The sequence below is a fragment of the Pseudotenacibaculum sp. MALMAid0570 genome, from assembly GCF_040151415.1.
Taxonomy (GTDB): Bacteria; Bacteroidota; Bacteroidia; order Flavobacteriales; family Flavobacteriaceae; genus Polaribacter.
In genome coordinates, this window is the sequence record NZ_JBDKWF010000046.1 from 173,014 (window position 1) to 230,684 (window position 57,671).

Consider the following 57,671-nt stretch of genomic DNA (forward strand, 5'->3'; position numbering starts at 1 on the left):
CCCATAAACCTTTTCCTCTAATAGGAGCTATGTAGAATGTTTTTCCGTCTTTCTCTCCAATAAATAATGGCAACTGTCTTACTTTACCATCTTTTGCATTGGCTTGTTGTTTTTTTACATCGATTAAGTAGGCTTTTTCGTTTTCTTCTACATCAGTTCCATTGGTAATAACCAATTGTTTGGTGATGTACTTAGAAAACTCTTCTCCTACTTTATCTTTAGAAACAAAATTGGCATTAGAATCGTCATTTTCATTTACGCCCATTGCGTATAAAATGTTCTGTTGCTTTTCAATACGTTTATTTTCATCTATGGTTGGTTTAAAGAAGGATGCTAAGAACGCTAACAACGCGCCAACAACCAATACCATACCAGCAGCAAAAAACACCGTATATACATTACTGTCAGTTCTCTTGCTCATAATTATGCTTTTTTAGCTTTTAAACGTTTTAATCTTCTCTTCACATTTCCTTGTACCACATAATGGTCAATTGTTGGAGCAAATACATTCATTAATAGAATTGCTAACATTACTCCTTCTGGATATGCTGGATTAAATACACGTATCATAATAGAGATAAACCCTATTAAAAATCCGTAAATCCATTTCCCTTTGTTGGTTTGTGATGCTGTTACTGGGTCTGTTGCCATATATACGGCTCCAAATGCAAATCCTCCAATTAGTAAGTGGTGCCAGAACTCAGTCTTCATTAATGCGTAGAATTTACTACTCTCCGTAATCCATCCTTGGTCTACAACTGCATTAAAAATTAATCCCATCACCAATGCTCCGATAACAGAACTTAACATGATTCTCCAGCTTCCAATTTTTGTAAAGATTAAGAATAATGCTCCTAAGAGGATTAATAAAGTGGATGTTTCTCCAACAGATCCTGGTATAAAACCGAAGAACATATCAGAAACATTGTACGCAAAATCTTGATTTTGTGCCAAACTTCCTAAGACTGTTTCTCCAGAAATTGCGTCAACTCCAGTAGCTCCATTAGCAATTTGGTCTGCTCTGTCTCTAGCTTCAGCAACCCAAACTTTATCTCCACTCATCCAAGTTGGATAGGCAAAGAATAAGAATGCTCTGATAGTTAGGGCTGGATTTAAAATATTCATCCCAGTTCCTCCAAATACTTCTTTTCCTATAACTACTCCAAAGATCACAGCAACAGCTAGCATCCATAATGGAATATCTACAGGAACAATTAAAGGAACTAACATTCCTGTAACTAAGTATCCTTCTTCAACTTCGTGTCCTTTAATTACAGCAAAAACAAATTCAACAGCTAAACCAACACCGTAAGAAACTACTACCAATGGTAGTATTTTCCATGCTCCAATAGACAAGTTTGCTAAATTCCAGAACTCTCCACTAAAGAAAGACATTCCTGAAGTAAAGTTGCCATTTACTGCAACATTGTGTTGAAATCCAGCATTGAACATTCCAAAAAATAAACATGGAATTAAAGCCATGATAACAATATTCATGGTACGCTTTAAATCGTCTGCTGCTTTGATATGAGTACCTCCGTGAGTTACTTCATTTGGCAAGTACAAAAAAGTATGGATTGCGTTGAACGCAGGAGCCATCTTAGTTCCTTTGTACTTCTCTTTTAAATTATGTAGTTTCGTTTTTAAGCTCATTCTTTCAAAATTTTAGCCTAATTCTTCTTTCATTAAATCCAAACCTTCTCTCACAATTTTTTGGTGAGGTTGTTTAGATACACAAATAAACTCTGTTAGTGCAAAATCTTCTGGTGCTACTTCGTAACCTCCTAAGTTTTCCATTTCATCGAGATCTTTATACATACAAGCTTTTAAAAACTGTAATGGGTATACATCTAATGGAAAAACATCTTCATAAGAACCTGTAACAACGAAAGCTCTGTGTTCTCCATTAGTATTTGTGTTCAAATCATATTTTTTCTTTGGATTCAACCAAGAGAATGTTAGTGCTCTTGAAGTTGAAATCTTGTTGAAAATAGGCTTATTCCAACCAAAAAACTCATAATCATCACCTTCTGGGATGGCAGTAATTTGGTTGTCGTAATATCCTAAGAAGCCGTCTTCTTCAACTTGAGTTCCTGTTAAAACATTTCCACTAACAATTCTTGTATTATCAGTTTGTATGTTCTTTGCTACTAAGTTTCCAATTGAAGCTCCAGCTAAGGCTGTTATATAGGAAGGCTTTTCAAATTTAGAACCTGTTAACGCTATTGTTCTTGCGATATGCAACTTTCCTGTTAACAACAATTCTCCAATAACAACAAGGTCTTGTGGATTCACAACCCAAACTGCTTCTCCTTTGTTTAAAGGATCAATTTTTGCAATTTGTGTACTCACATTTCCTGAAGGGTGTGGTCCGGAAACTTTATGAAGCTCTATATTCTTAAGGTTGTTGAAAACTGAATCTGAGTTCTTTCCAACAGAAACATGAACTTTTCCTTGAGTTAATTTTGAAATTGCTGTTAAAGCAGCTTGCAATTCTTTTTCCTTACCAGCCAATGTATAGTTGTAATCTGCTGCGAGCGGAGCGCTAGCATAAGCAGAAACAAAAATAGCTTTTGGTTCTTGATTAGGATTTGCGATCACATCATAAGGACGTTGTTTGATAAATGGCCAACAACCTGAAGCAAAAAGGTAATTTTTCACTTCTTCTGCAGACATTTTATCGGCATCCTTAGTTTCAAAATCTTGATATTCTTGCTTTCCATCAGCAAGAATTTTGATCGTTAATATTTTACGTTTTGCTCCACGAATAATCTCAGTAACTTTTCCACTAACAGGACTAGGAAATAAAATACGTTCGTCGCTTTTTGAATAAAAAAGCGCCTCTCCGGCTTTTACTTCTGTTCCTTCTTTAGCGATAAGTTTTGGGATAATTCCGTGGAAGTCTTCTGGCTTTATTGCATATACTCCACCTGTAGAAATGTCAGTAGTTATGTGCTCTGCTTCGCCAACCAGCTTAATATCTAAGCCTTTCTTGATACGAATGTCTTTTGACATGGTCAATACGAAATTTAATTATCTAAAAAAATCATGCAAATTTAGGTATTTTGGTAGTTAAGACAGAACAAATAGGGCTTTATCTTGATGAGTGGAACTTATTTATAATAAATCTAAATAGCATTGTTTTTAATCTAATTTCAGATTGCTTAGGTTTGTAAGATAATTGTGGTTTCATTTTTGCGTTTCTTTGAATACACTGTAATTTATTTTATGAAAAGATTATTCTGCTTCACCTTCTTTTTTACTTATTGCTTCATTGTATTTGGGCAAACTACAGCACCTGATTACATCAAATCTATACAGCTTAAACCCATTGAAGAGAATAACTTTTCAACTATCGTTCCTTTGGGGACAATTTTAGAATTAAATTTTGACGATCTACAAGGTGATCAAAAAGATTACTATTATAAGATTCAATTGATGAATCATGATTGGACACCAAGCAACTTAATATCTAACCAGTATCTCAGCGGATTTCAGTCTAATATTATTTTTGATGTTGAGAATTCTTTTAATACTTTTCAAAATTACACTCATTACTCGGTTAGATTTCCAAATAGAAATACACGAATAACCAAAAGTGGCAATTATCTTGTATCTATCTTAAACAGTGATGATGAACTAATTTTTACTCGAAGATTCACCTTATACGAATCAAAAGCTATTGTTGGAGTTTCTGTTAGCAGAAGTAGAAATACTGCAAATTTAAACACTCAACAAACAGTTAATTTTATTGTAAATCATTCAGGAATTAAGATCAACAATCCAAATCAAGAAATACATGTTGCAATTTTGCAAAATCAGAATTGGAAAACTGCAATTACCAATATCCAACCTCAATTTTACAAGCCTAATCAATTAATTTATAGATATACTAGAAAGACCAATTTTTGGGGAGGAAATCAATATCTTTTTTTTGACAATAAGATTATTAGAAATTCAAGCATTAATGTAGCAAAAGTTGAACGCAAAGACCTTTATCACAATTATTTATATCCCTATAAGGTGAAAGAAGTGAAATCTTACACTTACAATCCAGATATTAATGGTCAATTTATTATAAGAACTTTAGAAGGCTCTAATCCAAAAACAGAAGCTGATTATGCTATGATGCATTTTTCATTAGAAGTTGAGGAAGAATTTACCGGTAAGGAAGTTTATGTATATGGAGCTTTCAACAATTTTAATCTTTCTGAGACGAATCAAATGGCTTATGATTCAACTAGAAACACTTACACTGCCAACATTTTATTAAAGCAAGGGTTTTACAACTATACTTTTGTGACAAAGTCTGATGACGGATCTATATCACAGGCAGAAACTTTAGGAAACTTTTCAAAAACCGAAAATGACTACACAGTAATTGTCTATTACAAACCTTTTGGAGGTCTCTTTGATAGAGTTATTGGAGTGGGTAATATTTTATTTGAAGGAGAAAGGTAAAAAATGTTGATTAAAGTTCGAAAATATTTAATACATGTTGTTTGGCATTTTGTTAAATACTAGAACATCTTCACTTCGCTTATGTTGGTTTTGCATTTATACTTTGAACTTTCATTCAAAAGTCCTACATTAGCTATAGATGGTACAACAAATAACAAAAGGGATAAAAATATCTGTAAAAGCAAAGTATGATGGGACTTTGTACAGAAACTATCGCTTGTACCACAATTTTAGTTATTACATTACTATTGAAAACAAATCATTAGAAACAGTCCAACTTACAGATCGTTTTTGGAAAATTTTCGATTCACTAAATACGATAGAAACTGTTGAAGGTGAAGGTGTAGTTGGACAAACACCAATTTTAGAACCTCAAGATACTTACAAGTATAAATCTGGATGTTTTTTATTATCTAATATTGGAGCAATGAGTGGTTTTTATACAATGGTAAATACCGAAACTCAAAAGAGTTTTGATGTAACCATACCTACGTTCCAACTTTCAACACCCATATCATTAAACTAACAAAACGAAATAAACAACGAAAACTTAGTGTAGTCAAAGATTCGGAATGCCTCAATTGTGGACATCCTTTTTTTGGTCATGAGAAGTATTGTCCTGAATGCGGGCAGAAAAATAAAGGTCGTCAGATTACATTTATTAGTTTTGTTAAAGAAGTCTTTAACGGATTTATTTCTTGGGACGCTAAATTTTGGAATACACTAATTCCATTACTTATAAAACCAGGAAAAGTATCTAAAGATTTTATACAAGGAAGAAGAATTCGATACTCAAACCCTTTTCAATTCTATTTAACAGCTTCCATTCTTTTCTTTTTAATTTTTGGCGCTATTGATAGTTATAACAGATTCAATGAACTAACCAAAGGAAGTAAAAAACAGACAGATACACTTACAAGCATGAGTCAAGCCATCAACACTAAAGAAATAGATGCAGATTCAATTGTAAATACGATGAGTGAAAAATTAGATAATTCATTTATTCCGTTAGATTCGGTTCAAAAGAAAAAGATATTAGATGAAATAAAAAAACAAGCTAAAGACACCACTGCAAATAGGAACAGAGGTGCAATCTCCTTTGGAGGAGGAACACGTTTCGACAAGTTTGCGGTTTTTAATCAAAAGTATCCAGACATAAGTATAGATGATGCTTTGGACAGTTTAGGTTACGAAAAAAAGTTCTTTAATCGGTTTATGTATGACAGAGCTAGGATGTCTACTTCTTTCTTTAAAAATAAGGAAAGTGGTAAAAAGTTTTTAAATCAAATGCTTTCTTACGCATCTGTTTCTTTGTTTATTTTACTACCAATTTTTACACTTTTTTTAAAACTCTTTTACATTAGAAGAAAATTCACCTATGTAGAACATTTGATTTTTGTTTTTCATACACAAACTGTATTCTTCTTACTTTTAATACTATTTGTAGTTTTAAATTTCTTTACAGACAATGCTCCAATTTGGGTATTTAATATTCTTTTCCTTATCTACCTTTTCTTGGCAATGAAAAAGTTTTACAGTCAAGGATATTTTAAAACCTTTTTTAAATTTATTTTAATTAATTGTGTGTATTTATTTCTAGCTTCGATAGGAGCATTCTTTGTAGCGCTTATCTCCTTTATTTTTGTTTAAGGAAGCTCCAATAATTGAGTTATCGAATCATTTAACAAGTCTTGATATTGTAAAGTCACATTTGCTTCAACCTTTTTTACCGATGTAACACTTACAGTTTCTACATAAGATCTTTTCATTTTCAATGTTGTTCCTTCAGCCCCTTTATCTGTACTTAAATGAAAATCTAATATTTCTGCTTGATTATAATCTTTATGATTCTGCAGCCATTCATCAAACCACTCATTTCGATCTTCCTTAGTTTGAAAATCATACAATGTTGAAGAAGACCAAATTTTGGGTTTTTGAGCTAGTTCTTGAAAATGTTTCTGAGTACCATCCCATACCAATTCATAGGTGTTTAGATTGCTATTCCAATCTACTAGAATTATGGTAAAAGGCTCAATATTATCAAAATCAAATTCTTCTATATAACGAACTGGATCATCAATGCTCAGAATATTTTTAACAACAACTCCTCTACTCATTCTATAGGATGAATTTCTTTGGTGTTTTTCAAACCCTCCATTCAATAAGCAAACCAATCTGTTTTTATCACTCAATCCTATCCATGTACCGCCAGCTAGTTTGTCTTTTGGATAAGTTAACTCCACATCATTTTCTGTATACTTTTGTGGTGCTATTGTTTTTCGCATAGGGCTTTCATCTCTGTTAGATGTTAGAATAAACCCATCGTTTTTAAGTGGTAAATACGTAACTGTACACATGCAATTAATTGCGTTTTTGATTTTTGATTTTCTTTAAAAAAAGGAAAACTTGTTCAATCTTTTAATTCGTTATGTCTTTGTTGGTTACATCACTCATTATTGTATGAAATATTGTAACTTCGCGACACCAAAATTAGTCGATTACAAATTAAAAACATACAAAATGGGAAAAGGTTTTTTTCATGTACCTACAGCAATCAATGAGACGGTAAAATCCTACGCTCCTGGAAGTCCAGAAAGAGAAGCTGTTTTAAAACAATACAAAGAATATTTCAACGGAAGTGAAGATGTTCCGATGTATATTGGTTCTGAAGAAGTTAGAACTGGTAACACTAGAAATATGACTCCTCCTCATGATCATCAACACGTTGTTGGGCAGTATCACCTTGGAGAAAAAAAGCATGTAGAAACTTCAATTGCTGAAGCTTTAGAAGCAAGAAAAGCTTGGTCTCAAATGCCATGGGAACAAAGAGCCGCTATTTTCTTAAGAGCTGCTGAATTGGTTGCTGGTCCTTATAGAGCAAAAATTAATGCTGCTACTATGATCGCGCAATCAAAAACCATTCACCAAGCTGAGATTGATGCTGCTTGTGAGTATATAGATTTCTTACGTTTCAACGTAGAATTTATGTCACAAATCTATGATGAGCAACCTGATTCTGCTGAAGGAATTTGGAACCGAGTAGAATACAGACCTTTAGAAGGTTTTGTATACGCAATTACTCCCTTTAACTTTACTGCAATTGCTGGAAATTTACCTGCAAGTGCTGCAATGATGGGTAATACTGTAGTTTGGAAACCTTCTGATCATCAAATCTTCTCTGCAAAAGTATTGATGGATATCTTTAAAGAGGCTGGGTTACCTGACGGAGTTATTAATATGGTCTACGGAGATCCAGTAATGATTACAGATACTGTTTTAGCTAGTCCAGACTTTGCTGGAATCCATTTTACAGGTTCTACATTTGTTTTCAAAGAAATTTGGAAAAAGATTGGTGAAAATATTCACAACTACAAAACATATCCAAAAATTGTAGGAGAAACAGGTGGTAAAGACTTTATTATTGCTCATCCATCAGCAAATCCTAAGCAAGTTGCTACAGGAATTAGCCGTGGAGCTTTTGAATTCCAAGGACAAAAATGTTCTGCTGCTTCAAGAGTATACTTACCAAAATCATTGGCTGAAGAAACTTTAAATTATGTAAAAGAAGACATCACTTCTTTTAAAATGGGATCTCCAGAAGACATGGGCAACTTTATTACCGCTGTAATTCACGAAGGTTCTTTTGATAAATTGGCTTCTTTTATAGATGGAGCTAAAAATGATGCTGATGCTGAAATTTTTGCTGGAGGAAATTATGATAAATCCAAAGGTTATTTTGTTGAACCAACAGTCATCTTAACCAAAGACCCAAAATACACTACAATGTGTACAGAATTATTTGGCCCTGTTGTTACAGTTTATGTTTATGATGATGCCGATTGGTCTGAAACATTAAAATTAGTTGACGGAACATCTGAATATGCTTTAACTGGAGCTGTTTTCTCAACAGACAGATATGCTGTTACTGAAGCAACCAAAGCATTAGAAAACTGTGCTGGAAACTTCTATATTAACGACAAGCCGACTGGAGCTGTTGTAGGACAACAACCTTTTGGAGGCGCTAGAGCTTCTGGAACAAATGACAAAGCTGGTTCTGCACAAAATCTATTAAGATGGGTGTCACCAAGATTAATCAAAGAAACATTTGTTTCGCCAACTGATTACAGATATCCTTTCTTAGGAGAATAAATTTAAAGCCTCACTCATGTGAGGCTTTTTTATTGCTAAAGATTTTGATTAAGTTTACAGTACAATCATACTATTATGAACACGATAGACGTTTATCAATTCTTTAAAAATCACCCTGCATTCAACAAGCTTGTTGGCGATGATTATCTGTTTGTAGAATATAAATGCCCTATCAACTCTGAGCAATTCAAACTTTGGTCTGAATCTGATTTTATCTCATATGTAATTAGTGGTAAAAAAGACTGGACTTCTTTACATCAAAAAATCAGCACTAATGAAGGTGAAGCTGTATACATTAGAAAAGGAGTTTATAACACAAAGCAATACTTTGAAGTTGATTACTGCGTGATGCTCTTTTTTGTAACCGATGATTTTATTCGCCGTTTTATGAATGAGTTTTCTACTCCAAAAATTGAACTTCAGAATTCTTATCCTCAAATTTTTGAAATAGATGTAGATGATACATTAACGTCGTTATTTATGACTGTCTTTAATTATTTCAAACAAGGAGGAAATATCCCTAAAGATCTGGTAGAATTAAAATTCAAGGAACTTTTTTACAATATTGCTTTGAATCCTGCCAACAAATCAATTGCCTCATTCTTTCAATCTCTTCAAAATAAAGAGAAAGCAAATTTGGATTACATCATGATGAAAAATTTTCATAGTGATCTAACAATAGAAGAATACGCTAAGCTTTCTGGAAGAAGTCTATCATCTTTTAAAAGAGATTTCAAAGAATATTTTAAAGAAACACCTAGAAAATGGATTAATAATATGAGGTTAGAGTATGCCAAAACACTTTTAGAAAATTCTCAGTTGAACATCAATGAGATTTGTTATGAGAGTGGTTTCAAAAATTCTTCTCACTTCAATACAGCATTTAAAGAAAAATATAAGCTTCCACCTCGTCAATTCAAGACACAAGTTTCTTAAAATTCACTTTTGAACTTTTTAGGAAGCTTTTTGAGCTTTTAAGAAAACTCTAGCTTGGGAGTCATTAATACTTTTGACACAAATTTATAAGTCATGAAAAAAATATTAATGTTTACTTACTCAGTTGTTGCTTATGCCATAGCATTTGCTTCACTATTATTATGGATTCTTTCAGCTTCAAATCTAATTCCTGAAATATCCATTGATGGAACTCCTACAATGTCTTTTGAATGGGCATTGCTAAAAAACCTTGGTTTAATTTGTTTGTTTGGCGTACCACATAGTATAATGGCCAGAAAACCTTTTAAAAAATTTATTACTCAATACATGCCTAAACCTATAGAGAGAAGCACTTATGTTTTAACCGCAGGTGTTTTGTTGGCTATTTTAGTTTGGTTTTGGGAACCTATGGGTGGAATTGTTTGGAGCATAGCCCCTAAAACTATCGGATACTATACATTATATGCATTGTTCTTTACTGGATGGATTATTCTGTTTATTAGTACTTTCTTAATCAACCATTTTGATTTATTTGGGTTACGACAAACCTACCTTGAGCTTGTTAATAAACCTTACACCGATTTAAATTTCAAAGTATACTCCTTTTATAAATATGTTAGGCACCCCTTGTATCTTGGAGGAATCATTGGAGTTTGGGCTACTCCTCATATGACGGTAACTCATTTGGTTTTTGCTATTCTTATCACAAGTTATTTTGTCGTAGGAACGCTCTTCGAAGAGAGAGATCTTATCAAAGAGTTTGGAGACACTTATAGAAAGTATCAAAAGAAAACCCCTATGTTAATTCCATTAACCAAGTTCCTTAAAAAATAGTCTATGAGAAATTCAATAGTATACAGTAAACAACAGCCTTTGATAGATACTTATAAAGAGCATCCAGACAAGGCAATGATTACAGACTATGCAAAAGTAGAAGGCAAGCACTTTAAAGACCCTTTGCACACATCATTGATTTTAAATGATGAAACTCAAGACCGAATTGATGTTGGAATTCATAGAGCTATTGGCGGATTGCATGATATTGCAAATCCTGGAGACATCCTCTGCGGTGCATTAGCTTCTTGCTTTGAAAGTACATTGAGAATGATTGCTAATAGATTAGGCATTCAACTTTTAAACACCTCAATAGTTGCAAAAGCAATGGTAGATGTTAGAGGCACATTACAAATGAGCAAGACAGTACCTGTAGGGTTTCAAAAAATGACTCTTGAGATTTCCATCAATGCTCATGAAGACACAAAACCTTATCTAATTTCTACTTTAATCAAGGCATCAGAATATTCTTGTGTAGTATATCAGACTCTAAAAAGAGCACTTCCTATAGAACTTAAAGTTCTTACAGAAGTATCTCAAAAGATAATTGTTAAAGAAATCTAAATTTTAACTCCTACATCAAAATTGTTAAGGGAACTATGCTATATGTAGTTCCTTTTTTTATTTATTGTATTTTTGAGCAAATTCCCAACCAACCAATTTTAATGAGAAAGGTTATTTTTCTATTGCTATTCATATCGTATTATGGATATTCTCAAGTCAATAAAAAAACAGTTCATGTAAAATACATTGAACAAGAAATTAAAATAGATGGTGTTTTAGATGAAGATGCTTGGTCGCTTGTTAGGCCAGCCACTGATTTTTTTCAGTATTTCCCAACTGACACTGCCCAAGCCAAACGCCAAGCCGAAATTCAGTTTCTCTTTGATGATGAAAACCTTTATGTTGGAATCAAAGTATATGCAAAAGGGAAGGATTTTGTAGTCCCTTCTTTACGTAGAGACTTTAGAGCTGGAGGAAGTGATAATATTACTTTGATGTTTGACACCTTTAACGATGGCACCAATGCATTTATCTTTGGTTCTAATCCTTATGGAGTGCGTCGTGAGATATTGTTATCAGGAGGAGGAAACGATTTAAGAGGTTTCAATGGAGCATGGGATACCAAATGGTTTGGAGAATCTAAAATTCACGATGATCATTATATCCTTGAATGGAAAATTCCATTATATGCTTTTAAATATAGAGAAGGAGAAACCAAATGGCGTTTTAACAGTTATCATTTCGACACTCAAGACAACGAAAGAAATACATGGATTAACATTCCTCAAAATCAGTTCATCTTTAGCTTAGCTTATATGGGAGATATGGTTTTTGAAAAACCTTTGGGAAAATCAAAATCTCCTATTTCTGTTATTCCTTATATCAACGGCATAGCTGGAAAGAATTACGAAACTGGCGAAACTATCAGCGATTTCAAATTTGGAGGGGATGCTAAAATGACCATTGCTAATAGTTTAAATTTAGACCTCACCATCAATCCAGATTTCTCTCAGGTTGAAGTTGATCAACAGGTTACAAACCTAACACGATTTGAAGTTGGCTTACCAGAACGCAGACAATTTTTTATAGAAAATAGTGATCTTTTTGGTGATTTTGGAGACAATAGAGACGCTAATCCTTTCTTTTCAAGAAGAATTGGAATTGCCAAAGACATTAACGGAAATAATATTGAAAACAAAATTATTGCTGGAGTACGATTAAGTGGAAAGTTAAACAATGATCTTCGCCTAGGTTTTTTAAACATGCAAACCAGTGAAGACGTAGCCAATGAAATTCCTACAGTAAATAATGCTGTAATATCCTTACAACAAAAAGTATTTAGCAGATCAAATATTAGTCTTTTGTTTATCAACAAACAAGCAACAAAAGATTATGATTTTCTAGCTGAAGAAGATAAATACAATAGAGTATTAGGAATTGATTATGCCTTAGCATCAAAAGACAATACTTGGAGAGGTAAATATTTTTTCCACAAATCTTTTTCACCAGGAGTAAAATCCAACGATTTCTCTGCAGGTTTTAGAACAGAATTCAATAATCGAAGGCTAGGCATCAGATTAAGTGGTGTTTATGTTGCTGATGATTTTCGTTCTGATTTAGGATTTGTGAGACGTACAGATATCTTTAAAATAAACCCACAATTTGAACTCAAGTTTTGGCCAAAAAAAGGAGCTATCCAACGACATAGTTTTTCGGTTACTCCTATTTATATATGGAGACCCGAGTTGAGTTATGAAAATTCTGATTATTTAATTATAAGCAGATGGAGAGCAAGCTTTAAAGACAACTCAGAATTAAGCTTAGAAATGTTTAATCGTTTTACGCGTTTGTATAGTTCTTTTGACCCAACTGGCACAGATGGAGGTATTGAACTACCTGCAAATCAAAACTATTATTATACCAGTTTTGAAGCCTCTTTTAGATCCGATCAAAGAAAAACTGTTTCCTATAGAATTAACCCTTCTTTTGGAGCTTTCTTCAACGGAAGCAAATATTCACTTGAAGCAAACATGACATTAAGGCTTCAACCTTATTTTTCTGGATCTATTCAGTTAAATTATGATAAAATTAATCTACCTGATCCATATCCTGATGCATCAATCTGGTTAATCGGACCAAGGCTGGATGTTACTTTTACAAAAAATATTTTTTGGGCTACCTTTTTACAATACAGTACCCAAAGAGAGAACTTTAGCGTTAATACTAGGCTACAATGGAGAGTGGCGCCATTATCGGATTTATTTTTAGTATATAACGACAATTACGCCACAGATATTTTTAGTCCTAGATTTCGTTCTATCAACCTCAAGTTTACTTATTGGTTGAATATGTAATGTATTGCAAATCCCTTTAACATTTATTTAAGAAAGACTGGCACTAGAATACTTAATTTCGAAAACGCAAAATTTAATCACAAACAAATAGTTTATTATGATACGTAAAACAATTTCAAGAATACTTGTTGTTTTATTTGTTTTTGGGCTTGCATTGGATGTGGAAGCACAACGCAAGAACAGAAAGAAAAACAAAAAAGGTAAAACGGAACAAGTTGCGAAGCCAAAACCTAAAAAACCTGCTCCTAAAAAAGGAGGTATTCAACCTTATGGAAAGGTAGTAACCAAGGACATGAAAACCGATGATGGTTTGTTCAAAGTTCACTCAAAAGATCAAAAGTATCTTTTTGAAATTCCAAACTCTTTATTAGGAAGAGAAATGCTTATGGTAACTAGAATTGCCAAAACAGCTAGCGGAATTGGATTTGGTGGAGGAAAAACCAACACACAAGTATTGCGTTGGGAACGTAAAGGGAAACAAATTCTTTTAAGAGTTGTTTCTCATACAGTAGTTGCTGATACAATATTACCAGTTCATGAGGCTGTTGTAAACTCTAATCTAGAGCCTATTTTACATTCTTTCCCAATCAAAGCATATAATAAAGATACAACTGGAGTTGTAATTGATGCAAGTACTCTTTTAACTTCAGATATTAAAGCAATGGGACTTCCTCAGTTTAGAAGAACTCAATACAGAGTTACTAGAATGGATAAGACTCGTTCTTATGTAGAAAGAGTAAGTAGCTACCCTCAAAATATCGAATTAAGACATGTAAAAACATATGCGTCTAGTAGACCTCCATCAAATACAAGTGTTGGGTCTATTACTGTAGAAATGAGTAACTCAATGATCTTGTTACCAGAGGTTCCAATGAAACGTCGTTATTTTGATGAAAGAGTTGGATGGTTTGCAAGAGGACAAGTAGATTATGGTTTAGAAGCTCAAAAGAGTAAAACTGTAACTTACTTAGACCGTTGGAGATTAGAAGTTAAAGATGAAGATATTGAAAAGTTCAAAAGAGGTGAATTAGTAGAGCCTAAGAAACCTATTGTATACTATATAGATAGAGCAACTCCAAAAGTTTGGAGAAAATACATCAAGCAAGGTATTGAAGATTGGCAAGTTGCTTTTGAAGCTGCAGGTTTCAAAAATGCGATTATTGCAAAAGATCCTCCAAGCAAAGAAGAAGATCCAGATTGGTCTCCAGAAGACGTACGTTATTCTGTAGTTCGTTATTTAGCTTCTCCTATTCCAAATGCAAATGGACCTCACGTAAGTGATCCTCGTTCTGGAGAAATCTTAGAATCAGATATCAACTGGTATCACAATGTAATGACTTTATTACGTAACTGGTTCTTTGTACAAACTGCAGCAATCAATCCTGATGCTCAAGGAACTGAATTTAAAGACGAGGTAATGGGACGTTTAATTCGTTTTGTATCTTCTCACGAGGTAGGTCATACTTTAGGATTACCACACAATATGGGATCAAGTGTTGCTTATCCTGTAGATTCTTTACGCTCTAAGAGCTTTACGCAAAAGTACGGAACTGCTCCTTCTATTATGGACTATGCTCGTTTTAACTACGTAGCGCAACCAGAAGACAAAGGTGTAGCACTGATGCCAAATATCGGACCATATGATAAATATGCTATTTCTTGGGGATATCGTCCAATTTTAGACAAGTCTGCTAAGGAAGAAAAAGCAACTTTAGATCAATGGATTTTAGCTAAGGCTGGAGACCCTATGTATCGTTTTGGACACCAACAAGCTGGTGGTGTAGTTGACCCTAGTTCGCAAACTGAAGATTTAGGAGATGATGCTATTAAAGCGAGTGCTTATGGTATTAAAAACTTAAAGCGCATCATGCCTAACTTAGAAAGATGGACAACCAAAAAAGGAGAAACTTATGATGAATTAGGTACTATGTACGGACAAGTTCTTAGTCAATTTAACCGTTATATGGGCCATGTAGCTGCTAATGTTGGTGGTGTTTACGAGTACTACAAAACTGCCGATCAAGATGGTGCTGTTTATACTCATGTAAATAAAACTCACCAAAGAAACGCACTTAAATTCATCAATAAAGAATTATTTGCTACTCCAAAATGGATGATTGACAAAAACATTTTTGACAAAACTCAATTTTCTGGAGCTGTTGAAAGAATTGGTGGTTTACAAGCAAGAGCTTTAAACAACATTTTAAATGCTGGAAGAATGGCTCGTATGATTGAAAACGAAACCTTAAACGGAAACAAAGCTTATACTGTAGTAACTATGTTCTATGACTTACGTCAAGGAGTTTGGACAGAATTATACAACGGTAGAAGAATTGATACTTATAGAAGAAACTTACAAAGGGCTCACATTAGTCGTTTAGATTTCTTATTAAACAGAGCTCAAAATCAGAGAGGTGCAAATGCAGGTTACTTTAAACAAAGTACTGTAAACATCAATCAATCTGATATTAGAGCTATGGTAAGAGGAGAATTAAACAGATTAAAGCGTGATATTAGAGCAAACATCTCTAAAGCTCCTAATACAACTACTAGATATCATTTACAAGATGCAATTGCTAGAATTGACAAAGCATTGGATCCAAAGTAATTCTAATAGTAAACCAATAAAAAAGCCTCGCTCCCGACAATTTCGGGATGCGAGGCTTTTCTTTTTTATATTCTTTTCTTAGAATGGTAAATCATCTGGTTCATCACTGCTTAAATCTGGAGCAGCTTGAAACTGATCTACTGGTGGTAAATCTTGAGCAGGAGCAGCTTGTGCTAAATTCTCAATTCTCCATCCTTGAATAGAATTAAAATACTTAGCTTCTCCTTGAGGATTGATCCATTCTCTACCTCTTAAGTTAATAGATACTTTTACATCTTGTCCTACAGAATAGTTATTCAACAAATCCACTTTATCCTGAATAAATTCAATCATCAACATTTGAGGGTATTGCTCATCTGTTGTTACCACTAATTCTCTTTTTCTAAAACCGTTGGATCCAAAAGTTTGTGTTTCTCCAATCAGTTTAATCTTTCCTATTACTTCCATAATTTCTATTTTAATAAAAGTACTTTCCAAGCACTTTCAACATCGTTATTTTCTAAATATTCTTGGGCAAATGTATGTTTTTTTGCCTCTTCTAAACCTACAAAGTTAGGGTGATCTTTTGCAAAGTTATCAACATCATCATCTGAAGGTAAGGATTCTACATTTCCTAGCATTCCTAAATTATTTCCTGTTAAAACATTGCTATTTCTTATCGATTCTGGTATTTGATCTACTCCAATTCCTAAAGTTGATATAGGTTTTGGAATTTCAAAAAAACCATCCCTGGCTCTTGAGTAATAGCTTCCTCCGGCTCTGGCTACTAAATCTATCTTGTATTGATCTATGTTTCCATTAGCATCTAACACATCATCTTGAATGTGAATTTTAACTACCTCACACATAATTAGATTTCCAGCACCTCCTTCGTTTCCAGTATAAATAATATCTTTCACTTTGCATTCGAATTGTACAGGAGATTCAGCAACACGAAAAGGCTTCACCTTATCTGAAGGTAACATGGTAAATCCGGCTTTTATAAATTCATTTACTCCATCAGGATATTCTGTGCTACTTAGCGACATCTGATGAACAATATCATAACTTACCACATTCACAACCACTTCTTTGATTGCTTCGGCATTTTGCAAGGTATGTTTTGTTGTATTATCTCGTACTCTCCTAGCAGGAGAAAAAATCATCATGGGAGGGTTAGAACCAAACACATTAAAAAAGCTAAATGGTGATAGATTAGGATTTCCATCTTCATCAATAGTACTGGCAAAAGCAATAGGTCTTGGCGCTACTGCTCCTAATAAATATCCATGTAATTTTCCGGTAGATATTTCCTTTGGATCAATTGAAGGCATGTGAAAAAAATTTGATGAGTAAAGATACTATCAATTTTACAAATCAGTTATAGAATTGAATCCATTATATTTTTTCTGTGAAAATTAAATTTTGTGTAATAAAAACAACAAAATTTAGTTTTACTTCAAGAACCACGTTGTTAGTTAATAACATTTTTTTATCCTAGCTTATTTAAATTTTCGGATAAAAAAATTCATTTACTTTTGTTCCGATGAGTTTTTTCCAAAACACCTTTTTTTTAAAACGAATTGCCATTTTGATTTCTATTATCATAGTGTCTATGGTTTTATGGAATACTTATAGTTTCTTTAAGTTATTTAAGTTTGAAGAAAGACTTAAAATGGAGATTTTAGCTAATGCTCAAAAGGAATTGGTAACCAATACAGATTTAAATGCCAGCACTACTTTACCATTAGCTATTATAGAAAACAATAAAAACATCCCTCTAATTTTAGTTGATGAGAATGATCAGATTCTTCTAGACAGAAATGGAAATGTAGACCCTCAGAGTTATCAAAATCTTGATTCTGTAAAAGCACTTGACATTAAATATTTAGAGAAACAACTCAAAATAATGAAGAGTCAGAACGAACCTATAGAAATAAAACTTCTTGATAATAAAGTTCAAAAAATATATTACAGAAATTCTGATCTTTTAGGGAAACTTACCTACTATCCTCTAGCACTTATTCTTATTCTTACCTTATTTCTTGCCGTAATTTACATGATGTTTACATCCAATAAGATTGCAGAGCAAAATAAATTGTGGACCGGTATGGCTAAGGAAACTGCTCATCAAATAGGAACCCCTTTATCTTCATTATTGGGCTGGATAGCAATTCTAAAAACAGAGAATGTAAACGACAAATATGTTGATGAGATAGAGAATGATGTTCACAGATTAAATACAATTGCCAATCGTTTCTCTAAGATTGGCTCTTTACCTGAGCTTGCAAAACAAAATGTTGTTTTGTTAACAAAGGGTGCTTATGATTATTTAGAGTCTAGAAGTTCTAAACAAATTCAATTTAGTTTTTCTTCATCAGAAGATGAAATATTTGTAAACCTAAACAAAGAATTATTTGGTTGGGTTATTGAGAACTTGATTAAAAATGCCATTGATGCAATGCAAGGAAAAGGAAGTGTTTCTATATCCATTGAATCAACTACTAAAAAGGTGAAAATTCTTGTAACAGATACTGGAAAAGGAATTCCAAAATCTCAATTCAAACAAATCTTTAAACCTGGATTTACCACCAAAAAACGTGGTTGGGGATTAGGTCTATCACTTTCCAAAAGAATTATTGAAGATTATCACAAAGGAAAAATTTTCGTGAAAAAATCTGAACTTGGAAAAGGAACCTCTTTTGTAATCCTTTTAAATAGATTTTAAGCTCAGTTTACTCTTTTACCAATTTTTTAGTAGTAAAACTACTTCCTGAATAGATTCTAACAAGATACATTCCATCAGATAAACTTTCAATGTTAACCTCATTTAAATTTGTTGTGCGTTCCATTACTTTGCGTCCAAGTAGTGAGTATATTTCTAATTTGCTTATATGAATTGCACCCGACTTTATATAAAGTAAGTCACTCACTGGATTTGGATAGATAGTTATTGAGTCATCATCTAAGAGGTTATTAGTACTTAAAGTAGATGTTTGAATTACATCGTCAAAATAAAAAGTTGACGTTGCGCTCCCATCTCCTACATTACCAATATCAAACATAAATACTAATTTATCATAAGTTGTTACTCCTTGAGAGGAAAAATCCCAATACAAGGTTTCCCATTGTCCTGAAACTGTTGTAGGTGTTGCTAATGAAAATGCTCCGCTACCTGATTGTCTTTCCAACTTAATTTGCATTGATGTACCAATCGGTGCTTCAGTCCATACTCTTAAACTGATATAATTATCTGTACTAAAATCTAAAGAACTATCTAAGTTTACATAAGATCCTGCCCAAGGCTGACCTCCATTTCTAACTATCTTAGCTAAGTTAGAACTTGTATTGCCATTATCTTGGGGTGTCATAACAGATTCTACAGTGGCAGTACCTCCATCAAAATTATTAAAATCTGCCGTAGTTATTCCGCTTTCAAAATCAAATGGCAATCCTGTTAACCCAGATGAAGAGCAATCAGTACCTTGATATGAAAATGTCATCCGCCCTAGATTAAATTCTCCGTTATCAACGGAAAGTCTCATTACATGAATTCCTGCAGTTAAATTAATCGTGGTTGTTTTATTATTCCAATTATTCCAATCTCCTGTATGTGACATTACAATATTTGGACTCACTTGGTTTCCGTCAATTTCAAAATGAAAAGGTCCTCCTCCATTTGTATTTCCAGAAGCATAACGAAAATTCAAATCATAACAACCTGTAGTTTGAACATCTATTGTATATTCTAACCATTCTCCAGCTGTAATCCATCCTACTGTTATTCCTTCAGTTGTATCAGAAACTGCATCTACATATTCATCTGTTCTAAAATCTCCTTCATTAACCACAGAAGAATCAAAGTAAGAAATGTTCTGTCCATTTCCTCCTTCAAAGTAATCATAATGACCTGCTTCTATAGTTCCAGGAATTGTGTGATTGGCATTGGTATAAGGCAATTGATCTCCTACTAAAACTGTAATTACATTGGTTATATTAAATTCTGAATTCACATAAACTTTAGCATACATATCATGTATTCCTAAAGTTAAATTAGGCGTTGTAAGTTCATAAGGTGCTGTTGTATCTTCTCCTAGAAGATTACTACCATTATAAAACTCAACTTTTGTTATACCACTTCCAGTTGTATTAGAAGTAAGATTAATACTATTATTCTCATCAACTTGGTATGCATTTGCTTCTAAAATCCCTGTTACTCCTATATCTCTATTTGTAGCCATTGAATTAGCTGGAACAGTAAGCATAAAGCCATCTGAAAATGTTACCGTAATTTGAGTGTCAGAATAGTTATGTGCCACATAAGTAGTTACTCCATTATCTGTAAATGCAACAGCAATTGGATAATCTGCTGTTATAGATGCCTCTATTGTTCCCATTGCATTCATAGAATGTAACCAATGATATGTTTGTGCATCAGAAATTCCAAATTTTAAATTACGATTGGGGTAAGAATTGTATAGATTTATTGCGGCTTGCGCATCTGTTAAAGACAAATATTTCCAATAAGTATCATGCCATAAATTAGGATTTTCTTCATTACTTAAAATACCTGTATTTGCAGCCATTTCTGCCCATAATGATTGTGCATAAGATTGGTTGTGTCCTAAATATAAAGAGCCTCCATGTATTGGGTATATTTCTATACCATAAGATGCGGCAATATCGCTAGTAAAAAAAGTGCCATTATCATACGAATTTCCCCATACTCTTGAAACTAAGCTATAAGGGTGAGAAGGTTGAAAATTTCTTTCATACATGTCAAACCAATACTCTTCTACTGCTGTTTGCTCTGTGGTATAGATATAAATTCCCAAATCTCTAATAGCAGTGTTTTCAGTAATTGTTCCCCAATGAATTAAAGAAGAAGCAAACTGCATACTTTCTGAAGTTGATTCTTGATCATTTCCATGAGGAAAAGTTGCAAATCCGTTTGCCCAACTATGTCCCGCATAAGGGCTAAAATTTCTTAAAAAAGGAAATAACGGATCATTTCTATCTTCTGAAGCTGCATCTCGTATCAATAAATTAATCATATCTCCCCATTGGTTAGACCATCCAGGTTCAAATTGTTCCATAAAAGCAGCGGCATGAATAAAGTATCCCCAATGAAAGTGATGATCATTGATATTATTGTCTTGACCGTGTCCTGCAGGATATCCTAACATTGCAGACCAATCGCTATTGTAATAGAACAGAAAAGCTACTTCTCCTGATTGATATGTTAACCAGTCTTCCAAACGTTCTTTTATGGTCGCGATAATTTTATTTCTTGCTTCAACATCTCCAGTTTGATCTGCTATTCTGGCTGTTTGGATTAATCTATTCATAGACTGCCCTTCGTTATACGAATCTGTCCATGTAGCCAAAGCATCATTCTCTATTTGAGATATTTTAGCATGTAATGCCGTTGGATCGTAATCAGAACTATAATGTCCTAAATTGGGCAATGTTGGAAGTATTCCTTTGAATTTGTTTTCAACTGAAAAACTATTCCCGTCCAATGTTTTTAGTTCTCCTCTAACCGTCTCATAACTATATTCATTAGGTGTTAAAGATCCACTTGATAAATTATTCCATTGATGTGGTAATAATCCTAAGAGAACATTTGTTTCAGTTCCTTCTTTTACATCAGTAGTTACAGAAAAAGTGGTAGATAGTATAGAAGTACTATCATCATAACTCCATGAAGTAATCGTATTTTCAGGAAATACGTATGCGTATTTTTTATACTCCTGTGCAACTGTAGTAACATTGGTCGTACTCAAAGGGAGCATTGCCATTGACCAATAGTTGTTTCCATTAAGTGTTGAAGTATATGTATTACCAGATTGTGACCATGAACTACCAACTGGGGCATAAAACACAAAATCTGCTCCACTAGCTGCATTTTCTACAATTAAAATTTCATCAGAGATACTTACTGTACCTGAATTTATTACAATCTCAACTACATCATTTGTATCTTTTTCATAATAAACAAACGGCATTCCTATTCCTGAAGTTGCTTGTAAATGATGAGATCCATCATTCCAACTCATTGTAACAGTCCAATCAGAATAGTCAGAAACCTCAGTCTTTGAAGCGTTTAATCCTGAAACCCCAACTTCAATTGGAGCAGAATCTCCAATTGGCCCCCAAGGAATATAAGTAACAATCAAGCCTTTATTTTGAGTTTTGAAAGTCATGGGATAATTAAATAAATTATCTGCGTGATCTTCTTTAATTAATTTAGACCACCAATCGTTTGTAGGAACCGGTTTCCCGAATGCATTTCCGCTAATCTGTGGTGTTCCTGATGGAAAACCATTTCTTCCAGCAGAATCTGTTCCTGGAAATGTTGTCGTATAACTACCATCACCAACAGTTACTTGCGCTGTTACTAGAAGTGAATTAATGATTACAAAAAAGCTTATAAATAACTGTAAAAATCTTGATGAGGCAGGTTTCATAGAAACATCTATTTTGAGGATGCTAACAAATGTAACTTAAACCAGTCCTAAAACAGAAAATAGAACCTATACAAAAACCCAACAAGCCTATGTTGTGTTGACCTTTTGGGAATTATATGTTATAAAATTAGTATAACAAATTAAGTATAGTCATACTAGAAAAGACTATTGAAAATTAGCGGAAATTAGCTTAGCCACAGTTAAAAATTCCTCTTGAGAGAGCTTCTCTTTTTTTACAAATCGCATATCATCCATAAAGTTGATTGGAATCAAATGCACATGTACATGAGGTACCTCCAACCCTATTACACTCATTCCAATACGTTCGCAAGGAATGGCTTTTTCTAAAGCTTTAGCAACTCGGTATGAGAAGTCCATCAAACCTTTATAGATTTCTTTATCTAAATCAAAGATTTTATTAACTTCTTGCTTCGGAATTACTAAGGTATGTCCTTTGGCATTTGGATTGATATCAAGAAAAGCATAATAATTTTCGTCTTCAGCAACTTTATAGGAAGGGATTTCTCCTTGAACAATTTTGGTAAAGATGGTAGCCATACATTTGATTTTTGATAAAAATAAAAAACGCTTTTCGATTGAAAAGCGTTTTTTATGGTTTTTCTATTTATTCTATCTTGAAATTTCTACAACTTCAAAACTCATCATTCCATTGGGTACTTGAATTTCTGCTACATCACCAACTTCTTTTCCTAGCAATCCTTTTCCAATAGGAGAATTGACTGATAATTTCCCGTTTCTTACATCTGATTCAGAATCAGCGACCAAAGTATAGGTAAACTCCATCCCGTTTGCTGTATTCTTAATTTTTATAGTAGAATGAATTAATATTTTAGAAGTATCTAATTGAGATTCATCAATAATTCTTGCGTTCGCAACTACATTTTTCAACTTTGCGATTTTGGTCTCCAGTAAAGATTGTTCTTCTTTTGCAGCATGATATTCTGCATTCTCACTTAAATCTCCTTTATCTCTAGCATCAGCAATTTCTTGAGAAACTCTTGGACGTTCTACTTGCTCAAGATGAGCTAACTCATCTTTTAATTTTTTTAAACCTTCAGGTGTATAATATGATACATTCCCCATAATCTTTCTTTTTTTCTTAGCTACCTAAGTAACTTCTCATATAAACAAAAAATCTCATAGCCCTTTTACAGAATGAGATTTACACTACAAATGTACAAAATATTTGTAAATTGCTCTCGTTTTACTAGAAAACCCTTAAGATATCTTTATGAAGAAAGTTGCATTTTTATTCCTCACAGTTTTATTTTTAAGCTGTACTTCCAACAACAATGACAATGACTGCTTTCCTTTTGTAAGCGTGAATGAGACTATCAATTTGAATCTTCCTGCGTTTATAAATCTTCAAGTTCCTGGAGGTTGGGAATATGCTCCTGGAGGACATCAAGGTTTAATAATCTACAATATTAATGGCGTTCAATTCAAAGCATACGACAGATTGTGTCCTGGTCAAAATATTTCATCTTGCTCACAAATGATTGTAGATTCGAATTTGAGAATACTTTGCCAATGTGATGATAGTGAATTTAACATTCTTAACGGGTCTCCATTAACTCCTGGAGTTTCTTGTTTTGCCAAAGAATATCTTGTTGAGAACTTAAATGGAAGTATTCTAAGAATCACCAATTTTTAATCTTTTTAAGAAAATAGAATTTGTACTTTTGTAACTCATTTCAATAACAGTACAAGTTGAAAAGTTATTTTTCTTCAGATTTCAAATTAGGAGTACTTGGTGGTGGTCAATTAGGCCGAATGTTACTCGCTGAAACTCAAAAACTAGATATTTACACTGTAATTTTAGATGCTTCTGTTGAAGCTCCTTGTGCGCAGATTTGTAACGAATTTCATCATGGAAACCTCTTAGATTTTGAAACTGTTTACAATTTTGGAAAAAAGGTAGATCTTTTAACCATTGAAATTGAAAACGTAAATATTGATGCTTTAGATAAGTTAGAATCAGAAGGCTTGGAAATTTACCCAAAACCTAAAGACCTAAGAATCATTCAAAACAAAGCACGTCAAAAGAATTTTTACAAAGATCATAACATTCCTACTTCAGATTTTTCTCATTATGCCTATATAGAAGAACTGAAGCATTCTCTTGAAAACGATGTACTTGATTTTCCTTTTGTGTGGAAATCTGCACGATTTGGATATGATGGAAATGGCGTAAAAATTGTTAAAAGTTATGCTGATTTGGAAGGACTTCCTTCTGGAGAATGCATTGCAGAAAAATTGATTCCTTTCAAAAATGAATTGGCTGTAATTGTTGCTAGAAATAAAAAGGGCGAGATTAAAACATATCCTGTGGTTGAAATGGAATTTCACCCTGAAGCAAATCAAGTTGAATATGTGATTTGTCCAGCTAGAATTAGTGATGATGTTGCTGAAAAAGCTAGAGAAGTTGCTTTAAAAGTTGCAGATTCATTTGATTTCATTGGGTTGTTAGCAGTAGAAATGTTTCAAACTCAAGAAGATGAAATTTTAGTAAATGAAGCAGCTCCAAGAACACATAATTCTGGACATTATAGTATAGAAGCAAGCTATACTAGTCAGTTTGAACAACACCTTCGAAGTATCCTTAACCTTCCTTTAGGAAACACAGAAAGCAAAGTAGCTGGAATTATGGTAAATTTGGTAGGTGCTGAAGGCTACACTGGAGATGTAGTTTATAAAAATATTGAAGAGATTTTAAACATTGAAGGAGTTACACCTCATATTTATGGAAAGAAAACAACTAAACCTTTCCGGAAAATGGGACATGTAACTATTGTAGATAAAGATATTAATAGAGCTCGGAAAACTGCTCAAAAGGTTAAAGAAACAATCAAAGTAATAAGCAAATAGTTATGGTAGGAATTATCATGGGAAGCGATTCAGATCTTCCAATTATGCAAGAAGCAATTGACATTTTGGAAAGTTTTGATATTTCAATCGAAGTAGATATTGTCTCTGCTCACAGAACTCCTGAAAAATTATTCGATTATGCTACCAAAGCTCATACTCGGGGAATTAAAGTAATTATTGCTGGAGCCGGAGGTGCGGCTCATCTTCCCGGAATGGTTGCTTCTATGAGTCCTCTTCCAGTAATTGGTGTTCCAGTAAAAAGTAGAAACTCTATTGATGGTTGGGATTCTGTACTTTCTATACTACAAATGCCCGGCGGAGTTCCTGTAGCTACTGTAGCGTTAGATGGCGCTAAAAATGCTGGAATCTTAGCCGCACAAATTATTGGTGCTTCAGACAAATGTGTCCTAGACAAAATTGTAGCCTACAAAGAAGGCTTAAAAATGAAAGTGAATAAAGCTTCTGAAAGAGTAAAAAAATAATTCCTAAAATTTTATTGTAGCCCAGCTTATGAATCCTTTATTAGAAGATTTCAATACCGCTCCATTTACAAAAATTAACGTTACCGATTATAAGCCAGCTTTTAAAAAAGCTATTGAAATTACTAAAGAAGAAATCAATCTTATCGTAAAAAATTCCGAGACTCCAACATTTGAGAATACAACCGAGGCTTTGGATTATACAGGTCAAAAACTAAATAGAATTACGAGTATTTTTTTCAATCTTAATTCTGCCGAAACTTCCAAAGAGATTCAGCAAATCGCTAAAGAGATTTCTCCTTGGTTGAGTGAGTTTAAAAACGACATGATTTTGAATGCTGAATTGTTTAGTCGAGTTAAGTCAGTATATGATCTGAAGGATTCTTTAGAGTTGACTCCTGAACAAAACATGCTACTTGAAAAGCAATACAAAGGTTTTGCTAGAAATGGTGCGAATTTAAATACTACCGATAAAGAAATACTTCGAGAGATAGATGCCGAATTAGCTAAATTATCATTACAGTTTGGAGAACATGTTCTTGCAGATAATAATGCTTATGAACTACATATTACAGATGAAAAAGATTTATCTGGTTTACCAGAAAGCGTAAGAGAAGCAGCAAAAATAACAGCAAAGCAAAGAGAGAAAGAAGGCTGGGTATTTACATTGGATTATCCAAGTTATATTCCTTTTATGACTTATGCTAATAATCGAGAACTGAGAAAAGAATTAGCCATTGCAAATGGTAAAAAAGGGTTTCAAGATAATGAAAACAATAATGAACAAATTGTTTTAAACATTGTAAGCCTTCGCCATAAAAGAGCAAACTTATTAGGATATAAAACACATGCTCATTTTGTTCTAGAAGAAAGGATGGCTGAAACTCCAGAAAATGTATTGTCTTTTTTAAATGATCTTTTAGAAAAGGCCAAACCCGCTGCTCAAAGAGAGTTTCAGAACCTACAGAATTATGCAAAAAAACTAGACAGTATAGATTCGTTACAAAAATGGGATGGCGCTTACTATTCAGAAAAATTGAAAAAAGAGCTTTTTAATTTAGATCAAGAACTATTAAAGCCTTATTTCCAATTAGAAAATGTTATTGATGGCGCTTTTACCATTGCTCATAAATTATATGATCTTGTTTTTGAAGAAGTTTTTGATATAGAAAAATATCATCAAGATGTAAAAACATATCATGTCAAAAATTCAAAAGGAGATTTTATTGCAGTTTTTTATGCTGATTTTCATCCAAGAGAAGGCAAAAGAAATGGTGCTTGGATGACTTCTTATAAACCTCAGCAAGTTCAGAACGGATTGAATGATCGTCCTCATATATCTATCGTTTGTAATTTTACTAAACCTACAGGTTCACAACCTTCGTTGCTTACCTTTAATGAAGTAACAACTTTGTTTCACGAATTTGGTCATGCGTTACATGGAATTCTAGCAAACACAACCTATAACAGCCTTTCAGGGACTTCGGTTTCTTGGGATTTTGTAGAGCTTCCTAGTCAAGTTTTAGAAAATTGGTGTTATGAGAAAGAGGCTTTAGAATTGTTTGCAAAGCATTATAAAACTGGAGAAATGATTCCTATGGAATATGTCGAAAAAATTAAGGAATCGGCTAGTTTTCATGAAGGGATGCAAACACTACGACAATTAAGTTTTGGTTTATTAGATATGGCGTGGCACGCAAGAGAATCCTCTGAAGAAACTCAATCTGTAAAAGAATTTGAAGCTGAGGCATTTTCTTCAACTTTATTGTATCCTGATGTAACTGAAAATTGTATGAGCACTGCTTTTTCTCACATTTTTCAAGGCGGATATTCTTCAGGTTACTATTCATACAAATGGGCCGAAGTTTTAGATGCTGACGCTTTTGAATTATTCCAAGAAAAAGGAATCTTTGATAGAGAAACTGCCGAAAAATTTAAAACTCATGTATTAAGCAAAGGCGGAACAGAAAAACCTATGACTCTTTACAAACGTTTTCGAGGAAAAGAACCAAAACCTGATGCTTTGCTAAAAAGAGCTGGATTGATTTAAACTTAAAATGTTAAATCTACTAAGAAATTAGTAGATTGTTTTTTTATTAGTATCTTCGCTACTAAATTCTTAGTAGTTACTATGAAAAAAGCAATTTTTCTTTTGTGTTTACTTTCTACCTTTTTTGTCTTTTCTCAGACTAGGATAACTGGAAAAGTTATAACTTCTAAAAATGTTCCTTTAGAAGGTGCAGCTGTTTATTTGAACAACACTTCCATTGGTACAACTTCTGATGACAATGGTGAATTTGAATTAACAATTAAAGATGGAAACTATGATCTAATTGTTAGTTATCTAGGGTTTGAAACCATTCAGCACTCAATTATTAAAGGAGTAGAAAATAAAAACCTCATTTTTAAAATGGTCTCTAAGGCTAATATGCTGAATGAAGTTGTTATTTCTAAGAAGAATAAAATGTCAAAAGAAGAGAGAGAATATTTCATGAGACAGTTTAAACGTAACTTCCTAGGAAAAACTAATCTCGCAAAAGAATGTAAGATTTTAAATGAAGAAGTAATTGAATTTGATTTTGACAAGCTTTCTAGGACATTAGATGCTTCAGTTTCTAAGCCCATTCAGATTAAACATGAAGGTTTGGGATATTTAATAACCTATGATCTTGTTCATTTTAAACAAACTCCCAAAAACATCGAATACTTAGGGTACACTCGTTATCAAAAATTAAAAGGATCGAAGCGAAAAGAACGCAAATGGAATAAAAAAAGGCAAATTGCATATAATGGTTCTACTATGCATTTTTTTAGATCAATTGTTAATGGAAGCCTAAAAGAAGAAGGGTTTATTGTAGATCATTTCAAAAGAATTCCAAACCCAGCAAGACCTCATGATTCTATTATCAAAAAAGCTAGAAGAGAATTAGGAATCGTCTCTTCTAAAAGTGGAAATATTACTTTAACTCTTGGAAATAGTAAAATCTCAAATAATTCAAAAATTGATTCTTTGCAAAAAATTCTCAGAAGAGGAAGGTTAAAGAAAACCATTGATGTAGACATTACAAAAAACCTATCTTCAAAAGACTTTACTTTCAACAAAAACAATACAAACTACATTAGTTTTACAGATCATTTGAAGGTTAAATACATGAATGAAAAAGAGGAAGAAAATTACCGTCCTGGCCCAGCTAGGTTGAATCACCAAGTGTCTATAATTACTCTTTTTGTTCGACAAAGTCCTTTTGACAAGCTAGGTGTTCTAGCCCGTCCTTTAGATCTTTTCTTAACTGGATATTGGGGATATGAAAAACTGGCAAATGCGTTACCATTGGATTACAATTCCACAAAAAATTGATTATTCTTTAAATTGATTGGTTATTTTAGTAAAAGTTTAACGTATTAATTATAACCTTGAAACGATAAAGACATAGTTTCGTTATTTAATACCCGTGTAATATTACAATTCATTTCTACCATGAAAAGTAGTCATTTAGGAAAGATAATAAGAGTTCTATGCTTAGTATTGATTGTTCTAATTCCTACTATTGTTCAAGCTACACATCATCATTCCAATCTAAATGTACATCAAGGGTGTAAACAAGGAGATGTACATATTCATGAAAGCTCAATTGATTTTTGTGAAATTTGTTTACTTTCTGTATCTCCTTTGGAATGTTCTTTTCATCAAAATGATGAACAATTAACTTCTTTCTTCTATCAAAAGACTGTAAAAAAGGAGTATTCTATTATTATATCTTTTTTCACTTTTAACAATAAACAGTTAAGAGCTCCTCCTTCATCTTTATAGAAATCATATTCATTTGTCGCTTCTAAGAACTTTCTTTTGAAGTGTCAACATTTGTAATTTTTCGAACTATTATAGAACTCGTTATAGAACAAATTCATAATAGCTTTGAGAAAATTATTTGTACAAACTATTTTAAAAACAACATAATGATTCTCACAAATAACTTAACAAAAAAATACGGGGATTTTACTGCTTTACACAATTTAAATATAGAAATAAAAGAGGGTGAAATTTTTTGTCTGCTTGGGGCCAATGGAGCTGGAAAATCAACAACTATCAATTTATTATTAAACTTTATAGCACCTACCTCTGGAGTTGCATCTATCAATGGCATTGACATAACTAAAGATGCTAAAAAAACAAAATCTTTTTTAGCATATATTCCTGAAAACCTAATGCTCTATCCTACTCTAACAGCAATAGAGAACTTAGATTATTTTTTAGGAATTGGAGGAAACCAATTCACCAAAACTGAACTAGAATATTTCCTAGAAGAAGCGGGATTGCAAAAAGAGGCTTATCACAAACGCATTCAATATTTTTCTAAGGGAATGCGACAAAAAGTAGGAGTTGCTTTAGCTATCGCTAAGGAAGTTAAAGTATTGCTATTAGATGAACCTACTTCTGGTCTAGACCCCAAATCAAGTAATGAGTTTGGCGAATTGCTAAAAAAGATGAAAGCCGATAATGTTGCCACTTTGATGGCTACCCATGATATCTTTAGAGCAAAGGAAATAGGAACTCATATTGGTATTATGAAACAAGGTGAATTGAAACATCAATTTGCGAATAGCGATATTTCTTTGCAGGATTTAGAAAAGTTATACTTGGAAACTATGAACTTAAAGGAAGTTAGATTATGATTTTTCAGGTAATAAAAAAAGAAATGCGAGAAATTTTAAGAGATGGACGCTTTAAAATTTCTTTCTTCATTGTACTTTTTCTTCTTATCGCGGCACTTTTCATTACGTCAAAACAGTACCAAAATATTAATGAGCAATACGAAAATGCCAAGAATAGCGAACGAACAGCATGGGAATCTCAAGGGGAGAAAAATCCACATTCTGCTGCACACTACGGAAACTACGTTTTTAAGCCTAAACTACCTTTATCATTACTGGATCAAGGTGTAGACAAATACACCGGTATTTCTATTTTTCTAGAAGCGCATAACAGAAACGAAGCACAATATAGCACAGCTACAGATCAAACGGCGTTATCTCGTTTTGGGGAATTAACACCAGATTTCATCTTGTTCTTTATCATTCCTCTTATTATTATTCTTGTTGGGTATAATTCTTTTACGAAAGAAATAGAGGGGAAAACATTTTATATTTTAAAGAGTCAAGGAATCGATGGATGGAAATTAGTTACTGGCAAATGGTTTGCTGCTTTAATTCCTATTGTAAGTATTACAACATTGTTATTCCTTGTAGCTGGGATTGTATTATCAAATATTAAAGGTTATGCAGCTTTTAGCTGGAGTTCTTTAACTGTATTATATGGCGTTTATCTGTTGTATTATCTCATTTTTACCAATGTAGTTTTATTTATTTCTTCAATTTCAAAAAAATCTGGGATTGCATTAGTTTCCTCATTAACGTTCTGGGTTTTAGCATGTTTTATAGCGCCTAAAATTGCAAGTAACATTGCGGATTCTAACTATCCATATCCAACATATCAAGAATTTTCAGAAAGCATTTCTGAAGAAAAAAAGCTTGGTTTAGACGGACATAATCCTTGGAACAAAGAATCGAGATTACTGCAAGAAAAGGTTTTAAAAGAATATAACGTTGACAATATTAAAGATTTACCATTTAACTTTTATGCATACAGAATGCAAAAAAGTGAAGAGTATCAAGCAAAGATCTATGCCAATCACTATAACAAACTAAAGAATCAGTTTAAAAAACAAGCGAAAGTTTACAAATCATTATCAGTTATTTCTCCGTTTTTGCCAGCACGATTTTTATCTATGTCTATAGCGAATACCGATTATCAATCACATTGGAATTTTTCTGATGCTTCTGAAAAATACAGAATTGAAACTCAAGCATTTCTTAACGGAAAAACTGAAAAAAATTCTAAAACAGGAGAACGCTACGTAGCCACTGCTGAAACATGGAAAGAGCTTCCAAAATTCGATTATACTCCGTTATCATTATCAGAAAGGCTGAGCGATAACAAATTTAATTTTATCATACTCCTATTTTGGTTTTCTTTAACTGGAGCTGGATTATTTTTAATTAATAAAAACTACTAGCATGTTTACATACAATTTTAAATACGAATTAAAATCTTTACTACGTAGTAGATGGATTATCTTACTTTTCGCAATTTTATTGATAGTTGTTCTTTTTGCAGGGTATAATGGAAATAAAAAAGTAAACAAACGTTTAGTTGATATTGAAAAAGTTACTTCAGCAGTAGAGAAAAAAGACAAAGCAATGTTGAGTTTGTTGGATTCAATTGAAAAAGGATTGAAGAACAATGCAAGAAGCTGGAGAATGCCAAACGATCCTATGGGGGTTGGTTTTGAACACCCCAGAGTAGCTGCTTTACATCCTAAAGATCTAGCTTTTATATCTGTAGGACAAAGTGATTTATTCACTCATTTTGTACAACCAAAAATATATGGCGATAATTTTGCTTTGAATTACTCTGAGTTATCTAGCCCAATCCAATTACTATTCGGAAGCTTTGATCTTTCTTTTGTAATCATATACATTTTACCTCTTATCATCATTGCGTTTAGTTATAATATTCTTTCTAATGAAAAAGAATATGGATCTCTCAAACTGTTAGCCGCTCAACCAATTTCGGTTTACAGTTGGTTACTACAAAAAGTCGGATTACGATTTTTATGGTTAGCTCTAATTACGGTTCTGGTTTTAACCATAAGTTTTGGTGTTGTTGGTTTTGATTTTGCGAATAATATAGGTGAATTCTCATCTTTGTTATTACTCACTATCTCTTATATTTTATTCTGGTTTGTAGTGGCTTTAATGGTGAATATATTTATAGGGAGTTCAGCAAAAAATGCTGTAAGTCTCTTAGGTATTTGGGTATTTGTTATTCTTATAATACCAGCAGTTGTTAGTCAATTTTCAAATGTTGTCTATCCAATTCCATCTAGAACAAAAATGTTAAGTGAGATTCGAAAAGTCAAAGACCAAACTGCAAAAAAACAAGATAAAATATTGGACAATTTTTTGAGAGATCATCCAGAGTATGCTTCTAAAGGAGGCAATATAAATTATACCTTCTGGCATAAGTATATTGCAACACAAGATTTAATAGAGGAAGAATTAAAACCATTGTTAGATTCGTATAACAACCAGTTGCAAAATCAACAGCAATGGATTAAAAGATGGCAATATATTTCTCCGGCCGTTATTATGCAACAAAGCTTTAACGAGTTGGCAGGAACATCCACTAAACATTATCAAGACTATAGAAAACAGGTTGCTGAGTTTTCTGTTACATGGAGAGATTTTTTCACCCCTATGTTATACAATAATCAGCCTTTTCAAAGTAAGATATATAAAGATTTGCCTCAATTTGAATACAAAGAACCTAAAATGTCTTCTATGATATTCAATACATTTATTGTTCTTGTATTTTCAATACTAACCTTATTAATAAGCTCCATTCTTTATCAAAGAAAAATAAAAAAAGAAAGTATAATTATTGGTTAAACTTAAGCCCCTTTCTATTTTTATAGAAAGGGGCTTATTTATGTTTTATCGATTCTTCTCTTCTATCCACTTACTTAAGTATTTTGTACTTTGAAGCAAGTGATGTTGCAGCATACCACCAATGAAATTGTTATTTCTATGCTGTTGTAGGTTTTTTGAGAGAGTTTGAATTTCATTCAAGAAATCTGAAATCAACTTTTCCTTGTCATAGAGTGTGTTTATAATTTTAACGCCCTTTTTTTGAGCTTCTTCCCAATCATTTTTGTTAGTATATAGCCATACAGATTTTTTAGCAAAGTCATTAATTTCTTCTTCTATAAAACCATTCCAAGGCAAATCGTCATGCATTCCTTCTGTTCCAACATTTGTTGTTACTGAAGGAGTACCAGATAACATAGCATCCGTAAGTTTTCCTTTAATTCCAGCACCAAAGCGTAAAGGAGCTAATAGTACTCTACTATTTCCTATAACCTTCATGGCATTTTCAACAAAACCATGAACAAAAAAACCTTCTTTTTGATTGTGGAATTCTAATACTTGTTGACTAGGATATGAGCCATAAATATGTAGTTCTGCATTAGGAATTTCTTTACGAATTAATTTCCAAATGTATTTCTTAAGTTGAAGAGTAGCATCAACATTAGGAGCGTGCAAAAAATTACCAATCGATACAAAATGAGAACGTTCTTCAAATGATTTCCATTGGTTCTCATCTTCTTCAGAAATTGATTGCAATAAGAAAGGTAAATGATAGATGTGTTTTTCATCAATTTGAAACACATTTTTCAACAGTTTCATTTCATAAGACGAAATAATCAAGCTAAGATCACATCGATATATAGAAGCGATTTCTCGCTTGGCAATATCTGAATTTAGCAATTGTGCTTCAGAAAACTTAACTTGATTTTTAAGCGCTTCTTGTCTCGTTTTTCGCAAACAATGTAAATCTTCTGTATCTAAAATTTTCAATGCTTTAGGGCAACATTCAGTAACTCGCCAACCAAATTGTTCTTCAGTCATAAATCGATCAAAAAGAACAATTGTAGGATTCACATTTTGAACAAGAGTATCAAAACTAGCACTATTAAGCTCTAAAGAAAATTCTGTAACTCCAAGTTTTAATAAGTCTAAAGAATTTGGATTCTTTTGAGCCGTTGTTCCAAAAAACACTTCCCATTCTTGAGAGAGAAACAACTCAATTAACTGGAGCATCCTACTTCCAGCTGCAGAAGATTTTGGCTCTACCCAAACAGAACCAATAATAAATACTTTCTGTTTTATAACTACTTCTTATTAAGTTGTTGCGTGTAATTTTCTTGAACTCCTTTTGCCCATGCTGTTAAAGTCTCTATTTGTTCTTGAGTTAGTTTTGCTTCGCTATGAGTCCATGTATAAGAATCTAAAGGCATCTTCTTTTTTTCTACTTCTTCCCAAGTCTCTTTCATTTTATGTCTCTTCTTCTTCAAAGAAAATTCAGACCATTCAGAAAAATTAAGTTCTCCTTTTCCATGATTTATATGGTCTGCCATCCAATAATTCACTGGAGTTATACTAAAATACCAAGGATAGTGAGTTACATTACTATGACAATCAAAACAACTTTCTTTTAGTATTTTCTTTACACTTTCAGGCGGATTAGTTTCTGCTAAAAAAGCATCTATTGAGGTAATCTCTCCTTCATTTTTTTCGGGCCCAAAAAACTGAGCAATCACAAAAACCACCAATAAGAATAGAAGTATTTTTTTTACGATTTTCATGGGACTTCTTTTTAAGTTTTTAGATAGTAGTAAATCTAGTCAATTTTTAATTTTTATCCACATTTATATGTACTTTTGTACTTCTAAAATTTTAGCACTGAACGGAATCAATAGATTCCATTGAGACTTACATAAACATAAACAACTCATGAAATACGATGTAATCGTTATCGGCTCAGGACCTGGAGGATACATTGCTGCAGTAAGAGCTTCGCAACTAGGGCAAAAAGTTGCCATCATTGAAAAGTACGCAACCCTTGGAGGAACTTGTTTGAACGTTGGATGTATTCCTTCCAAAGCTTTGTTAGATTCTTCTCATCATTACTACGATGCAGTAAAGCATTTTGAAGAACACGGAATTTTGGTAGATACACCAAAAATTGATTTTCCAAAGATGATAGAACGTAAAGCCAAAGTAGTTGAACAAACTACTGGTGGTATTAAGTACTTAATGGATAAAAACAAGATCGATGTTTATGAAGGTCTTGGTTCGTTTGTAGACGCTACAAATGTTAAAGTGACTAAAAATGATGGTTCTGAAGAAACTATTGAAGGAACCAATATTATTATTGCTACAGGTTCTAAACCTTCTACCTTACCATTTATTTCTTTAGATAAAGAAAGAATTATTACCTCAACAGAAGCTTTAAAACTTCCTGAAATTCCAAAACATTTGTTAGTAATTGGTGGAGGTGTAATTGGATTAGAATTAGGATCTGTATACAAAAGATTAGGAGCAGATGTAAGTGTAATAGAATACATGGACAAGATAGTTCCAGGTATGGATACAGATGTATCTAAAGAATTACAAAAAGTATTAAAGAAACAAGGAGTAAAATTCTTCACTAGTCATGGTGTAAGTTCTGTAGAAAGAAATGGAGATGAAATTACAGTAAAAGCTACCAATAAAAAAGGAGCTGAAGTAGAGTTCAAAGGAGATTACTGTTTGGTTTCTGTAGGAAGACGTCCTTATACAGACGGATTAGGATTAGACAATGCTGGTGTTAAGGTAAACGAAAGAGGTCAAGTTGAAATCAACGATCATCTACAAACCAATATTCCTAATATTTATGCAATTGGAGATGTTGTAAAAGGAGCTATGTTAGCTCACAAAGCTGAAGAAGAAGGTGTGGTTACTGCTGAATTTATAGCTGGACAAAAACCTCACATTGATTACAATTTGATTCCAGGAATTGTTTATACATGGCCAGAAGTTGCAGCTGTTGGTAAAACAGAACAAGAATTAAAAGATGCAGGTGTAGATTATAAAGCAGGAAAATTCTCTATGAGAGCCTTAGGAAGGTCTCGTGCTAGTGGCGATATTGATGGATTTGTAAAAGTGTTAGCAGATAAAAACACTGATGAAGTTTTAGGAGTTCATATTGTTGGCGCTAGAGCTGCAGATTTAATTATGGAAGCTGCAGTAGCGATGGAGTACAGAGCTTCTGCTGAAGATTTAGCAAGAATATGTCACGGTCATCCAACCTATTCTGAAGCCGTAAAAGAAGCAGCAAAAGCAGCATGGGATGGAAAACCTTTGAATGCATAACACAAAGAAAAAATTATAAGAAAAGCAGCTGAAAAGCTGCTTTTTGTTTGTTCATATTTTCTTTTAACTTTAAAAAATGGTTTTAGGGAGACTATTCATACTTTTTTTTAGTGTGTCTTTTTGCTATGGACAAGATTTAGATTCGATAGCTTTTAAAAATGGTATTGATAAACCAAATTCTGTATCTGCACATCATTTTGGGTTATTTCATACAAGAATAAATCAAAATTTTCAAGAACAACCTGTCTCAAAAACTACCTTTCAAATTGTACATGAAAGCGCCAATAGTTTTCATCCTTTTGTAGAAGGTTTTATTACAGATGATTTAGCGCAACGAGAACAATTGAGTCAATTGATTTGGTATCAACGTGGATTTTCCTACATCGATCAACAAACAACTCCGGGAGATTATATGACAATTGAAGTTGATGCAGTATTCAAAATTTTTCGTTTCGACATAAAAACACAACTCAATACAAAAAATGAATTAGGTATTACCTTAAGAACCTTTCTCCCTACAGAAGGTCATTATCCGTTTTCTCTTTTTACTAGCGACGAAAGTATCGAATGGTTTCATAGCAATATTGCTGGAGGTGAAGATGCTTTTGGAAGACGATTCTTTGGCTTAAATAGAATGAATGTTACTTACCAAGATAGAAATGGAAAAACACTTAATCTCAAAAAAAATCGGATTATTTTCAGTGGTATTGAATTGAATCATTTTTATTATCCTCAATTATTTGCCTCAGAGAAAAACATTGCAGTGAATTTTGGAACTCATTTGGGAATCAACACAACAAAATACAATCCATCGTTAGATATAGGAATTTCGGCAAATCTCATTAAAAAGTGGGCTTTACAAAACAAGAATGAATTCCGATTTGGTATTGGGTTTTCAGGAATGAGAAAACGAGCAATCAAATATGGTAATCCAATTGATTTTGGCAATAATCTTTTGATGGGAAGTGGTGAAACAAACTTAGAATTCACTAAATACACCCAAAAAGGAAACTATCATTCTTTCTCAGTTAACTATCAATTTCAAACACCTTATAACAAAAGAGAAGAAGCCAGTTATTATCAATTAAGAAGTATAAATTGGCAAGCCATTAATGCAGGTTGGCACAATGGTTTTTCTACTTTATATGAAGCACTTACTATTTATACGTTCTTTTATTCTTACCAACGTAAAGACTTTGGCATCTCATTCTACATCAAAGAAGATTTAAAAGTAAACAATGCTCCTGATCTTCAAACAGGTATCAGTTTAAAAATCCCTCTGACTAAATAATCATCTAAATAGTAAAAATAAATCAAAGACTCTTATTTTTGCCCTCGAAATGCAAAGAACTATTCAGAAATTTTCTCTTAATTCTATTCCCAATATCAAAGATAGGTTGTTGGGTTGGGCGCAGCAATACGAGACTGTTATTTGGTTAGACTCAAATGAATATAATCAAAACTACTCGTCTTACGATAGTATTTTGGCTATAGATGAATTTACTTCAATCAAAACTGACTATAGCAATGCATTCGAAAAATTAAAAGAATATCAATCTACAACTCAAGATTATCTTTTTGGATACATCAGTTACGATGTAAAGAACGCAACTGAGGATTTAGAGTCTAAGAACTATGATGGTTTGAATTTTGCAGACCTCTATTTCTTTCAACCTCAAAAAATAGTATTTATAAAAAATGACACCATAGAATTTCATTATTTATCTATGGTTGAAAATGAAATCCAATCAGATTATGCAGCTATTAAAGATTATGTAATTTCAACTCCAATTCATCCTCAAGAAATCAAGGTAAAACTTAGAATTCACAAAGATGAATACCATCAAAAAGTTGCAAAAGTTTTAGAACATATTCATAGAGGTGATATTTACGAAGCAAACTTCTGTCAAGAGTTTTATGCTGAAAACGCCAAGATTAACCCTCTTCAAGTATACAAAGATCTCAATCTTATTTCTGAACCTCCGTTTGCTACTTTTTTAAAAATTGACGAGCACTATTTATTGTCTGCATCACCAGAGAGATACTTAAAAAAGGAAGGAAATAAAATTATTTCGCAACCTATCAAAGGAACAGCAAAACGATTACTAAGTACTTTTGATGATGAAAAAATTGCATCAGACCTTGCTAGAGATGAAAAAGAAAGATCCGAGAATATTATGATTGTAGACTTGGTTAGAAATGATCTTTCTAGAACAGCTAAAAAAGGAAGCGTTCGTGTTGAAGAATTATGCAAAGTATATTCTTTTAAACAAGTACATCAGTTAATTTCAACTGTAGTTTCAGAAATAGAAAACAGTACACATCCAGTAGACGTAATTAAGGATACTTTTCCGATGGGAAGTATGACTGGAGCCCCAAAAATCTCAGCTATGAAAATTATCGAAACCTTAGAAGAAACCAAACGTGGTTTATATTCTGGTGCTGTTGGTTATTTTACTCCCGATGGAAATTTCGACTTTAATGTTGTTATTAGAAGCATTTTATACAACGAAATAAAAAAATACATTTCCTTTTCTGTAGGTAGTGCAATTACTTCAAAATCTACACCTGAAAAAGAATATGAAGAGTGTTTGCTAAAGGCAAAAGCCATGAAATATGTTTTATTGAATTCCAATTAATGTATCTTTAAATGATGTTACAGAAGTTTCTAAAACATAACCAAGAACATTTTTCTTTTTTGAAGAATAGCAAACTATTAATTGCAGTTTCTGGAGGAATTGACAGTGTTGTGTTGGCGCATTTAGCAAAACAAGCTGGGTTTAACTTCTCTATCTGTCATTGCAACTTTAAGTTAAGAAGTGAAGAAAGTAATCGTGATGAAGTCTTTGTAAAAGAACTGGCAGAAAAACTAAATGTAAGTGTATATACAACTTATTTTGAAACTGAAAAATTTGCTGGTGAAAACAAACTTTCTATTCAGGTTGCTGCTCGAAATTTGAGATATCAATGGTTTTACGAATTGCTAGAAGAACAGAAGTATGACTATGTTCTTACAGCTCATAATGCAAATGATAATCTAGAAACTTTTTTAATTAATCTTACTCGCGGAACTGGTTTAAATGGTTTAACGGGAATTCCTTCGATCAACAAAAAAACCGTAAGACCTCTTCTTCAGTTTTCTAGAGAAGAAATTCAAGATTTTGCTCTTACAAATGAAGTTAATTGGAGAGAGGATAGCTCTAATTCAGAACGTAAATATGTTCGTAATAAAATTCGTCATGAAGTTATTCCTGTTTTAAAGCAGATCAACCCTAATATCTTAGACGTTTTTCAAAACACCTTGACTTATTTAAATGAGAGTCAAGAAATCATCAACAACAAGATTCAAGAAATTTCTAAAGATGTTTTAATTTTTGACAATGACATCATTAAGATCGATATTGAAAAACTGAAACTATTAGAAAATAAAAAAGCATATCTACATCAAATTCTAAACATCTATAATTTTACTGAATGGAATGATGTAAGCAATCTTCTTACAGCTCAATCAGGCAAGCAGCTTTTTTCAAAAACACATCGATTAATTAAAGACAGAAAGTTTTTATTACTAACTGAACATAAGAAAGAAAACTCACAAGTCTATTTTATTGATGAAAACACAAAAGAAGTTTCTCATCCTATTAATTTAACTTTAGAATTTTGTACCGAAATAGACGATAACCAACAATCTTCAACCATTTATATCGACAAAAGTAAAATCACTTATCCTTTAAGGTTGAGAAAATGGCAAAAGGGAGATCTTTTCTATCCAACAGGAATGACAGGAAAGAAAAAATTAAGTAAGTTTTTTAAAGATGAAAAGTATTCGCTTTTAGAAAAAGAGAATACTTGGCTGCTATGTTCTGAGAATGATATTATTTGGATTATCGGAAAACGTAAGGATCGACGTTTTCTATCAAAAAAAGCTTCATTATCAACATTAAAAGTCTACTTAACCTACTAATCTTATGGGGTTTATGTAGCATTTTGAAAAGTCTTTATTTTTGTTAAAATTATGTTAAAATAAAGCAATTTATACTCGATAAGTTATCAATAAAATCTGTAATCGCTTTTGGTTTTGTAGCTTTAGACCTCAATTATTATGTCAAATAAACATTATGAAAAAATTATGGCTCCTTGTAGCAACCATCGCAATAGTATCTTGTCAAAAAGAAGCTCCAATAGAGTATGCTATTATTTCTGGAAAAGTACTGAATGCTAATTCAGATAAAGTTACACTATACAATCAGTACGATTATAGTGATAAAAAAGACATCGCATTAAATGAGGATGGTACGTTTACAGATACAATCTCCTTAGATTGGAATCATATGTATATGCTTAGAGAAAGTAGAAATGCAACTAACTTGTATTTATCTAAAGGAGATAATCTAACAATAGATTATGATTCTAAAAAGCATGATTCTACTCTTGTGATTTCTGGAAATGGAAATGAAGTAAGTAATTATTTTGCAAACAAAGCTAAAAAGAGCAAGGAGTTAAGTGAAGATATCCCTGTTTTATACGCCAAAGATGAGGCTGCTTTTAAAGAATCTATTTCTAAAGCGAGAGATGCTAAACAAAAGAACTTAGACGAGACTGCTAATCTTTCTGACGATTTTAAAGCATTAGAAGCTAACAATATTAAATACGAATATTTATCTGCTTTAAGTATTTATGAATTATACCACGGGTACTTTGCAAAAAAGAAAGACTTTAAAGCCTCTGAAAATTTTGCTGACGAATTAAATTCTATGAGCTACGATAACGAAGGAGATTTTAAATACTCTTCTTCTTACAGAAACCTAGTTCAAGGTCATTATAGAAAAGAAGCTTCAGAATTAGCTAAAAAAGATTCTACAATAGCATCAGATGTGGCAACGTTAAAAGCTTATGGAGCAATCCAAAGTGAAACTATTAAGAATAACTTATTATATGGTGCTGCTCAGTATGGAATTACATATACTGAAGATTTAGAAGCTTATTATGCTGCTTTCTCTGCTGGTTCTACTGATGAAAAGAATAATGAAAAAATTACAAAATCATACAACGCCTTAAAGCTTTTAGGAAAAGGAAACACTTCTCCTAAGTTTACCAATTATGAAAACTATGCTGGAGGTACAACATCTCTAGATGACTTAAAAGGAAAGTATGTTTATATTGATGTATGGGCAACTTGGTGCGGACCTTGTAAAGCTGAAATTCCATTCTTGAAAAAAGTTGAAAAGAAATACCATGGTAAAGACATTGAGTTTGTAAGTATTTCTATTGATAAAAAGAAAGATCACCAAGCTTGGAAAGACATGATTGTTGACAAAAAACTAGGTGGAATTCAATTATTTGCTGATAGCGATTGGGAATCAAAGTTTGTTGAAGATTATATGATTAAAGGTATTCCACGTTTTATCTTAATTGATCCTTCTGGGAATATAGTAACTTCTAACGCTCCTAGACCATCAGATGCTAAGTTAATTACTTTGTTTGATGAGCTAAAAATTTAATTTAATCTATAAATTATAAAATCAAATACGACCCTTTTAAGCTTTTATTTAAAAGGGTCTTTTTCTACCAAAATAGGGAAATACAACACTTATTTGTCTTTATAGAAATACTATGAAGTATAAAAAAAACTTAAATTATTTTACCACATCGTCTTAAGTAAGATAGTATTTGTAATTTTCCGAAACAATAATACACCTCATGAAGAAACTTCTTTTTTACATTGCTTTATTTTTCTCTTTTTCATTGTTTTCTCAAACAGAAACAGAGCCTGTAGCGTGGGATACAGAATTGAAAAAAATATCAGACACTGAATATGATTTAATTTTTAAAGCACAAATTTTAAGAGATTGGCACCTATATTCTCAGTTCAATCCTGAAGATGCGTCTTTACCTATTGTAATTTCGGCTGCAGGAGAAAATCCAAAGTTCAAATTAATTGGAAAGGCAAAAGAAAGTAAAACGTATAAAGAGTATAGTGAGACTTGGGAAAAAGAAGAGATATTTTTCAAAGACAAAGGAACTTTAACGCAACGTATAGAGTTATTAGATCCCAATGTGAAACGTATTAAAGTTACTCTAGAAGGACAAGTCTGCAAAGAGGTTTGCTTACAAGTAGATGAAACTTTCTTCTTTTATTTTAATTCAACAGTTCCTAAAGAATCTACTGTAACAACAATTGATGAAAAGAGTAAAAAGTTATCGAACGCTTTAAAGCTTAATCTTAAGAATAAAGAACGTTTAACAGAATCATCCGAAAAAGCAAAAACAGATTTTCTAGCCATTTTCTTACTTGGTTTTGTAGGAGGTTTTCTGGCTTTACTTACACCATGTGTATTTCCAATGATTCCTTTAACTGTTTCATTTTTTACGAAACAATCTAAAAATAAAGCAAAGGGAATTAGCAATGCAATTCTTTATGGATTCTTTATCGTTTTAATCTACGTTTTATTAAGTCTTCCTTTTCATTTAATTGATGGGTTAGACCCTAATATACTAAACAATATTTCTACCAATGTGTGGCTAAATATTTTCTTCTTTGCAATTCTAGTATTCTTTGCATTTTCATTTTTTGGTTACTATGAGATTACTTTACCAAGTTCTTGGGGTAATAAAATGGATAATGCTTCTAGTGTTGGAGGATTAATTGGAATTTTCTTTATGGCACTTACACTGGCCATAGTTTCATTTTCTTGTACTGGACCTATTTTAGGATCTCTTTTAGCAGGTTCTATGAACTCTACAGGTGATCCTGCAATGAAACTTAGTATGGGAATGACAGGGTTTGGTTTAGCACTAGCTTTACCTTTTGCTTTATTTGCTTTATTCCCTGGATGGTTAAACTCGTTACCAAAATCTGGCGGATGGTTGAATACTACAAAAGTAGTTTTAGGATTCTTAGAATTAGCATTTGCGTTTAAATTCTTGTCTAATGCCGATTTAGTTGAACATTGGGGACTTTTAAAGAGAGAGGTTTTTGTAGGTATCTGGATTGTATTATTCATAGGACTTGCTTTATATATATTTAAACGCATTAAATTTCCTCATGATGGCCCAGGAAAGAAATTAAGTTTTTCTAGAATCTCTTTTGGTATTTTAACTGTCGCTTTTGTAATTTATCTAATCCCTGGAGTTACTAAAAAACCGTCTTGGGAGTTAAGTTTACTAAGTGGTTTTCCTCCTCCTCAATTTTACAGTATTTATCAGCAAGAAAGCGACTGCCCTCTAGGATTGAATTGTTATAAAGATTTTGAAGAAGGGCTTGCAGTAGCTAAAAAAGAAAATAAACCAATTCTTTTAGACTTTACAGGATGGGCTTGTGTAAACTGTAGAAAAGTAGAAGAGAATGTTTGGAGCGAGCCTGATATTTATCAAATGCTGAAAGATGATTACATCTTGATTTCGCTGTATGTAGATGATAGAAAAAAACTTCCTAAAGAGGAACAATTTATCTTTCTAAGACAAAACGGAAAAACTAAAGATATTGAAACTGTTGGAGATAAATGGGCCACTTTTCAGAATATAAATTTCCACACTGCCTCACAACCTTATTATGTTCAAATGACTTCTGATTTAGAGATTTTAACCAGAGCAGAGCAATATACAGATCGTGATACTTATTTCAATTGGCTGAAAGAAGGTAGCAACAAGTTTAAGGCAAAAGCTGAGAAATAATTTAAAGTATATATTTCAAAAGCCATCGTTAACGATGGCTTTTTTTATGTTGAAACCTATTACAGAAAAAGCTCACTACTAGTAGTGAGCTTTGATACCGTCGGTTGGTTCTTTTCATAGCATTTTCCTAGGATGAAGTTCCAAAGTAATACTTAAAAATATTAATTAGTGTTTTCTTATTTTATCTTCAAAGTTCTTAAAATCAATTTTATAAACGAGAAATATTCCTTAATTTCACACAATTTTCAAAAACAAACTACTAATAAAATGAAAAAACTATTATCCCTAATCATTTTATTGCTTAGTATTTCTCTTTATGCGCAGAAAATACAAAACTACGCTCCTTGGGCTAGTAAGGCAATAAATAAAAATAGCAATCCTACTCTTGAACAAATTGCAAAAGAAGCTGAAAACTATTTTAAAACAATAGATGAAAACGCAAAAGGTAGCGGATTAAAGCCTTTTGAACGATGGAAATATCATTGGAGTTTTTTCCTAGATGAACAAGGACGAATTAAAGATTCCAAAGCTCTTTGGGATGCTTGGAAAGAAAAAAACGAAAAAAACGCATCACAAAATAGGTTAAATGACCTTAGTAATTGGACCTCTTTGGGTCCTTATGCTCATACCAATACTGCATCTTGGTCTTCTGGTCAAGGAAGAGTAAATGTAGTTACAGTAGACCCTAACAATAGCAATACTTTATATGTTGGCGCTCCAGCTGGTGGAATATGGAAATCAACAGATGCTGGTATTAATTGGTCTCCTTTAACAGATCATTTGCCACAAATAGGTGTTTCAGGTATAGCTATAGATCATACTAATTCAGACATCATATATATAGCTACTGGTGATGATGATGCCAACGATTCTTATGCTGTTGGTGTCTGGAAATCTACTGATGGAGGAACTACTTGGAATAATACTGGAGTTATTTCACCTAATCCTGGATCTATGAATGAAATTTATATTTTCCCAAACGATGCTAATACAATAATGGTAGCTACGAGCAGTGGAGTTTTTAAATCTATTGATGGAGGAGCAACTTGGGTACAAAAATCTTCCATTAACGCTAGAAGTTTAAAAATGAAGCCTGGAGATCAAACCACTTGGTATGCAGTTTCTTCGAATGAATTCTATAAATCTACAGATTCTGGAGAAACTTTTCAAAGTGTTTTTATTTCAGGGCTTTCTGGAGCTACAAGATTAGAAATTGATGTAACTCCGGCTAATGCAAATTATGTTTATCTATTAAGAGCTGCTGGTGGATCTGCTTTTGGTGGTGTTTTTAAATCAACCAATAGCGGTTCTAGCTTTACTAAAACACCAGAAACAACTGATATTTTTGAAAGTACTCAAGCTTGGTTTGATATGGCTTTAGGTGTTTCTGACACTGATGAAAACACTCTCTTCGTAGGCGTTTTAAATGTCTGGAGGTCTACTAACGGTGGAACAAACTTTTCAAAAATTAACAATTGGAGCTCTCCAAATGCTGCCGCTTACACTCATGCTGACATCCACTATTTAAGATATTTTAACGGAAAATTATATGCTGGTACAGATGGAGGTGTATATGTATCCTCTAATGATGGTAATAGTTTCACAGATCTTACCGAAAATTTAGCTATCGGACAATTCTATAGGATATCTGTAGCTGTTCAAAATTCTGGTAATATAGTAGGTGGATTACAGGATAACGGAGGATATGCCTTCAGTGATAATAATTGGAATAATTATTATGGCGCTGATGGAATGGACTGCGCAGTTAACCCTACTAATGCAAATAATTATTTTGGCTTTATCCAAAGAGGAGGAGTATTATATGAAACAACTGATGGAGGACAAACAAGAACTGGAGGTATTCAGTCACCTAATAATGGCACCTTAAATGGTAATTGGGTAACTCCTTTAGCTATGAGTAGTGAAGGAGATGTATATGCTGGTTATAATGAACTATATAGGTTGGAAAATGGAGCTTGGGCTCAAGTATCTAATGCTTCTTTTGGAGGTAATCTAGTTAACGTAAAAGTAAGTCCAAGGGACCCTAATGTTATTTTTGTTACTCGAGGAAGTAATCTTTATAGAAGTATTGATAAAGGTGAAAATTTTGAAAGTTTTTTTGTTGGAGCTGGAACGATTAACGCAATTGATTTCAGTTCTATTGATGACTCTTTTTACTTTGTTACAAATAGTGGTGTGTATAAGGTGCCGAATGCTATTGCGCCAGCTTGGCAATTTACTTGGCAAAGCATTGGTACAAGTACACCTTCTGAATCAAAACTATCTATTAAACATCATGCCAGAAGTGGCAATAACACTTTATACTTAGGAACATCATTGGGAGTATATTCAATGAATGATGATGATACAGAATGGCAAACTTTTGATAATAACTTACCGAATGTAGCCATTAGAGATTTAGAAATAAATGAGGAAGATTCTAAACTTATCGCTGCCACATATGGTCGAGGAGTATTTGTTTCTGAAATCCCTAGACAATTACCTCCAGTTGATGTGAAAATCGTTTCAATTAACAACCCTACAGATGGGATAAATTGCAACTCCACATTTACTCCTCAAATTACAATTAAAAACCAAGGTGTTAATGTACTAACAGATGTAACTGTAAACTATAATTTTGATAATGGCACAGGCTTAAATTATAACTGGAATGGATCTTTAAACTCTGAAGAGACTTCTCTTATTTCTCTACCTCAGATTACTATTTCTGATTTAGGTGTACATACAATTAATGTTGAAGTAACTGCTACTAATGATACTTATGATACTAACAATACATTAAGTGAAGGATTTAAAATTAATGATGCTAGTTCAAATCCAACAATTGTAAACTCTTTCGAGAACGCTACAACTGATGCTTTATTATCTGAAAATGCTGGATCTACTAGTAATTCTTTATGGGAGATTGCTACTCCAAGTAAAACTTTATTGAATTCTGCGGGTACAGGCTCTCAAGCATATGTAACAGGGGCTTCAGGAAATTACCCTAACAATACAACAAGTTATCTATATTCAAACTGTTATGACCTAACTCAGGTAGTCAACCCTGTTTTATCATTTAAAATGGCTTTTGACATAGAAGAAAACTGGGATTATTTAGTTGTTGAGTATAGTACTAATAGTGGAGACTCTTGGCAAATTCTTGGTTCAGCTAATGATCCAAATTGGTATAATAGCTCTAGTACTGCCAATGGAATTCCTGGTAGACAATGGACAGGAGAAGGCGAAGACACTAATTCTTTGGGAGGCAATAATGCAACCGTTCATGATTACAGTTATGATTTAGGGTCTTTTTCTTCAGAATCTAATATTATTTTCCGATTCAAGTTTGCTGCTGATTCTGGCGTAAATGAAGAAGGTGTTATGATTGATGATTTTGTTATTAACGGCACATTATCTGTTATCAATGAAGAATTTTCAAATATAGTTTCCGTTTTTCCTAACCCTTCAAATAATCTATTCAATGTTAAATGGTCAAATAATGAAAAAACTACCATATCAGTATATAATTATTTAGGACAAAAAGTTTTTGAACAAAAAGATATTATGTCAGGATCATATCCTTTATACTTAAATAATCAAAGTAAAGGATTGTATATTCTTAAAATAAACTCTAATGGAAAAATAGCAACTAAGAAAATTATCTTAGAATAATACTTAGTGTTTTTCTTAATTATACAAACAAAGCTCGCCAAATTGGCGAGCTTCTCGTTTCTTGAAGGTTTTTCATAGCATTTTTCCCTTGAAACGTCGAACGATTCATAAGCTGCTTCATTAACTAACTAAACTACAATGAGAAACTAACTTTATACATCGTTCACTCTATAGTTACAGCAGTCAAAAAACGTTACCCAATAAATTTTGATTTTTTTCTAAATAGAAATAACAAGAACAAAACACCTACTACAATAGCAATGTATAAAAAGTAATTAGGTTCTTTATCTAACTCTCCCGCATCGCCTATCAAGATAAATGAAGACCAGTAATAAGGTGATTGTGCTGACAATTCATGAGTTTTGAGATATCTTCTCTTTGCGTTGTTAAGCGCTTCCAATTTGGTTTCTCCTTTGTTTAGGTTCTTGTAAAAATCAGTCATAATTCCTGAGGTAGATTTGTCATTCACCTCCCATAAAGAAGAAACCACAGATTTTGATCCTGAGTAGAAAAACCCTCGTGCTAAACTCAATACTCCCTCTCCCTTAGCAACTTCTCCTAAAGAAGTATTACAAGCACTTAAAGTAACCAAATCTGCATTGTTCTTGTAGGTGTACAATTCATGCAACTCTAACTTTCCGTCTGAAAAAGCAATCCAAGGATTCTTCCCTGCATCGGCATGTGTAGCTAAATGAATGATTTGTGACTGTGAACTGTTCGCTAAAAAATCTTCTTTGCTTGCAGTGTCTTGAAGCTTTACAACTCCTTCAAACTGCGTATTAATCTGTTCTAACTCTAGTTTTGAGTTTTGTAGACTTGGCAACGACTCAAAATTGATGGGTGAATATCCTATGAAAGACTGCTTCGTTTCTCTTTTAAGTTCTTTGTTATGTTGTAAAAAAGAATACGAATACGAATAACTTATATCAGTATCTTGAATCAAATAGTGGTTATTTTCTTTTGAAGTAATGAAGGCTTCAAAAGGAAGATTTTGTAAATCTCCATCTGGTATAATCAATAAATCTTTCCCTTTGATGGATTCTTGAACCTCTTCTGGAATTAATTGTTGATGCAATTGATAAGCTACCTTTTGATATCTCTTTTGATCTTCTCTAGTTGCAAAGGGTTTAGAGATAAGTCTTTTGTAATCTATCAATCTAGCTTTTAAAGAATCTACATGATCTATTTCAAAGGTAGTTGCTGATGTTTTGGTAGTTACTAGCCCTAAAGCAATTTCCTTTTCATCATCAAAATTATTCCAGATATAAGAAATCACTGCTTCATTGTTTGAAAGTTCTTGTTGAACTTCTGACAAAGGAACTTGAGTTACATTAATTTTCCGATCAAAGTATTTAGGAAACTGAAGTTGTAAAGAATCTACATATTTCTCATAGTAGATTTTAGCATTGAATAACGAATCTTGCAATGCTTTAGATTCTTGACTTGCTAGATGATTTTCTAACTCATACATCTGTTTTTTAAGCTGTGTATCCTTATCAGAAATGTGTTTGGGCAAGTTTTGAAACTCGGTGTTCTTTAAAACGCCTTCACTTAACAACAATGCTTTGCTCTTTTCCATATACGAAAAAGCCAAATCAGCGTCCCCTAATAAATGAGCTGCATAAGAACCATATAAATATGCTTGGGAAGCTTCTCTACGCCATATTAATTGAGTGGATTCCTCATTACTTGAATTATTGATAATTGCTACTAAATCATCAATCGTATTCATCAATTTTTCTATTTTTAGGATATAATTTTGTTCTTTAAGTTTATGATACATTAGAATATAAACTTTCATTTTCTTAATAAAGAGCGATAGTGTTTTTTCCTTATTACGGATAAAAAACAATTTAGATTTAATATTAGAATTGTTTAAATAATCAGGGTTTAATTGATCAAAATCAATAGCCTTATTAAGATATAATAGAGATTTTTTGTAATCTCTCTTTAAAAGGTAATAGTCACTAAAATTTTCATATAAATATACCCTATCATATGTGCGGGTTTTCATATAATTCTCACTTTCTTTTAAATAATATTGAGCACTATCATTTTTCTTAAGATTATATATATGTGAAATATCTGATAAACGTCTGCCAATTAATAATGAATCTTTAGATTTAAAACTTAAATCTAAAATTTTAAAATAAAAAGATTTTGCTTTCTCTAAATTAAAAATATTTGAATTACTATATAAGTTAGCATATGCTATATTTTCATTTAAATTCATAGCTGAAGAAAACTTAATATTCTTTTTAAGTTCAGATATTTTCTTCATAAACATTAGAGCCTCTCCAATACTTTGTTTAGTATCTATGTGCTCCAAAACCGTCACTAAACTGATATAGTTGCTATATAAATTTCTATAGTCCTTTATACTTCTTAGGATATTATTTCCTTTCTTAATATAATCTTTTGCTTCTGAATATTTTCCTTTCTTTAAAAATATTCTTCCCAATTCAGCATATGCTTGACCAGTTTTCTTTTTATAATTGTTTAAATTAATTACTTTAATCTGGCACTCAACAGCTTCTTCATATTGATAATTTAGTCTGTAAAAAAGTCCTAGATTATGAAGAGCTATAGAATAAGTTTTGTCAACAGTTTCAATAGATTCTAATGTTCTAACCTCCACATTAGCATATTTAAGAGCTTTGAAATAGTTCCTTTTTCGAAATAAATTAATAGAATAGTCATGGGCTATCTTGGCTAATGATTTAAAATCCTCACTAACTTCTGATAAGGTAATTAAACTATCGGTCGTTCTTTCTAAGTTAGATTTATTTGTTGTTTTTAACTTTTTATATACCTCAAAGTAATTCTGGCTATGCATGTTAATACTTATTAACATGCATAGCCAGAAAAAAAAATTTTTTTCATCTAACATTATTTACAAATAGTAATCCCAGGAACTCTATTATAATAAAAAGTAATTCCTTCTTCAACATCAACAACAGGATCAGCATCAAATGTATCTGGTGGAGGTTGAGGAGTAAAGTGCCAGATCTCCGCTTGAGGGTTATTAGAACAACTTTGTACTTGAAATACGCCAAAAACTTCAATATAACTTTCTCGAATACTTTGCTTTTGACTCTCAGACACCCAGTTAGCATAAATTACAAAAACCTTATTAACAGAAGTACTAGAAGATACTTCTTTAACATCAAAAGTTGTTTTTGGATTTTTTGCTTCTTGGAAGCTAAGCAAGATTATTCCTAAAAATAATACAATAATCGTTTTTAAATTTTTCATTTTATAAATTTTAAAGTTCAATTAATAGTGACTCCTTTAAAAAAATGTTACCCACTCAAATATAAAATTTTATTTTTGTTTCACAACTGAGACATTTTTATGAAGAACAGTTCTTATTTTTTAAATGCTTTGGCTACCGGAAACTCCCTAGAGATTCAATCTATTTATAAAGATTGTTTTCCTTTTGTGCGTAAGTTTGTGATGCAAAACAAGGGTAATACTGAAGATGCAGAAGATATTTTTCAAAAGGCTCTGTTGCAAATTGCTGTTCGATATAAAAAGGAAAAATTTGAAATCAAAAATACTTTTGAAGCTTATTTATATACAGTCTGTAAAAATTTATGGCGAAGAGAGTTAAATAAATCAAAAAACAGGGTAACAAACAACGGAGTTGTGGAACTAGTTACTGAAGAGAAGGATCAAGCTATTGCAATAGTTGAGCAAAAAAGACAAGAATTATTTACCGAAAAACTGCAGTTAATCTCAGATAATTGTAAGAAGATTTTAAACCTGTTCTTTGCCAAAATTTCCTATGCAGAAATTGCCAGAGAATACGATTACAGTTCTGAGACTGTTGTTCGTCAACGTGTTTTTAAATGTAAGAAACAATTGATGGGGCTCATAAAAAAAGACCATCGTTATCTTTCTTTAGTAGAAGTATGAGTCTAGAAGATGACATATTAATTGAACGTTTTCTAAACGGTGAGCTTTCCAAAGAAGAGAGAAAATCTTTTTTAGAGAGAGTGAATAGTGATGTCGAGTTTAAAGAACATGTTACTTTAGAAAAACAGCTTAGAGAATCATTGGATGAAAACTCTTGGAGTTTCTTGGAAGAAGATGACAATCCTGAGGTAACTGAGTTTGAAGCTATTTACAAAAGTGAAGAAACTCAAGAACTAAAAAAAACAATCGCCCAAGCTCAGGACGAATACAATAAAACATCTGTTCCTAAAAGAAAAAATTGGTTGGCATATTCAGCCGCAGCATCTGTTTTAATTTTTATTGCTTATAATGTATTTAACCTCTCTCCTAAATCTAATGATGCGTTGTTTTCTTCTTATCTTCAAGGAACCGATTTGCTTGCTTTAGTAGATAGAAGCGATTCCATCAATCAACTTGCCAAAGCTCAAGTATTTTTTGACAAAAAAGAATATCAAAAGACTATAGAAATTTTAACTCAAGTTGTAGATACTTCAAAAAATGGAAATGTGTATTTATATCTGGCTCTTTCTCAAATAGAGTTACAAAAGTATGATGAAGCCGAAGTAACGCTCAACAAATTAATTAATAGCAATCTTCTCGATGCACAAAAAGGTTATTGGTACAAAGGTTTGTTATATCTAAAATCGGATCAAACCGAAAAAACTAAAGAAGAATTACAAATCATTATTGACAGTTCTTACTTTAAAAACAAAGAAGCCAAAAAGCTTATAAAGAAATTAAAATAATTTTTTTCTTATCTTTCTCTTGCTAAAGAAAAAGAATTGCTATGCTTACAAAAGTCTATGGTAGTGCCGTTTTTGGTATTGAGGCTACCACAATTACCGTTGAAGTTAATATTGATAAAGGGATTGGTTATCATCTAGTAGGATTACCAGATAATGCAGTTAGAGAAAGTTCTTTTCGAATTTCAGCTGCATTAAAAAATAACGGATACAAACTTCCAGGAAAAAAGATTACTATTAATATGGCTCCCGCCGATTTACGAAAGGAAGGAGCGGCATACGACCTTACCATTGCAATTGGAATTTTGATGGCTTCCAACCAAATTGAATCTAATCATATTGATGATTATTTAATTATGGGAGAACTTTCTTTGGACGGAAGTTTACAACCTATTAAAGGTGCACTACCCATTGCAATCAAAGCAAAAGAAGAAGGTTTTCAGTATTTGATTTTACCCATAGAAAACGCTAAAGAAGCAGCCATTGTAGAAGGACTTCATGTTTTGGGAGCAAATAGTATTCAAGAGGTTATAGATCATTTTAATAATTGCCAACAGATACTTCCAACTGAAGTAGATACAAAAACGGAGTTTTACAAACACATCGACTTTCCTGAATTTGATTTCGCAGATGTGAAAGGTCAAGAATCTATTAAAAGATGTATGGAAATTGCCGCTGCGGGAGGTCATAATATTATTTTGATTGGTCCTCCCGGAGCTGGGAAAACCATGTTGGCCAAACGATTACCTTCTATTCTTCCTCCTATGTCGCTACAAGAAGCCTTGGAAACTACCAAAATTCACTCTGTGGTTGGAAAAACGAAGAACAATGGATTGTTATATGAGCGTCCGTTTCGTTCTCCACACCATACGATATCAGATGTTGCTTTGGTGGGCGGCGGACAATATCCTCAACCTGGAGAAATTTCTATGGCTCACAACGGAGTGTTGTTTTTAGATGAATTACCTGAATTTAAAAGAACGGTTTTAGAAGTAATGAGGCAGCCTTTAGAAGATAGAGAAGTAACTATTTCTAGGGCAAGATTTACTGTTACTTATCCCAGTAGTTTTATGTTAGTGGCTAGTATGAACCCCAGTCCGTCCGGTTTTTTTAATGATGGTTCTAGTCCGTTAACTTCTTCTCCTCAAGAAATGCAACGTTATTTAAGCAAAATCTCTGGCCCTTTATTGGACAGGATTGATATTCATATCGAAGTGACTCCTGTTCCTTTTGATAAATTATCTGATGAACGAAAAAGTGAACCAAGTAAAGAGATTAGAAAACGTGTTACTCATGCTAGAGAGATTCAAACCAAACGCTTTCATGAACTCGAAAACATACATTACAATGCTCAGATGAATGTAAAACAGATTCGGAAATTTTGCAAGCTATCTGAAGAAAGTAAATCGCTTTTAAAAACTGCGATGGAAAAGCTAAACCTTTCTGCTAGAGCTTACGATCGGATCTTAAAAGTTGCTAGAACTATAGCAGACTTAGCTTTCGAAAAAGATATTTTACCCAATCATATTTCAGAAGCAATTCAATATAGGAGTCTAGATCGTGAAGGCTGGTTGGGTTAAAAAATTACCGGAATTACAAACAAGTAATATAAAATCAAAAAGATCACAGCTAGAATGTTTAAAATGACTCCAGCTCTCACCATTTGATTTACTTTGACGTAACCACTTGCAAAAACAATAGCATTGGGTGGCGTTGCCATAGGCAACATAAATGCACAGCTTGATGCCATCGTTACGGGAATGAGAACATTTAACATCGGAATATTTAATCCAATGGCAATTCCTGCCACAACAGGAGCTAGTACTGCTACCAATGCTACATTGCTCATCAACTCAGTCATAAATAGCATGAGAACAATTAACAAGCTTACAACTACAATAGGACTAAAGCCTCCGTTCTGAATTGCTTCTGTAATTACATCTACCAAACCACTTGAAGCCATTCCTTTAGCCAAAGCCAAACCTCCTCCAAATAAGAGTAATATACCCCAAGCAAGTTTGCTGGTATCATTCCATTGTAAGACAAAAGTTCCTTTTTTAAAATTCAACGGAATCGCAAATAAAGAGATGGCTCCAATCAAACTAATAATTGTATCGGAAAGTTTCAATCCTGGGAAAATTTTATTAATAATAGTTCTAGTAATCCATAAAAAAACTGTGATTGAAAAAATAGTGAGTACTCTTCGTTCTTGTTTTGATATTTTTCCTAACAACTTCAACTCATCTGTAATTACACTTGCCGATGTAGAAAACTGAATATGATTACATGGAAACATCCATTTTACCAAAACCCAATAGCATACTCCAACCATTAGAATTGAAAAAGGTAATCCCATACTCATCCATTTCACAAATGAAATTTCTATGTTGTATTCGCTTTCAAGTAATGCAATTAATACCGAGTTTGGCGGTGTTCCAATTACAGTAGCTATTCCTCCTGCATTGGCTGAAAATGCAATTCCTAGCATCACACTCAAGGCAAAATTTCGATCTCCTTTGGTGAATCCATCTTCGTCATCAATCAATAATTTAATGACAGAAATGGCAATAGGCAACATTACTACTGTACTAGCCGTATTACTAATCCACATACTCATAAAGGCGGTGGCTAACATAAACCCGAGAATGACTTTATTGGGCGTAGTACCAGTCATTCTAATAATGCTTAAGGCAATTCGTTTGTGTAAGTTTACTTTTTCTAGTGCTAAGGCTAATACAAATCCTCCAAAAAATAAAAAGATAATTGGGTGTCCGTAGTTGGCTCCTACATCTGGCGCATTCATAACTCCTAACAATGGAAATAAAACTAGGGGTAATAGTGCCGTAACAGCAATGTGTACTGCTTCAGTTATCCACCAAATCACCATCCAAACGGCTACAGCAATAACGGCATCACCTGTTTCAGAAACCAATTGAAATGGAAGGTTTACAATAATTATAAATAAAATAGGAGCTAAGAGTAAACCGATCTTTTTGGAAAGTGCCATGAATTGGATTTGAGTCTAAAAATAAAAAAACCTCTCTAAATGAGAGGTTTTTTTATATCTAAAAGCAAAGCAGTCTTAATTTTAAGACTACAAACGATTTTTTAGTATCTATAATGCTCAGGCTTGTATGGTCCTTCAACAGTTACACCAATATAGCTTGCTTGATCTTCACGTAACTCTGTTAATTCAACACCAATTTTAGCTAAGTGTAATTTTGCTACTTTTTCATCTAAATGTTTAGGTAACATATACACTTCATTCTTGTAAGCATCAATATTGTTCCATAACTCTATTTGAGCTAAGGTTTGGTTAGTAAATGAGTTACTCATCACAAAACTTGGGTGTCCTGTTGCACATCCTAAGTTTACCAAACGTCCTTCAGCCAAAACAATAATGTCATTTCCATTGATTGTATATTTATCTACTTGAGGTTTGATCTCAACTTTAGTAGCTCCATGATTATCATTCATCCAAGCCATGTCGATTTCATTGTCAAAGTGACCAATATTACATACAATAGTCTTGTCTTTCATCGCCTCAAAATGTCTTCCTTGAACGATGTCTTTATTTCCTGTTGTAGTAATTACGATATCTGCATTTCCTACAACTGTTTCTAATTTCTTCACTTCAAAACCGTCCATTGCAGCTTGTAAAGCACAAATAGGGTCGATTTCAGTAACTGTTACAATAGAACCAGCACCTCTAAATGAAGCAGCTGTTCCTTTTCCAACATCACCATATCCACAAACAACTACTCTTTTTCCAGCCAACATTACATCTGTAGCTCTACGAATCGCATCTACCGCAGATTCTTTACATCCGTATTTGTTATCAAACTTAGATTTTGTTACAGAATCGTTTACGTTGATTGCTGGCATAGGAAGTGTTCCAGCTTTCATTCTATCATATAATCTGTGAACTCCTGTTGTAGTTTCTTCAGATAATCCGTTAATTCCATCTACTAATTCTGGATAACGATCTAAAACCATATTCGTTAAATCTCCTCCATCATCTAAGATCATATTCAATGGTTTTTTATCTTCCCCAAAGAATAAAGTTTGCTCTATACACCAATCAAACTCTTCTTCATTCATTCCTTTCCAAGCATACACTGGTGTTCCAGCAGCAGCAATTGCAGCAGCAGCTTGATCTTGCGTAGAGAAAATATTACAAGAACTCCAAGTTACTTCTGCTCCTAAAGCTTGCAATGTTTCGATTAGCACTGCTGTTTGGATAGTCATGTGTAAGCATCCAGCAATTCTAGCTCCTTTTAAAGGTTGCTCTTCTTTATATTCTTCTCTTAACGACATTAATCCTGGCATTTCTGCCTCTGCCAATTCGATTTCTTTTCTTCCCCAAGATGCTAAAGAAATATCTTTAACTTTGTATGGTACGTAAGTAGATGTATTTGTACTCATCTGAATTATTTTTTTATTCTATTTTTAAGACCGCAAAGGTACGGAATAACTTTTTAAAATATGCCTGTTTATAAAAGGATTGATGTTAATGATGATACCAAGGTTTTGATTTGGAAGATTGAAGAACCATTGGCAGTTTTATTATCTGGAATTGAATTAACTCAGAATAGCCAAAATCGTATGGATTCCATGCGATCCGAAATACATCAAAGAGGTTTTGTTAGCATTCGTCATCTATTAAAGGAAGTAGGATATTCTGATGCTGATTTAATTTATGACGAGTTCGGAAAACCTCATTTAAAAGATGGAACTCATATTTCTATTACCCATTCTTTCACTTTTTCTGCTATTGTGATTTCTAAAAAAGGCCCTGTAGGAATTGATATTGAAATGCAACGAGATAAGATTGTGAAAATTGCTCATAAATTTACTCCAATTGAAGAGTATAACACGATTGCCAATCATAATGCTTTGGTGAGTAAGCTGACAATAGTTTGGGGAGCCAAAGAATCGTTGTATAAAATTTACGGAAAGAAGAAGTTATTGTTTTTACACCACATCAATATTGAAGATTTTAGATTTGCTGATGAAAAAACAACAGGAGAAATTCGTTATGAAGGTTACATCTCAAACCATATAGTTCACTTTTTAGAATTTGAAGGGTTCACCTGTGTTTATGCTTATTAAATAGTTGAAAATTTTATTTGTACAAATGAATT

45 protein-coding genes and 1 pseudogene (1 of these 46 running past the window's edge) are annotated in these 57,671 nt (G+C 32.7%); 31 read left to right on the forward strand and 15 right to left on the reverse strand.

The genetic code is table 11. The features are described 5' to 3' along the window. The 3 genes in view from AAON49_RS05540 to AAON49_RS05550 are tightly spaced (at most 12 nt apart) and all read right to left on the reverse strand, a layout consistent with a single transcriptional unit that may run on beyond the window. Positions 1–421: the 5' portion of a Na(+)-translocating NADH-quinone reductase subunit C gene (locus tag AAON49_RS05540; RefSeq protein WP_349553223.1), read on the reverse strand. It extends 329 nt beyond the left edge of the window; the window shows 421 of its 750 coding nt (coding positions 1–421); its start codon is at positions 419–421; its stop codon lies off the left edge, out of view. 2 nt (positions 422–423) lie between these two features. Further along, positions 424–1,653, reverse strand: coding sequence for an NADH:ubiquinone reductase (Na(+)-transporting) subunit B (locus tag AAON49_RS05545; RefSeq protein ID WP_349553224.1), 1,230 nt, complete (start codon positions 1,651–1,653; stop codon positions 424–426). 12 nt (positions 1,654–1,665) lie between these two features. Then, positions 1,666–3,015, reverse strand: a complete 1,350-nt coding sequence (locus AAON49_RS05550) for a Na(+)-translocating NADH-quinone reductase subunit A (protein ID WP_349553226.1) — start codon at positions 3,013–3,015, stop codon at positions 1,666–1,668. 213 nt (positions 3,016–3,228) lie between these two features. On the opposite strand from AAON49_RS05550, the gene AAON49_RS05555 reads away from it, so the two are divergent. The 4 genes and pseudogenes from AAON49_RS05555 to AAON49_RS05565 all read left to right on the forward strand — a co-directional run bounded on the left by AAON49_RS05555 (position 3,229) and on the right by AAON49_RS05565 (position 6,111). Further along, on the forward strand, positions 3,229–4,461 hold the full coding sequence (locus AAON49_RS05555) for a type IX secretion system plug protein (RefSeq protein ID WP_349553227.1): 1,233 nt from the start codon (positions 3,229–3,231) through the stop codon (positions 4,459–4,461). A 139-nt stretch (positions 4,462–4,600) separates the two neighbouring features. Next, positions 4,601–4,987 (forward strand): Co2+/Mg2+ efflux facilitator ApaG/CorD, encoded by a 387-nt coding sequence (apaG, locus tag AAON49_RS05560; protein ID WP_349553229.1) that lies wholly within the window; start codon positions 4,601–4,603, stop codon positions 4,985–4,987. A gap of 167 nt (positions 4,988–5,154) precedes the next feature. Next, positions 5,155–5,286: pseudogene (locus tag AAON49_RS14410) on the forward strand (DUF3667 domain-containing protein); the annotation flags it as partial. A gap of 96 nt (positions 5,287–5,382) precedes the next feature. Beyond that, entirely contained in the window at positions 5,383–6,111 is a 729-nt protein-coding gene (locus tag AAON49_RS05565; RefSeq protein ID WP_349553230.1) for a hypothetical protein, read from the forward strand. On the opposite strand, the gene AAON49_RS05570 is transcribed toward AAON49_RS05565, so the two are convergent. Further along, a complete protein-coding gene (locus AAON49_RS05570) occupies positions 6,108–6,818 on the reverse strand; it encodes an NRDE family protein (RefSeq protein ID WP_349553231.1) in 711 nt (236 codons plus the stop codon). The two genes, AAON49_RS05565 and AAON49_RS05570, sit on opposite strands and share 4 nt — an antisense overlap. Positions 6,819–6,981: 163 nt before the next feature. On the opposite strand from AAON49_RS05570, the gene pruA reads away from it, so the two are divergent. The 6 genes from pruA to AAON49_RS05600 all read left to right on the forward strand — a co-directional run bounded on the left by pruA (position 6,982) and on the right by AAON49_RS05600 (position 15,846). Next, positions 6,982–8,610, forward strand: coding sequence for an L-glutamate gamma-semialdehyde dehydrogenase (gene pruA / locus AAON49_RS05575; protein ID WP_349553233.1), 1,629 nt, complete (start codon positions 6,982–6,984; stop codon positions 8,608–8,610). 75 nt (positions 8,611–8,685) lie between these two features. Further along, positions 8,686–9,546 carry a helix-turn-helix domain-containing protein gene (locus tag AAON49_RS05580; protein WP_349553235.1) on the forward strand — a complete coding sequence of 287 codons (861 nt, stop codon included), beginning with the start codon at positions 8,686–8,688 and terminating at the stop codon, positions 9,544–9,546. Between the two features lie 93 nt (positions 9,547–9,639). Further along, the gene (locus tag AAON49_RS05585) at positions 9,640–10,380 is read left to right on the forward strand and encodes a methyltransferase family protein (RefSeq protein ID WP_349553237.1); all 741 of its coding nucleotides are present in this window, start codon (positions 9,640–9,642) and stop codon (positions 10,378–10,380) included. A 3-nt stretch (positions 10,381–10,383) separates the two neighbouring features. After that, positions 10,384–10,944, forward strand: coding sequence for an OsmC family protein (locus AAON49_RS05590; protein ID WP_349553239.1), 561 nt, complete (start codon positions 10,384–10,386; stop codon positions 10,942–10,944). 101 nt (positions 10,945–11,045) lie between these two features. After that, positions 11,046–13,238, forward strand: coding sequence for a DUF5916 domain-containing protein (locus AAON49_RS05595; protein WP_349553240.1), 2,193 nt, complete (start codon positions 11,046–11,048; stop codon positions 13,236–13,238). Between the two features lie 97 nt (positions 13,239–13,335). Then, positions 13,336–15,846, forward strand: a complete 2,511-nt coding sequence (locus AAON49_RS05600) for a zinc-dependent metalloprotease (protein WP_349553241.1) — start codon at positions 13,336–13,338, stop codon at positions 15,844–15,846. Between the two features lie 78 nt (positions 15,847–15,924). Here the strand turns inward: AAON49_RS05600 and AAON49_RS05605 are convergent, their stop codons facing one another. Together AAON49_RS05605 and AAON49_RS05610 are read right to left on the reverse strand one after the other, a co-directional pair. Next, positions 15,925–16,293, reverse strand: a complete 369-nt coding sequence (locus tag AAON49_RS05605; RefSeq protein ID WP_349553243.1) for a DUF3127 domain-containing protein — start codon at positions 16,291–16,293, stop codon at positions 15,925–15,927. Between the two features lie 5 nt (positions 16,294–16,298). Then, positions 16,299–17,159, reverse strand: coding sequence for a flavin reductase family protein (locus AAON49_RS05610; protein ID WP_349553244.1), 861 nt, complete (start codon positions 17,157–17,159; stop codon positions 16,299–16,301). A 212-nt stretch (positions 17,160–17,371) separates the two neighbouring features. Here AAON49_RS05610 and AAON49_RS05615 point away from each other — a divergent pair, with 212 nt between their 5' ends. Further along, positions 17,372–18,553 carry a sensor histidine kinase gene (locus tag AAON49_RS05615; protein ID WP_349553245.1) on the forward strand — a complete coding sequence of 394 codons (1,182 nt, stop codon included), beginning with the start codon at positions 17,372–17,374 and terminating at the stop codon, positions 18,551–18,553. 7 nt (positions 18,554–18,560) lie between these two features. On the opposite strand, the gene AAON49_RS05620 is transcribed toward AAON49_RS05615, so the two are convergent. The 3 genes from AAON49_RS05620 to greA form a co-directional block, all read right to left on the reverse strand. Beyond that, positions 18,561–22,295 (reverse strand): glycosyl hydrolase, encoded by a 3,735-nt coding sequence (locus tag AAON49_RS05620; RefSeq protein ID WP_349553246.1) that lies wholly within the window; start codon positions 22,293–22,295, stop codon positions 18,561–18,563. 165 nt (positions 22,296–22,460) lie between these two features. After that, a complete protein-coding gene (locus tag AAON49_RS05625; protein WP_349553247.1) occupies positions 22,461–22,853 on the reverse strand; it encodes an HIT family protein in 393 nt (130 codons plus the stop codon). A gap of 72 nt (positions 22,854–22,925) precedes the next feature. Beyond that, positions 22,926–23,399 carry a transcription elongation factor GreA gene (gene greA, locus AAON49_RS05630; RefSeq protein WP_349553248.1) on the reverse strand — a complete coding sequence of 158 codons (474 nt, stop codon included), beginning with the start codon at positions 23,397–23,399 and terminating at the stop codon, positions 22,926–22,928. A 148-nt stretch (positions 23,400–23,547) separates the two neighbouring features. On the opposite strand from greA, the gene AAON49_RS05635 reads away from it, so the two are divergent. From AAON49_RS05635 to AAON49_RS05675, 9 genes are all read left to right on the forward strand, one after another. After that, on the forward strand, positions 23,548–23,970 hold the full coding sequence (locus AAON49_RS05635) for a Rieske (2Fe-2S) protein (protein WP_349553249.1): 423 nt from the start codon (positions 23,548–23,550) through the stop codon (positions 23,968–23,970). Positions 23,971–24,026: 56 nt separating this feature from the next. Further along, positions 24,027–25,184, forward strand: coding sequence for a 5-(carboxyamino)imidazole ribonucleotide synthase (locus tag AAON49_RS05640; RefSeq protein ID WP_349553250.1), 1,158 nt, complete (start codon positions 24,027–24,029; stop codon positions 25,182–25,184). Between the two features lie 2 nt (positions 25,185–25,186). After that, positions 25,187–25,666 carry a 5-(carboxyamino)imidazole ribonucleotide mutase gene (purE, locus tag AAON49_RS05645; RefSeq protein WP_349553251.1) on the forward strand — a complete coding sequence of 160 codons (480 nt, stop codon included), beginning with the start codon at positions 25,187–25,189 and terminating at the stop codon, positions 25,664–25,666. A 28-nt stretch (positions 25,667–25,694) separates the two neighbouring features. Next, positions 25,695–27,713 (forward strand): M3 family metallopeptidase, encoded by a 2,019-nt coding sequence (locus AAON49_RS05650; protein WP_349553252.1) that lies wholly within the window; start codon positions 25,695–25,697, stop codon positions 27,711–27,713. Between the two features lie 81 nt (positions 27,714–27,794). Further along, complete coding sequence (locus tag AAON49_RS05655) at positions 27,795–29,021, forward strand: carboxypeptidase-like regulatory domain-containing protein (protein WP_349553254.1); 1,227 nt, start codon at positions 27,795–27,797, stop codon at positions 29,019–29,021. A gap of 120 nt (positions 29,022–29,141) precedes the next feature. Then, positions 29,142–29,474, forward strand: coding sequence for a hypothetical protein (locus AAON49_RS05660; RefSeq protein ID WP_349553255.1), 333 nt, complete (start codon positions 29,142–29,144; stop codon positions 29,472–29,474). A 146-nt stretch (positions 29,475–29,620) separates the two neighbouring features. Next, complete coding sequence (locus AAON49_RS05665) at positions 29,621–30,337, forward strand: ABC transporter ATP-binding protein (RefSeq protein WP_349553257.1); 717 nt, start codon at positions 29,621–29,623, stop codon at positions 30,335–30,337. After that, the gene (locus tag AAON49_RS05670; RefSeq protein WP_349553258.1) at positions 30,334–31,737 is read left to right on the forward strand and encodes a DUF3526 domain-containing protein; all 1,404 of its coding nucleotides are present in this window, start codon (positions 30,334–30,336) and stop codon (positions 31,735–31,737) included. Before AAON49_RS05665 ends, AAON49_RS05670 begins: the two co-directional genes overlap by 4 nt. Before the next feature lies 1 nt (position 31,738). Then, complete coding sequence (locus AAON49_RS05675; protein ID WP_349553259.1) at positions 31,739–33,172, forward strand: DUF3526 domain-containing protein; 1,434 nt, start codon at positions 31,739–31,741, stop codon at positions 33,170–33,172. Between the two features lie 45 nt (positions 33,173–33,217). Here the strand turns inward: AAON49_RS05675 and AAON49_RS05680 are convergent, their stop codons facing one another. After that, a complete protein-coding gene (locus AAON49_RS05680) occupies positions 33,218–34,384 on the reverse strand; it encodes a glycosyltransferase (protein ID WP_349553261.1) in 1,167 nt (388 codons plus the stop codon). A 71-nt stretch (positions 34,385–34,455) separates the two neighbouring features. Continuing rightward, on the reverse strand, positions 34,456–34,929 hold the full coding sequence (locus AAON49_RS05685) for a heme-binding domain-containing protein (protein ID WP_349553262.1): 474 nt from the start codon (positions 34,927–34,929) through the stop codon (positions 34,456–34,458). A gap of 148 nt (positions 34,930–35,077) precedes the next feature. Here AAON49_RS05685 and lpdA point away from each other — a divergent pair, with 148 nt between their 5' ends. The 7 genes from lpdA to AAON49_RS05720 all read left to right on the forward strand — a co-directional run bounded on the left by lpdA (position 35,078) and on the right by AAON49_RS05720 (position 47,827). After that, positions 35,078–36,478: a dihydrolipoyl dehydrogenase gene (lpdA, locus tag AAON49_RS05690; protein WP_349553264.1), complete on the forward strand. Its 1,401-nt coding sequence runs from the start codon at positions 35,078–35,080 to the stop codon at positions 36,476–36,478. Between the two features lie 112 nt (positions 36,479–36,590). Then, the gene (locus AAON49_RS05695) at positions 36,591–37,769 is read left to right on the forward strand and encodes a hypothetical protein (protein WP_349553265.1); all 1,179 of its coding nucleotides are present in this window, start codon (positions 36,591–36,593) and stop codon (positions 37,767–37,769) included. 49 nt (positions 37,770–37,818) lie between these two features. After that, positions 37,819–39,117 (forward strand): anthranilate synthase component I family protein, encoded by a 1,299-nt coding sequence (locus tag AAON49_RS05700; RefSeq protein WP_349553266.1) that lies wholly within the window; start codon positions 37,819–37,821, stop codon positions 39,115–39,117. Between the two features lie 14 nt (positions 39,118–39,131). Next, positions 39,132–40,442 (forward strand): tRNA lysidine(34) synthetase TilS, encoded by a 1,311-nt coding sequence (gene tilS / locus AAON49_RS05705; protein ID WP_502942911.1) that lies wholly within the window; start codon positions 39,132–39,134, stop codon positions 40,440–40,442. A 154-nt stretch (positions 40,443–40,596) separates the two neighbouring features. Beyond that, entirely contained in the window at positions 40,597–41,979 is a 1,383-nt protein-coding gene (locus tag AAON49_RS05710) for a TlpA family protein disulfide reductase (protein ID WP_349553269.1), read from the forward strand. Between the two features lie 199 nt (positions 41,980–42,178). Then, positions 42,179–44,152 carry a protein-disulfide reductase DsbD family protein gene (locus AAON49_RS05715; RefSeq protein WP_349553271.1) on the forward strand — a complete coding sequence of 658 codons (1,974 nt, stop codon included), beginning with the start codon at positions 42,179–42,181 and terminating at the stop codon, positions 44,150–44,152. 267 nt (positions 44,153–44,419) lie between these two features. Further along, on the forward strand, positions 44,420–47,827 hold the full coding sequence (locus AAON49_RS05720) for a T9SS type A sorting domain-containing protein (protein ID WP_349553273.1): 3,408 nt from the start codon (positions 44,420–44,422) through the stop codon (positions 47,825–47,827). 193 nt (positions 47,828–48,020) lie between these two features. Here AAON49_RS05720 and AAON49_RS05725 read toward each other — a convergent pair whose 3' ends face one another. Both AAON49_RS05725 and AAON49_RS05730 read right to left on the reverse strand, forming a co-directional pair. Then, positions 48,021–50,663, reverse strand: coding sequence for a CHAT domain-containing protein (locus tag AAON49_RS05725; RefSeq protein ID WP_349553275.1), 2,643 nt, complete (start codon positions 50,661–50,663; stop codon positions 48,021–48,023). A gap of 53 nt (positions 50,664–50,716) precedes the next feature. Next, positions 50,717–51,082, reverse strand: coding sequence for a hypothetical protein (locus AAON49_RS05730; protein ID WP_349553276.1), 366 nt, complete (start codon positions 51,080–51,082; stop codon positions 50,717–50,719). 99 nt (positions 51,083–51,181) lie between these two features. Here AAON49_RS05730 and AAON49_RS05735 point away from each other — a divergent pair, with 99 nt between their 5' ends. Genes AAON49_RS05735 through AAON49_RS05745 form a run of 3 tightly spaced genes read left to right on the forward strand, consistent with a single transcriptional unit; the run spans position 51,182 to position 54,107 of the window. Further along, entirely contained in the window at positions 51,182–51,745 is a 564-nt protein-coding gene (locus AAON49_RS05735) for an RNA polymerase sigma factor (RefSeq protein WP_349553277.1), read from the forward strand. After that, the gene (locus AAON49_RS05740) at positions 51,742–52,530 is read left to right on the forward strand and encodes a CDC27 family protein (protein ID WP_349553278.1); all 789 of its coding nucleotides are present in this window, start codon (positions 51,742–51,744) and stop codon (positions 52,528–52,530) included. The genes AAON49_RS05735 and AAON49_RS05740 overlap by 4 nt, the downstream gene beginning before the upstream one ends. A gap of 41 nt (positions 52,531–52,571) precedes the next feature. Continuing rightward, on the forward strand, positions 52,572–54,107 hold the full coding sequence (locus tag AAON49_RS05745; protein WP_349553280.1) for a YifB family Mg chelatase-like AAA ATPase: 1,536 nt from the start codon (positions 52,572–52,574) through the stop codon (positions 54,105–54,107). On the opposite strand, the gene AAON49_RS05750 is transcribed toward AAON49_RS05745, so the two are convergent. Both AAON49_RS05750 and ahcY read right to left on the reverse strand, forming a co-directional pair. Further along, a complete protein-coding gene (locus AAON49_RS05750) occupies positions 54,104–55,534 on the reverse strand; it encodes an SLC13 family permease (RefSeq protein ID WP_349553282.1) in 1,431 nt (476 codons plus the stop codon). The genes AAON49_RS05745 and AAON49_RS05750 overlap by 4 nt on opposite strands. A gap of 101 nt (positions 55,535–55,635) precedes the next feature. Further along, on the reverse strand, positions 55,636–56,952 hold the full coding sequence (gene ahcY, locus AAON49_RS05755; protein ID WP_349553284.1) for an adenosylhomocysteinase: 1,317 nt from the start codon (positions 56,950–56,952) through the stop codon (positions 55,636–55,638). 60 nt (positions 56,953–57,012) lie between these two features. Here ahcY and AAON49_RS05760 point away from each other — a divergent pair, with 60 nt between their 5' ends. Next, positions 57,013–57,639 (forward strand): 4'-phosphopantetheinyl transferase family protein, encoded by a 627-nt coding sequence (locus AAON49_RS05760; RefSeq protein ID WP_349553286.1) that lies wholly within the window; start codon positions 57,013–57,015, stop codon positions 57,637–57,639. The last annotated feature ends 32 nt before the right edge of the window (positions 57,640–57,671 follow it).

Bases quoted from the DNA above. Each gene is read 5' to 3' on its own strand.
- AAON49_RS05545 (WP_349553224.1), bottom strand. From the start codon at position 1,653: ATGAGCTTAAAAACGAAACTACATAATTTAAAAGAGAAGTACAAAGGA.
- AAON49_RS05550 (WP_349553226.1), bottom strand. From the start codon at position 3,015: ATGTCAAAAGACATTCGTATCAAGAAAGGCTTAGATATTAAGCTGGTT.
- AAON49_RS05555 (WP_349553227.1), top strand. From the start codon at position 3,229: ATGAAAAGATTATTCTGCTTCACCTTCTTTTTTACTTATTGCTTCATT.
- apaG (WP_349553229.1), top strand. From the start codon at position 4,601: ATGGTACAACAAATAACAAAAGGGATAAAAATATCTGTAAAAGCAAAG.
- AAON49_RS05565 (WP_349553230.1), top strand. From the start codon at position 5,383: ATGAGTCAAGCCATCAACACTAAAGAAATAGATGCAGATTCAATTGTA.
- AAON49_RS05570 (WP_349553231.1), bottom strand. From the start codon at position 6,818: ATGTGTACAGTTACGTATTTACCACTTAAAAACGATGGGTTTATTCTA.
- pruA (WP_349553233.1), top strand. From the start codon at position 6,982: ATGGGAAAAGGTTTTTTTCATGTACCTACAGCAATCAATGAGACGGTA.
- AAON49_RS05580 (WP_349553235.1), top strand. From the start codon at position 8,686: ATGAACACGATAGACGTTTATCAATTCTTTAAAAATCACCCTGCATTC.
- AAON49_RS05585 (WP_349553237.1), top strand. From the start codon at position 9,640: ATGAAAAAAATATTAATGTTTACTTACTCAGTTGTTGCTTATGCCATA.
- AAON49_RS05590 (WP_349553239.1), top strand. From the start codon at position 10,384: ATGAGAAATTCAATAGTATACAGTAAACAACAGCCTTTGATAGATACT.
- AAON49_RS05595 (WP_349553240.1), top strand. From the start codon at position 11,046: ATGAGAAAGGTTATTTTTCTATTGCTATTCATATCGTATTATGGATAT.
- AAON49_RS05600 (WP_349553241.1), top strand. From the start codon at position 13,336: ATGATACGTAAAACAATTTCAAGAATACTTGTTGTTTTATTTGTTTTT.
- AAON49_RS05605 (WP_349553243.1), bottom strand. From the start codon at position 16,293: ATGGAAGTAATAGGAAAGATTAAACTGATTGGAGAAACACAAACTTTT.
- AAON49_RS05610 (WP_349553244.1), bottom strand. From the start codon at position 17,159: ATGCCTTCAATTGATCCAAAGGAAATATCTACCGGAAAATTACATGGA.
- AAON49_RS05615 (WP_349553245.1), top strand. From the start codon at position 17,372: ATGAGTTTTTTCCAAAACACCTTTTTTTTAAAACGAATTGCCATTTTG.
- AAON49_RS05620 (WP_349553246.1), bottom strand. From the start codon at position 22,295: ATGAAACCTGCCTCATCAAGATTTTTACAGTTATTTATAAGCTTTTTT.
- AAON49_RS05625 (WP_349553247.1), bottom strand. From the start codon at position 22,853: ATGGCTACCATCTTTACCAAAATTGTTCAAGGAGAAATCCCTTCCTAT.
- greA (WP_349553248.1), bottom strand. From the start codon at position 23,399: ATGGGGAATGTATCATATTATACACCTGAAGGTTTAAAAAAATTAAAA.
- AAON49_RS05635 (WP_349553249.1), top strand. From the start codon at position 23,548: ATGAAGAAAGTTGCATTTTTATTCCTCACAGTTTTATTTTTAAGCTGT.
- purE (WP_349553251.1), top strand. From the start codon at position 25,187: ATGGTAGGAATTATCATGGGAAGCGATTCAGATCTTCCAATTATGCAA.
- AAON49_RS05650 (WP_349553252.1), top strand. From the start codon at position 25,695: ATGAATCCTTTATTAGAAGATTTCAATACCGCTCCATTTACAAAAATT.
- AAON49_RS05655 (WP_349553254.1), top strand. From the start codon at position 27,795: ATGAAAAAAGCAATTTTTCTTTTGTGTTTACTTTCTACCTTTTTTGTC.
- AAON49_RS05660 (WP_349553255.1), top strand. From the start codon at position 29,142: ATGAAAAGTAGTCATTTAGGAAAGATAATAAGAGTTCTATGCTTAGTA.
- AAON49_RS05665 (WP_349553257.1), top strand. From the start codon at position 29,621: ATGATTCTCACAAATAACTTAACAAAAAAATACGGGGATTTTACTGCT.
- AAON49_RS05670 (WP_349553258.1), top strand. From the start codon at position 30,334: ATGATTTTTCAGGTAATAAAAAAAGAAATGCGAGAAATTTTAAGAGAT.
- AAON49_RS05675 (WP_349553259.1), top strand. From the start codon at position 31,739: ATGTTTACATACAATTTTAAATACGAATTAAAATCTTTACTACGTAGT.
- AAON49_RS05680 (WP_349553261.1), bottom strand. From the start codon at position 34,384: ATGCTCCAGTTAATTGAGTTGTTTCTCTCTCAAGAATGGGAAGTGTTT.
- AAON49_RS05685 (WP_349553262.1), bottom strand. From the start codon at position 34,929: ATGAAAATCGTAAAAAAAATACTTCTATTCTTATTGGTGGTTTTTGTG.
- lpdA (WP_349553264.1), top strand. From the start codon at position 35,078: ATGAAATACGATGTAATCGTTATCGGCTCAGGACCTGGAGGATACATT.
- AAON49_RS05700 (WP_349553266.1), top strand. From the start codon at position 37,819: ATGCAAAGAACTATTCAGAAATTTTCTCTTAATTCTATTCCCAATATC.
- tilS (WP_502942911.1), top strand. From the start codon at position 39,132: ATGTTACAGAAGTTTCTAAAACATAACCAAGAACATTTTTCTTTTTTG.
- AAON49_RS05710 (WP_349553269.1), top strand. From the start codon at position 40,597: ATGAAAAAATTATGGCTCCTTGTAGCAACCATCGCAATAGTATCTTGT.
- AAON49_RS05715 (WP_349553271.1), top strand. From the start codon at position 42,179: ATGAAGAAACTTCTTTTTTACATTGCTTTATTTTTCTCTTTTTCATTG.
- AAON49_RS05720 (WP_349553273.1), top strand. From the start codon at position 44,420: ATGAAAAAACTATTATCCCTAATCATTTTATTGCTTAGTATTTCTCTT.
- AAON49_RS05725 (WP_349553275.1), bottom strand. From the start codon at position 50,663: ATGCATAGCCAGAATTACTTTGAGGTATATAAAAAGTTAAAAACAACA.
- AAON49_RS05730 (WP_349553276.1), bottom strand. From the start codon at position 51,082: ATGAAAAATTTAAAAACGATTATTGTATTATTTTTAGGAATAATCTTG.
- AAON49_RS05735 (WP_349553277.1), top strand. From the start codon at position 51,182: ATGAAGAACAGTTCTTATTTTTTAAATGCTTTGGCTACCGGAAACTCC.
- AAON49_RS05740 (WP_349553278.1), top strand. From the start codon at position 51,742: ATGAGTCTAGAAGATGACATATTAATTGAACGTTTTCTAAACGGTGAG.
- AAON49_RS05745 (WP_349553280.1), top strand. From the start codon at position 52,572: ATGCTTACAAAAGTCTATGGTAGTGCCGTTTTTGGTATTGAGGCTACC.
- AAON49_RS05750 (WP_349553282.1), bottom strand. From the start codon at position 55,534: ATGGCACTTTCCAAAAAGATCGGTTTACTCTTAGCTCCTATTTTATTT.
- ahcY (WP_349553284.1), bottom strand. From the start codon at position 56,952: ATGAGTACAAATACATCTACTTACGTACCATACAAAGTTAAAGATATT.
- AAON49_RS05760 (WP_349553286.1), top strand. From the start codon at position 57,013: ATGCCTGTTTATAAAAGGATTGATGTTAATGATGATACCAAGGTTTTG.